The sequence below is a fragment of the Lactiplantibacillus sp. B652 genome (genome assembly GCF_023806745.1).
Classification (GTDB): Bacteria; Bacillota; Bacilli; order Lactobacillales; family Lactobacillaceae; genus Lactiplantibacillus; species Lactiplantibacillus pentosus.
On the sequence record NZ_JAMSKY010000012.1, the window covers coordinates 1 to 57,671 of the forward strand.

The following is a 57,671-nucleotide window of genomic DNA, read 5'->3' on the forward strand; positions in this document are numbered from 1 at the left end:
GCCAGGATCAAACTCTCAAATTAATGATGAGTTCTAAAAAGCTCATTTAATGTTGTACTAAAATTTATTTGCTAGCGAATTGACTTCGCAAATGTTTTGCTCTTGATTCAAAATCAAGAGACCCTACACATTTGATTCGTCGAAACTTTGTTCAGTTTTCAAAGATCTAATTCCGTGCGTTAATCGCTTAACACAACTTAATTATCATAACATCTTAACCAATATCTTGTCAACAACTTTTTTTAAGAAGTAACTTGATTAATTTGTCGTGGTTGCCGTTGCGACAACAGAAACTATCTTACCAATTACCGAAGAAGTTGTCAACAACTAATTTCAATAATTATTTGGTGGTGATTAGCGCCTGCCGTAGCAGCAACGTTTACTAATATACCAACTGGAACTAAAAGTGTCAACACTTTTTCTGATTTTTTTGTAAGCCCGCGTAAGTCGTAGTCAAACCAACCGTTTTTATCTATACTATAACTATCAAAAGGAGCGAGGATAATATGCTAGCTTGGATACCTTTCATCATCATCTCATTGCTATTCATTGTACTACTATATGCCTGCGCTAAATCCGCAGGCTCTAACTTACAACGCGTTAAACAACTCAGTTTAATCGGTTTTCTCTGGGTACTGACCGCGTTCTGCTATACGCCCACTAGTTACAACTTTGGAACACAGCTAGTTCTCCATTATATTCAATGGGGACCGGTCAAGTTGAATATCATCCCATTTCAACAACTCAGTATCGAGTTTTGGCTCAACGTGTTACTCACGGTGCCATTGGGCGGCCTAATCGCTTGGAACTTTATGGACTTGCCTTGGCGTCGATTTATCTGGCTCGGCTTTTTGACCGGATTAACGCTGGAACTCGGACAGTTCGTTCTCGACTGGCTCGTCAATATTGATCGGTGGGTCGACATTGACGACCTCATCACCAACTGGGTCGGTTTCATCCTTGGTGCGATTGGTTATAAAATCGCTAAGCGGCTACCTGGACTTCAATGGCTACAAAGATGACCTATCAATGACGTATATATAGAAGCAACGATTCATCAGACGAAATATGAGGCCTAATCATCCGACCTCGTTCGTGACACGAATTCAACTCATTAACGTGCAAGCATCACATGAGCAGTCTAAAAACCCGGCGCAAGAAAAAAATCCTTGCGCCGGGTTTTTAGACTCAGTTATTAATATCAGTACGCTACATGGCCCCTACCGTTTATTACTATCGTAGGTACCATGCTTAGTTCCCTAGTCAGCTTCGAAGAATAAATCGAAGACGTGTTGCCGATCTTGGTTCCACACTTGGTTATCGCTTGTTGGGTAAACGCGATTCGTCAAGACGACCAGGCCAACTTGCCGGTCTAAATCAAACGCAATCGCTGGTCCGGTAAAACCAGTATGGAAATATTGATGCTGACCGTTATGCCGTTCCCAGCCAAGCGTCCGACCATGTTCATCATATTCGCCTAACCAGTCGAAGACATTTTCATCCAGTACCCGTTTGCCTTGATACTCACCAAAATTCAGCATCATTTCAACGAAGACCGATAAGTCCGTTAACGTCGAGAAGAGTCCAGCATGGCCGCTTTCACCATTGAGCAAGAAGGCCTTGTAATCGTGCACCTGCCCCTGAATCTGTCCCCGTAGTGAATCAAACTCAGTTGGGACGAACCGCACTTTAGGCCGATTCAAATTATAACCAGTGTTAGTCATTGCCAGTGGATACAACACGTGGTCTTGAATACTACGTGCTAATGAGCCATCGACCGCCCGAATGATCCAGCCTAGTAAAATGAATCCTAAGTCTGAATAAACGTAAGTCGTTCCCGGAGTGGCAATCAGTGGCGCATCATAGACCGCCTTAATGAGATCTTCACGTTGCATCTTGTCAAGGTGGTCAATGTCAGCCGGCAAGCCACTATTATGAAGCAACAGGTTTTGAATCGTAATCTCTGGGTGAGTGAACCCTGGGAGGAACCGGGCAACCGAATCCGTCAGATGAATCGTATGGTCTGACAACAGTTGAAAAATCCGCGTCGTCGTTCCCACGACCTTAGTCACCGACGCGAGATCGTAAATCATCGCTGGATCCAAGCCGATTGCAAACTCATCTCGGCCTTGAGTGCCGTGATAGTACTGATTGATTCCTTGAGGAGTGATCAGGCTAAATGAAGCACCATAGATATCGCCCGCTTCAATACACTTGTCGATATATTCTTCGATTTTTTTGAGCATCCGCATTACGCCCACCTTTCTTCACGCACATTGATTCATTTTGTTTGTCTCCTTTATGATAACGGACTTCCCCATAAAATCAACGGCAAACGCTTTGTTTACATACAGCCTGCTGTCTCACTTTTTATTAACTAACTAGTTAAAGGCTTGTTACATAATGGACAATATTCCACTTCTATATCAAAATACGGGCGGATATTCCAAAAAATTTAAATATAATTAAGTGAATTACCTTTGTGCACAATTCTTTAAAAACGCTGTTATATCAGCACTTTTACCGGGATCAAAACCAACGTGTTACAAAAAAATGACCGAAAAGTGAAATAAATCACCTGAAAGCGGTTACAAATCTGTCAAAAAATGTTATGATTCAAATATAGAATTTTATCAATCATTTGATTGGATTCAAATTATGGAGGCGAGAAAATGATTACATCAGAAAAGACAACAAAGCCAGCAGCTTGGAAAGGTTTCAAAGGCGGCCACTGGCAGGAAGAAATCAACATTCGTGATTTTATTCAAAATAACTTCACCCAATACAATGGTGACGAAAGCTTCCTAGCCGGCCCAACTACCGCTACCAAGACTTTGAATGACAAAGTTTTGGCATTAAAGAAAGAAGAACGGGCAGCTGGTGGTGTTCTTGACGCTGATACTAAAGTAGTTTCAACGATCACGTCACACGGCCCTGGTTATATTCAGAAAGATCTCGAAAAGATTGTTGGTCTCCAAACCGACAAACCTTTGAAGCGGGCCTTCATGCCATTTGGTGGTATTCGGATGGCTGACGATGCTTTGAAAGCATACGGTTACACGCCTGACAAGGAAAACGACAAGATCTTCAATGAATATCGTAAGACACATAACCAAGGGGTCTTCGATGTTTACACTCCTGACATGCGGAAAGCACGTCACTACAAGATTATCACTGGTTTACCAGATGCATATGCACGTGGCCGGATCATTCCTGACTTACCACGGGTTGCTGTCTATGGGATCGACCGTTTGATGGAAGACAAGGCCAATGACTTTGCTCACATCGGCGACGGTGAATTAACTGATGACGTTATCCGCCTCCGTGAAGAAGTTCAAGACCAATATCGGGCACTCGATGACATGAAGAAGATGGCTGCTAGCTACGGCTACGACATTAGCAAACCTGCCACCACTGCTCAAGAAGCCGTACAATGGATGTACTTCGCTTACTTAGCCGCAATCAAGACCCAAAACGGTGCCGCAATGTCCGTTGGTCGGATCGATACGACGATGGATATCTACATCCAACGTGACCTTGAAAATGGTGTCATTGACGAAAGCCAAGCCCAAGAAATCATCGACCAATTTGTCATGAAATTACGGTTAGTTCGGTTCATTCGTACCGAAGATTACAACTCACTCTTCTCTGGTGACCCAATCTGGGCAACCTTATCAATGTGTGGGTTAGGTCTCGATGGTCAACACCACGTTACTAAGACCGCTTTCCGGATCTTAAAGACTTTGGACAACATGGGTGCTGCCCCAGAACCAAACATCACCATTCTCTGGTCAGAACGGTTACCTGAAGACTTCAAACGTTACGCTACTGAAGTATCTATCGACAGTTCAACCATTCAATACGAAAACGATGACTTAATGCGGGTACAATGGGGTACCGACTACTACGGCATTGCTTGCTGTGTTTCTGCACAACCAATTGCTGATGGGATTCAGTACTTCGGTGCTCGGGCTAACTTAGCCAAAGCAATCCTCTACGCCATCAATGGTGGCCGTGACGAAATTGCTGGCGACCAAGTTGGGCCTGCTTACGAACCAATCTCCTCAGAATACATCGACTACGATGAATTCATGAAGAAGTTCGACAAGCAAATGGACTGGTTAGCTGACACTTACGTTAACTCACTGAACGCTATTCACTACATGCATGACAAGTATTACTATGAAGCCGCAGAATTAGCATTGAAGAACACCGACCTTGATCGGACCTTCGCTACTGGGATTTCTGGTTTATCACATGCCGCTGACTCCATCTCAGCAATCAAGTATGGTCATGTTAAGGTTATCCGTGACGAACGTGGCATTGCCGTTGACTTCAAGGCCGACAATGATTACCCACGCTACGGGAACAATGATGACCGCGTAGATGACATTGCTAAGTGGTTAGTCAAGGAATTATACAGCAAGATGAACACCCATCATCTCTATCGTGGGGCCAAACTTTCAACTTCTGTCTTGACCATCACTTCAAACGTTGTTTATGGTAAGAACACGGGTACCACACCAAACGGCCGTCAAAAAGGCGAACCATTCTCACCAGGTGCTAACCCAGCATACGGCGCTGAAAAGAGCGGTGCTTTAGCTTCACTCCTCTCAACGGCCAAATTACCATACCGTTACGCAACTGACGGGATTTCTAACACGTTCGGCGTTACCCCTAACACGTTAGGCCACGACCTCGAATCACGGAAAGACACGTTAGTAAACATGTTAGACGGTTATATGAAGAACGATGGGATGCATTTGAACATCAACGTCTTCAATAAAGACACTTTAATTGATGCTCAGAAACACCCAGAAGAATACCCAACATTGACGGTTCGGGTTTCTGGTTACTGTGTCTACTTCGCAGATTTGACCAAGGAACAACAAGATGACGTTATTTCACGGACATTCTTCGAATCAATGTAACATTTAATCTTTAATAGTTAAGAAGGCGAAAGGCTCATGGACAACAAACAAGTTTCAACAACGCAAACGGCGGCAAAGGAGCCTTTGATAGGCTACGTTCACTCCATCGAAACGTTTGGCTCCGTTGACGGACCTGGCATCCGTTACGTGGCGTTCCTACAAGGGTGCCATATGCGGTGTCAGTACTGTCACAACCCTGATACTTGGAAATTCAACGTTGGCGATCAAATGACGGCTGACGAAATTCTGGAAGACGCGGCCAAATACCGGGCTTTCTGGGGCAAGACTGGGGGAATCACGGTCAGCGGTGGTGAATCACTGGTACAAATCGACTTCATTTTAGACTTATTCGAAAAAGCCAAGGCGATGAATATCAGCACTTGTCTGGATACTTCCGGACAGCCTTTCACCCGAGAACAACCTTTCTTTGACAAGTTCGAACGCTTGATGAAAGTCACTGACATCTCATTGGTCGACATCAAACACATCGATTCTGCCAAACACAAGCAATTAACTCAGTACGGTAACGAGAACATTCTGGACATGATCCAGTACATGGCCCAACACCACGACGATATGTGGATTCGCCACGTGCTCGTCCCACAACGGACCGATTACGATGAAGATTTGAAGAAGCTCGGCGACTATATCGCAAAGATTCCAAACGACGTCGTTCAAAAAGTTGAAGTCCTCCCTTACCACACACTGGGAGTCAAAAAGTATCACGAAATGAAGATCAAGTACCGGCTAGAAGGTATCGAATCACCTACTCAAGACCGGGTCGCTAACGCTGAAAAGCTGTTACACACCGCGGACTACAATGGGTACAAGACTTGGATGCCACTACCTAAACTCTAGACCATCATTTCCACACCACGAAGAACGCCAGTGGCAATGCCGATTGATTCGGCACTGTCGCTGGCGTTTTTCGTGGCCTTCGTGGCGGATTATGCAGTGCGCTACCTGACTTTGATGGTTCAGTGCGCTGGATTACGGGGATTGTAGCGCCCCGCCACAGTGAAACCAAGCGCTCGTCAAGTGACATTGTCGAAAGTCCCTGTATCTAAAGGGCCTAGCTGCCGGCAATCAAGCTAGCTGTAACCAACCAGTACGCGGTGCCGCATTCAGCGCCTCCCCCCACAACTAACGACTTATCCCACCGGTTAAAATCACCTAAAACCAGTCTAACATGCGTTGTCAGCCTCACTGACTAGGACAAAGTAAACTTACCTAGCATCTGGATACTTGTGGGCCACGGGCGTTTTAGCGCGTTTCTCAATAGTTGAGCATTCATTGCCGTTTAGAAAAAGCCGGGCATTCACGTGAGGACCTCATCGACGAAAACGATGGACGACTCGGCACGTGAAACCCGGCTTTATTTTGATTTGTTCCCTACTTCTAAAATTAGCAACCATCACTGATTGTTTCTCAACATCCGTGGCTTAAGAATGAATTCCTAACTCCATACGGGCTGCTCGCGACATCATGCTTTCATTCCAGGCTGGTTCCCAGACGATTTCAATCTCAATACTTTTGACCTCGGGTAACTTGATCAATTCATCATGAATATCCTTGGCCAACCACTCCGTCAGTGGGCACCCGGCAATCGTTAGCGTCATGGTAATCTCAGCAACGCCCTCATCCGTCAGCTGGGCATCATAAATCAAACCGAGGTTCACCAAATCAATTCCTAATTCAGGATCAATGACGTGTCCTAGCGCGTCAAAAGCCCGTTCTTTAAACGTTGTTGCCATTATTACTCGCTCCCCTTCGTCTGCTCGTGCAGTCGACTAATCACCTATCCGTGACTAGCCAATTCATTGTCTTAGAAAACGTTTCCATCCTCATCTTTATTGTACCTTACAGCCATTAAGAATCAATGAATAATCGCGATTTAACGCGGTTATTTTAGTTGTTGTCCAAACAGCCGGTAGCGGAACAGAATTCTTGATTCAGCGGATTGCTAGGCACCCCTCTGCCCCACCACTATCGTCAAATTACGGGTGATTTAGCCTCGTCAAATAAGCACCTTTATTTATCCCGACGACCAAGTTTGCGTTTGGCTAATTTACCCGTCTGAATTAGGCAATTATCGTCGATTGTTATAGTCGTCAAAGCCGCGCCATTACTGGGTTTATCCGACCATCAAAAATTATTTTAGAATTGGCGGTGGTTTTCGTTGCAAGCGCTTACAGTTCGTGTTAGTATACTAAGTGAGGAAAGGTATTAAGCCTCGATTAGCAAAGCTTCTCAAAAGAGTTTTGGCTGTCGTTGTAAAAGCTAGACAGCTAGTATCACAGTTTGGGTCGTTATCGAAACCGTTTTAAGCGTCGTCAAGCGTTATCGGTCTAACGAGTGTCGTGAGATTTGCGTTGGATGGCTGAACGTTGACCCTTAGATAAACGATAACCGTTAAAGAATTAATTGGCATTAGATCGACGATCAGATTTTAACTAGTTTTAGTTGGAAACAGGTGTCTCCGATGACCAGTTGTTAGTTCCACTTTACCAGTTCCATTTGTAGACTCAGGTATCACAAACCTTAAACGGAGGTGCATGTCTGTTACGAAGACATTCCAAAGTTTTAAGCGCGAGTTTGACTTTCGTTAAAACCCGTTGATCGAGTCGCAATCAAGTAACAAACTTACTTTAGATCGACTACAGCAGATAGTTACAGTAAATACGGGTTAGTCCGTTAGAAGTTGGACACGCGTAAAATTGAATAGCATGAAGGTGTATCGTATTAACACTGAACAAATGATTATGTTAATCGAGATTATTCCTCATAAGTAGAACTCAAGTAGAGAAGCCTTGGGTTCTATTTTTTTGGCTCAAAACGCGCGATTCAGGGTTAGAACTGAGATCAGCATCTGGGCGTTAAATGTCAATCCTCCACCTAGCGTTCTGGCGTCGCTGACCGGAAGCCCCAGTCTGGTCTGAATACGTTTCGGCAATATTCCATCGAACTGAACTGCCAATGATTCCTCATGTTGAGGCCAATTTTAAGCCCAAAAGACAAAACAAATGAGATAAGAAATCAAAATTCGGTCTCGTATCTCATCCGTTCATGTAGCGCTAATCATGTCACGGGCCTCTTCCTTCACCAAATGAAAAACAATCAATCTCCTTTTACCTAGCAATGACATCTTCTTCAGTTTTACTTTTTAGTATTCGAATAACCGCTACTAACGAAATCAACGCGAGCGTTATTCCACTCCCTAAGAAAATCCAGGTACCAGAAATAAGATCGAATAGGACACCATAAATGACAGTCCCGATTGGAATTAATAGTGAGGTAATTGTGGCTTGAATAGAAAACACTCGTCCTTGATAGTCTGCTGGAACTTCAGTCTGAAAATAGGCAATTAATGGTGTATTAATAAATATCACCAGGCAACCCAGCACGAGGTTTGCAAAACAATAAAAAATAGTTGTCGCAGATGATCCGATATTATAAAAGATAGGGACACCCAAAGAACTAAGAATAACGGCAAACATAATCATAAAGGAAAAGGCATTCGGCACTGAAAACTGTCTTTTAAACAGCTGGAAAATAATCCCACCAAGAACCATGCCAATGGCGACTGATGATTCCGTCAAACCATACTGCTGTGTAGAAAGTTTCAAAACGTGAATTTGTAAGTAAGGCAGCCCGACGTTCATCGCTGCCATAAAGAAATTGAGACCTGCAATAAACAGTGATACAACGAGAATCATTGAATTCTTTCTCATGAATTGTAAGCCGCTGATGAATGATTCACCAATATGCCCAGAAACACCCCTACTCTGTTGCGTCCCAAATTTGACTAAAAGAATCAAGTACAACGTCACAATTTCTGAAATAACTTCAAAAAAAGCAAAATAGCCAAACGGAATAATTGAAAATAGTACCGCACCAACCAATGGACTCACTACAGTTGCTAAAGAATTAGAGGATTGCACCATTGAATTCAATTGTTGAAAATTTTCTTTTGGAACCAACTGTGTGACGCTTGACTGTAAAGTGTTTTGCAAAAAGCTATCTGCAATCTTCAAAAAGACTAACAGGACAATTAATTCAACGAAGTAATACTTAGCAAATTTGATTAATAGAAAGCCGAAGATAATCAATGCTACTATTGTGCCCAATTGCGAGAAAACAAGAATTTTCTTGTGATTGAATGAATCGACGACATAACCAATATATGGTGTCATTAATAAAGTAACAATCGGACTAATAATCAATGTAAACCCCATTCCTAATGCTGATCCGGTCCGCTGTAGGATGTATAAGCTCGTTGCAAAAGAAAAAACTGAACTTCCAAAGTTCCCAAAAAATATTGCTCCTATGATCTGAAATACTTGCTTTCTTACATTCATTATTCACACCACTTTTCCGCTGTCTTAATAAAAATCATCGCTTTAGGTCGTTTCATTTTTCCAACTTCTCTCGGCCTTCAACAATCAATTGCATGATAAAAGAATAACAAAAAAATGAGTTAAAAATGAGAAAAATGTCATATAATAAAATTACCTGTAAAAAAAGGGGGTATCAGTATGAAAAATTTGGGTTCTGTAATACGAGAAGTACGTCAATCAAAAGCATTAACACTAAAACAAGTAGCCGGTTCAGAATTATCTGTTGCCTTCTTATCAAAAGTCGAAAGAGGTAACTCTGACATCTCCTTGAATAATTTTCTGATTGTTTTGAAAGCCCTAAATATTTCTTGGGATGAATTTTTTTATGTTGCACGCGGTTATCAGGTCGGTAACGGGTTAAAATTCATGGAAAAGATTAAAAAATATATGCTTGAAGATAATGTCTATGGACTTCAACGGTTACAATCTATAGAAGCGACAATGTGTAATGATGATAGTAACTATCATCATTTCAACGTTATTATTATTGATTTAATAATTTCACAAATACAACACACGCAATTCAAAAAGGAATCCGTTACCGAACTCCAAACTTATTTACTAAACGTGGAGAATTGGGGTATATATGAACTAACACTGTTTAACAACGTTATGTTTTGTTTTCCCACTCCAGTCTTGAGCCTCCTACTAGACAACGCAATGAAAAAAGCAATTGCTTACAGGCATCTACCTCAATATGAAGAATTGTTAATGATCATTATCTGCAATAACTTGGAGATTACACTGCAACAAAAGGATATCGTTCAAGCTGAAAAAATCGTAGCGCAATCTACAGAAATCTATCGAAATAAACGCATATCATTAAGTAACATGAAGTTTAAATTCCTACAAGGAATATTGATGATGTACACAGGCGATGTTGATTCAGGAAAAAAGTTAGTCGTTGGCGTGATTGAAGCCTGTTATGTGTTAGGAGACGATGAGCAGGCCTATTCCTTCGAAAAATATCTTAATGAATCCACAAATTTCGAAATATGACAATTTCAACACACTCAATGATAAACACGCATCCCTTGTGTCGTAGGTTAATTGGGCGCACAATTGATTTTTCATAATTCTATTAATATTGGAGGAACTCATTATGCAAATTTCTGAAAGGACATGGCGAAGTCTCTAAAAAAGCTGGTGTCCCAGGGAGTGGCCCCAAGATACCAGCTTTTTAACGATGACTCATATTTTCATTGCTATATTTAACGGCCACGAAGCTAGTTGACCATGACCAAGCTGACAGACCGCCTAAATCAGTTCACAACCACCCTACTTATCCGTCACTTGATACTTAAAGACGAAGCGGTACAGGACAAAGTTGACTAAGCCTAATACCAGCACTAATCCAAACGCCAACTGACTCCCCATCGCCGTTTCACGCGCAGCGGATAACTGTCCAGATTTGACCGAAGACATGAGTGCCGCCAAAATCGTCGTACCGAGAGATCCGGCGAACTGCTGGCCAGTATTATAAATGGCATTGGCATCCGCGCGCTCGGTCATCGTGACTTCTTTGAGTCCGTTAGTCATCGTATTACTGAACGCCATCGAACGACCGATACTGAAGACGATGTACAGCATTAAAATAACGATGATACTCAGGTGCTGCCCTAAAACTGTAAATCCCAGTGCCGCCAAGACAAAGAGACCGTTTCCCATCAAAATCGGTAGCCGTGCGCCATGGGCATCTAGCAAGTGGCCGAACCACGGCTGGCAGATTGCCGTAATCAAGCTTCCTGGTAGGAGCATCAGACCCCCAATCAGTGAACCGGCGCCAACCACGATTTGCGCGTAGTTTGGTAGCGCAAAGTTGATCCCAATATTACAAAATTGCAGGATAACGTAGGCAAAGAAGCTGAAGGCAAAAACGGGATTTTTGAAAATAGCTAAGTTAAGCAGTGGCGTCGCCGAATGTTTAGATAGCCGTAAATAACCTAAAATGGCTACAATTGCGAGGCCCAGGCCACCGAGAAACTGCCAGCTGGGCCATCCAGCAGTACTCATGCTGTTGACACTCAGCGTACAGCTAATGAAGGCTACTGCTAATAACCCGAACTGGGACCAATCAAAGTGAATCCGTTTGACCTCACTGACCTGCCGAATCGCACCATAACCTAAGAGCAGAATGATGGCCTCCACTGGCAGCGTTGACCAGAAAATCCAGCGCCAACTTCCGAGGGCGACCATCACCCCACCAAACGTCGGGCCGCTCGCGGGTGCAATCATCAAAATCAAACCGGCCAGTCCCATGTAAAAGCCCAGTCGTGCACGCGGCACTGTCTCCAAAATGACATTAAACATCAGCGGAATCGCCAAACCGGCACAGCCCGCTTGAACGACCCGGCCAAATAAGAGCACCCAGAAATTCGGTGCCAGCGCACAAATCAAGTCACCAAGAATAAATAATGACGCGCCGACCGCGAATAGCTGCCGGTTTTTGAAACGTTGATGTAAGAATGCCGACGTCAGCATTAACAAGGCCACGGTCAGTAAATAGCCGGTGGTAATCCACTGAACTAAATCGAGTGAGACGTGCATCGTCTTCATTAGGGTCGGAAACGTCACGTTCATCGAAGTTTCCACTAGAATCCCCACGAAGGCCATCAAAGCCACGGCAAAAATCGCCACTAATTCTTGACGGGTCACTTTAGTTGAATCAGACAAAACAAGTCGCTTCCTTCTTCATTAATTTGGCACGATTGGTCGAGCATCGATCGACAACCAGGACCATGACCACCCGGTTCCAGCAGCAATCGACGCAAAATCGTGCACAGTGTTAGGCCATTCATCACGACCTAAAATCTGCGATGAATGACCTGCTATTAACTATTCTATCTATAGACTATCATACGCAAAATGGCGGCCGCCGTCATGTCATTAGTTTAATGAAATCTGCGTGAACCAGCGTTTCCCTGGTGATTGGTCAGCACGATAAACTAGGCCGTTTCGCATCCGCAACCGTTTACATATTTTCGCTGAAACCGTATACTGAACATAACTTAGCAATCATCCTGAGGAGGGATTTTATTTTGAAAACAATCGATTTAGGTTACAGTCACCTACCCGTATCGAATGTCGCACTGGGCATCATGCGGATGGATGCATTGGATGTGGCACAAGCAACCAAGGTGCTCGACACCGCTGCTGATTTAGGTATCAATTATATTGATTCCGCGGACATCTATGGTGGGGGCCAATCATCCGCCATTTTTAGCCAAGCACTCAAGCAGGCACACGTCTCACGTGACCAACTTTATATTCAATCCAAGGGCGGCATCGTTCCTGGCAAACGCTACGATTTCTCAAAAGCACATCTGATCGAAGCGGTCGATGGTGAACTTCAGCGCTTGGGGGTCGACTACCTGGACACCTTTCTACTCCACCGCCCCGACGCCTTGATGGAACCAGCGGAAGTCGCAGCTGCCTTTGATGAACTTCAAACGAGTGGCAAAGTCCGGCACTTTGGGGTCTCCAATTTCAATCCGATGCAAGTAGACCTTCTGCAAGCGGCGTTAAATCAACGACTGATCATTAATCAGTTACAATTCGGCATCATGCATACCGGTGCAATCGACTTTGGCCTGCACACCAACATGCAAGACGAACGTAGCCTCAACCATGACGGCGAAATCATTGAATATTCTCGGCTGCATAAGATGACGATTCAAGCGTGGTCACCTTATCAGTACGGCAACTTCGCCGGTGTTTTCCTAGATAATCCAAAATTCCCAGAACTCAACAATGCGATGCAACAACTCGCAGACGACAAGCACGTCACTAAATCAGCAATCGCGACGGCTTGGATTCTCCGACACCCGGCTCATTTCCAAGTGATCTTAGGAACGATGAATCCTGAACACCTGACGCAAAATGCCGCTGGCGCGGATGTCGACCTGACTCGCCAGGAATGGTACGACATCTACTTTGCAGCTGGTAACGATTTGCCTTAATGCTGACTTGATTGGTATTGTCCAATCACCAAGATAGTCGCTAGCCGGGGCCCTTAATTGGGAGTCGAGTTCAAGATCAACGCCTCATTTTAATAGACTACTTAATAGACTGCTCAGTTGCCAGTTCAGCTTGAGCAGTCTATTTTGACATTCACTATCGGCCACACCCATTCATCAATCTTAGGAGATGATTTTTTGCCAATCCATTGCACGATTTGTGAACGTATCAAATTAATTCAGCAGCATCAAAACCCCTACTTTGTCCGCGAGCTGACCACTGGCTACGTTGTATTAGCAGATAGTCAGTATTTCGAAGGGTACACGCTATTCTTAGCCAAATCACACGTCACCGAGTTACATCACTTAGCGGCTCACGACCAGTTACTATTCCTCGAAGAGATGAGTCTCGTTCAAGAAGCCTGCGCACAGGCCTTCCATGCCGACAAAATGAACATTGAGCTACTCGGCAACGGGGACGCGCATGTGCATTGGCACCTGTTTCCACGCCACACCGGCGATACTGCGCAGCCGGGCCCCATCTGGTGGCCCCCGCTTGAGACCATCTATGGTGACGATGTCCAACAAGACCAACTCCGGCTCACCCGCTTAAAACGCACGCTCAACACCGCCCTCGACTCGGTACTACAACGTCGACAAGTCGAACATCACACTGTGCAGCATTTGACACTACCAGCAACTGACACTGATTAACCGCAGTTCAGACAACCTTAGCTATTTGCGCGCATTCAAAAAGCCGAGCCCCATATCTGGAACCCAGCTTTTCGCATACTATATCGGAACCTGTTTATTTATCTGGACGGCTGTCATAGGCGCGTTTGGATTTATAACCGGCACGAAAGACGGTCTTCATGACGTCAATATGGCGCTGCTTGGTCGCTTCGGCCTTGGTGCCAAAAATAAACCGGGCCCACTCACGCTGATAGCCGGGGGTTAATGCGGAGAAGAACGCCGCCATATCGGCATCTTCTGCCAACAAGGCTGCGACTGCTGGAATGTCTTTTTCGAATGAACTAAGGGGTGCGGTACTCATGTGAAGTCCTCCATTGGGTTGATTGCTTTAAATTTCATGTAAGAAGGGGAAAATTACTTACAATTTAAGCTTTTATATTTCGATTTTTTATACAATTGCGCTATCATTATAGTATAAGTATTAACATTCGACCAATATAATTAACGATAATCAACCATACTGCTATCACCAAGGGGAGCCCTGCTATGCCAAAATTTGATATTACCCTCATCAGTCCTGAACGCGCCAAGGCCATGCTGACCGAGTATAAGGAGCAACGTAAGAATTCCGTTCCGCACCTCGAGCATCCTGGCCGCTACATCTTACCAGATTACAAATTAACGCGGCGGCGTGCTGCTTTTAAAATCGTTAAGCACACCTTCTTGACGCCCCATTACAAGTCATATGTCGCCATGGATTCCGACAACGGCCACACCCTCTGGTTTCACAACTTCGGCTCATTAACTGAAGCCCTATTCTGGCTGGAGACTGGTCTCAAAATGAGTGATACTGACTCACATTCCAACTACAAGGAATGGATGGTCAAGCACACGGCCGAAATTGAGACGTTCAAGGACTTGTTACGTGAACGTAAGCATAAGCCCGGCGCTAAGGCTAAGAAAAAAGCAAAGTAATTGAAAAGTCGCTCGATTCTAAAGTGGAATCGAGCGACTTTTTTGCTGGCCCATAACGAATTGATGAATCGTCATACCTCATACGGCCTAAAAGTGGCTGTCTAAGAAGGCCTGAACCTTACGTGCGATCACCTGGTGCCCAGCATTATTCGGATGCAGCGTATCGACGGAATAAATCGCAGCCTGGGCCGGAATGGCAAACGTGATGCCGGCATCATGATACAAGCTGAGATGCGGCACACTATAATCCGCAGTCACTTGTTCAATTGCGGCTTCATAATCAGCCTGCCGATAACCAAGGCCATTGGTCGTTGCACTAAAGCTACCACCAAAGTCGGAACCAATGTGAATCGCCGAAATAAACAGTTTGGGAACGGTCGGCCAAGTCGTCTGCAGCCCCGTCAATAATATTGCCAGCGCGCCATAAAAGGTCGTGATGGTCGTATCCCCATACTGTCCTAATGGTTGATTGCGACCGTAATCGTTGACGCCACCGAAGACCGCAATAAAATCAGCATCCGCCGGAATTGACTGATAGCGTGCAGCCATAGCATCGTAACGGCTTCCAATCGTCGACCCCGAGATGCCTAAATTGTCACTCCGTTCAGCGTGCCAATTAGCGGCTAAAATATCATGATAATGAACACTTGCCAAACCATTATTGGCCGTAATAGAATCACCAAGCCACGCTGGTCGTTGAAATGTCACGTGCTTGGTCAACTGCGTCTCATCGAGCATCGAATTCCTCCTCTTGCGTACTAACTATCGATTAATCGTTGTACACATTGTGTTAGTTGATTTGTCATGAATCATGCTTAAATCATACCAATTGTTTGGTTTACTGGTCGTCAGCCAGTGAGCGTCTTAGTCCGACTTCCGGGGCCGGCTGACAACGCTGGAACAGGGCGGACATCGATTTGAACTCACGCAGAAACCCACTGCGCAATTTCAAATACGAGTCTTCTTCTAGCCCGGGGAACCCCACCCGGACAAGAAGAATTTCGCCCTTGAGCATTGTCAGCCAGCCCCTACAGTCGGGGACCCGCTCGAATGGCTGATGAACGGCCACCTATCTAGGTGCAATTAGCCATTAAATATTAGGAGACAGGTCCTTTGGGCAAACTTTTAAATCGGTATTGATAATGTTTTAGGGCATTTTAGTACTGAGAAGATTACTGGATATGATTCACTAATTTCAACAGTCAATAGTCTTGAACTTAGTCGATAAAAATACCTTCGTTTATAATCCAAGACTTGGTTATCTTAGACTACCAGAGAAGATTCTGACAGTCGAATGTCAAAATTACCGTATGCTAAGAACCAACGACTAATCCAAAAAAAGTTGGGTCCGCACATGTCTGCCTTTCGAATACCATCCAGGCTGGAAGGTATTTCTGACAATGCTCAGCGATGAAATTCCACTTGGCAAGCGGTTTTGGCTTGGTTAGTGGAAGACCAGTATTTAAGACGTGGGTTTCGGCTTAAATCTGTGTCCATCGCGTTCCAGCGTTGTCAGAAATGCCTGGAAGCCGACATAGGACGCGGCTACAACAGAAAGCTTACGGTAACTCGCACTGTTTCCAGCGGGTCTCAGCTGGCAGCTCTTGAACTTTGAAAATAGCATGATTTAATCATCTTTAATAACCAGCACAGCGCGTTTCATTGTCTTTATTTAACCGCGCATCCCAGCATAACTGCAACTAAAGTGCCCGGTTTGTGGATTTAATTAGGCTGATAGTGATTCGTCAGTCGGTGCTGGTCAACGTCAACATTATGAACCGGCCGACACCATTTTGCGTGCGGTTAAGCCAACACGCCTTCCCGTGATGCTAAAACAGCGGCCTGAAATTGCAGCCTTTGAACACCTCACGCTAACCCTTAACAACCAAAAAGCAGCCACTTCAGAACTGGATCCGCAAATCCTAATTCTGAAGTGACTGCTTGATTTATTCAATGAACCTGTCACCAACTAGTGGCTGACAGACCTACATCTGATTTTTATTAACGCTAATTACCTTTAATCTGCTTCCGTCTCACGTTTCCGTGCTGCTCGCCGTTCACGCGCATAATCGGTATTCGTGGTAATCTCAACATCCCGCGCCAACCGTTTCCGCCGTGCCAATTCGGCTGCCTTGGCGTTGGCCTTGGCTGCTTCCTTGACGGGATCGGTCGTCAAGTCGTGGTGAATCGAGTAGAGCAAGACTAAGGCGACAATCGTCAATGGGAAGCCTGACATCGCGCAGATCGATTGAATCGATTCAAAGCCCCCGACCGTCACTAATCCTAACGAGAAGACTAGGAAGATAACGACCCAGCTCATCCGGTTGAACCGACTTGGTTGTTCGCCCACGGCCAACTTTTTGCTGGTGAATGATGAGGTAATGAAGGCAAATGAAGAGACCGTCGTTGCCAAGAAAATAAAGCAAGATAGGCAGTACAGTGCTAACATGATCATCTTTAATGGCAAGGTCGATAAGACGGCTGCAATCACCGCGGCTTGGCCTTGCGTGTTTAAGATATGAACTAAGTTAACGATACCCATCCGTTGTAAGTACAAGGCGTACCCACCGAGGATGGCGTAAAAGCTGACACAGCCTAACGAGCCCCATAGCAACATGCCACCGAGCACCTGCCGAATCGTCCGACCACGTGAGATACGGGCGATGAACAAGCCCATGACTGGCATAAATGATAACCACCAGCCCCAGTAGAAGATCGTCTGGCGCTGCATTGCCGTTGCGTGACCATTAGGGGCAGTGTTCGTACTCAAACTAATAAATTTATTGATAAATAGACCAATACTGTTGGTTTCTGAATTCAAAATATACAAGGTCGGCCCAACGATCAAAACGACGATCAAAAAGCCAATCGCTAGCCATACATGGGCGGCACTTAACCGGCCGATTCCTTTCTTTAGACCATTAAAAACAGCCAAAGCAAAGATGACGAATAGTAAAGCGAACAAGCCTAACTTAAGGGTCATCGTATCGGCGATGCCCGTGACGGCACTTAAAACTTTAGAAATAACGGGAATTTCCATCCCGACCGAGGTCCCGACACCACCCATGATGCCAATAATGACAAGAAAGTCAATCGTGTTACGGGCAATCTGCTTACCCTTACCAGGGCCTTGCAAGACTGAAATGGCGGCACTGAGCCGTTGTACCTTGACGTGCTTAACATACATCGCATAGGCAATTGCAATCGTGGCCGGCGCAAACATCATCCACGCCATTGGTCCCCAGTTAAATTGTCCTAGCATGTGCGCATAATTATATGCAGAAGTTGAAAACGGCTTAACACCGAATGATGGGCTCTGTAGGTACCGCAATGGGTCGACCATACTCAACATTAAAATGCTGGCATCGATCCCAGTTGCGTAGACCATACTGCCCCAGTGATACGTTGAAAATTCTGGTTTATCATCAGGGTCACCAAGCTTGGTCTTCCCTAACTTACTAAACGCTAAGTAAATGAAAAAGATAAAAGTGATCACATATACCGACATGTAGAGCCAACTCATATTGTTCGTCAACCAATTAAGGATGCCGCTCAAACTCGTTTCAAGTGAATGACCCCCAATCAATAAAATAACCGAAGCCACCGCGAAGAGCCCAATTGTTGGTAAATAGACCCACCAATCAATATTCTTACTTTTTAAAATAATAAACCTGCTACTGAGCATATACTCTCTATATTTAGATCAAATTCGTGGTTCTTCCTACCGTTACAGGTAGTCCCCACGCGTAAATTTCCGACTAGCAATCGGTACACCCCTCCGAGTCAATTCTCGAAGCACTCAGTACCCTGACTTGATCAGGTTTGACCGGCTTTGTCATCCGCATTCTGTTTATGCTATCTCAAAATCAGTAGCAGAATTTCCTTCTTTCCGTTGGTTGAATCCGGACAACGCCATACTGACAAATGATTTTTAATTGCTTAATCGACGTTGGTGTTCATCTTGTTTAGCTAGTGTCTCAATACCATCGTGCTTAACGCACACGACCGTCGTCACACCACGTAACGATTAATGGTTACACTGCTCTTGCTAATAGATAACCCCCTTGAATCACCAGATAAGCCCATCACACAATTGCTCGATTAATTGCTGATGCACCAAAAAAGCGCTTAGTACCGGGTAACGAGTTACCACCTGCACAGCGCACGTCGGCTTATACAAATGCTGATTTCAGTATTTTCTGATATCTGATGTTCATGTATAAGTATACTAGTATTAAATCAGAAGTAAAATCAGCCGTTTGGCGGCCGTCAAGCCCGGCATGTTAAGGCTCACGGCTATTTTGCCGCGATAATTTTCTGAAACTAGTCAAAAGTTTTCGTAACAATTAGTTTCTAGTTTAGAATCGTTCTTATCTGTTTCAATTAATCCGGTTTCATGTTATTCTTGTAACAAGTAAATAATAGTTGAATATCAAAAGGAGGGGAACTGCATGCGACACTACTATAAACTGATTCTGACGGTTAGTATCGGCGTTGTTGCAGTTATTTTAGAATTTGGGTTGCACGCGCAACTGGCGGCTCAAATCATTATTACGTTAACGGGGGCGTTAATGGCACTCTCGATGCTGGTCGAGATGATCAAAACACTGCGTTCAGGGAAATACGGTGTTGACTTACTGGCCATCACGGCAATCGTCGCTACCTTAGCCGTGGGGGAATACTGGGCAAGTCTGGTCGTGCTCATCATGCTCACCGGGGGCGACTCCCTCGAAGACTACGCCGCCAAACGGGCCAATACTGAATTAAAAGCTTTGCTCGATAATTCACCACGGGTTGCTCACCGGTCCGTCGCTGGAAAATTGACCGACATTGACGTCGATGATGTTCAAATTGGGGACCAGCTAGTGGTTAAGCCAGGTGAACTAGTCCCGGTTGACGGTCACCTCATTCAAGGAACCGCCCTCTTTGACGAATCGTCACTGACCGGTGAATCTAAGCCAGTTGACAAGCAGGTCGGCGACGATATCATGTCAGGGGCGGTCAATGGTGACAGCGCCGTTACCATGGCCGTTGACAAACTCGCCAGCGATAGTCAGTATCAACAATTGGTCAAGTTAGTCAAAGAATCTGAATCCCGACCAGCGAAGTTCGTGCGCCTGGCCGACCGGTACGCGGTGCCCTTTACACTCGTCGCCTACGTTATTGCTGGTATCGCCTGGGCCTTCAGTGGCGATCCACACCGGTTTGCAGAGGTGCTAGTCGTGGCCTCGCCTTGTCCCTTGATCCTGGCCGCTCCAGTCGCGCTGGTCTCAGGCATGAGTCGAACGAGCCGTAATGGGATCGTCGTCAAGACTGGCGATATGCTTGAAAAATTATCCACGGCCAAAGCGGCCGCGTTTGATAAAACTGGGACGATTACCAGTGGTCAGCTGACGGTCAACCAAATCGTGCCACAGCCTGGTTTTACCGCCGAACAGATTTGTCACCTGGCCGCCAGCGCTGAACAGACCTCCAGCCATATTCTGGCACGGTCACTGGTGAAATACGTCAGCGGCACAGAGTTAAGTCCGACTAGTCACCTTGAAGAAGTCACGGGTAACGGGGTGACCGCAACGATTGACGACCACCAAGTCAAGGTCGGCAAACTCAAATTCGTCGCGCCGACCACGACCGAACAACCCTTAGCTACGACCGCCATCTACGTCGCTATCGACGGCCAGTACGCCGGTTATATCACGTTCATCGATAACGTCCGGCCAGAAGCGGCCACAACGCTCAAAGCCCTCCACGCTGAAGGGGTTCGCAACGTCATGATGCTGACTGGCGACCAACAAGCGATCGCGGAACGCATTGCCACGGACGTTGGTATCGATACCGTGGCCGCTGACCTCCTTCCCGCAGACAAAATCGCCCATTTAAAAGCCGTCCCAGCGGCTGAACGTCCCGTCATTATGGTCGGCGACGGGGTCAACGATGCCCCCTCACTAGCAGTTGCCGATGTCGGTATCGCCATGGGTGCACACGGTTCAACCGCCGCTAGTGAATCCGCGGATGTCGTGATTTTGAAGGACGACCTGAGTCGCGTCGTTACCGCGATTCAGATTGCCAAGGATACGATGCAGGTTGCCAAACAAGCCGTGTGGATCGGTATCGCCATCTGTACGATTCTGATGTTGATTGCCAGCACCGGTATTATCCCCGCCCTATTTGGTGCCATGCTACAAGAAGTTGTCGACACCGTCTCAATTCTCTGGGCGCTACGGGCATTACGCGACCGTCCACAGTCAACGACAAAGGATGTGAATTAACCCATGCCAGAATGGCTCTTACGCTGGTCACAATCAGCGCTGACCTTCGTTATCGTCTTAACCGTCGTCTCGGCCGGCCTCCTTGGCGTTCCACTCAAGGAAGCGATTCTAGTCGACTTCGCCTACATGCTCATCACCTTCTTAATCGCTTGGCGTCGAAAAGACCGTCAGCAGCATTTTTAACCTACGAATGGCGAGTCGCGATGCGGCTTAAGCACTGAAATTTTACCATCTATATCAAGCCAGTTATTCTGAATTAAACAGGATAACTGGCTTTTTTGATCCCGCTTTGACGCCCTATCGTGTTCGTCAATTTGTTACGAATTGTGATTGAAACTTACCCAGTTGTTGGCTTACTGTTGGTCAGCTGGTCAGGTCCTAATCCGACTTCCGGGGCTGGCTGCTTTTAAGCGCTTAGAAAATAGCTCGTTTCAATCATCTTAAATGCGATCACTAGCCCAACGCGTCGGTATGATTAATACCGATCAAAGATTGAAAATGCTGGATCAAACCGTTATTATGAGATAAAGATTAGAATAATTATCTTTTTTTAACGATAAATCGTTTATCCACTCGTTTCACTCAATTTTCAGTACGTAATCTAAACCATTTCGACGCGTTCAATTCGAAATTTCAAGGGAGATAAGTTAATGACAAGTGAGAAGCACCTATATGCAATTCCCACCAATCGGGACGCTAGTAAGAGTATCAAAAGTTTGGCCAATGATATTGCAGTCGCAATCGACGAGCACGTCTTACTACCAGAGCAACTGATATTCGTCCTGCTAGATTCAAGCACGCAAGCAAATTTCGACCGTAACCATGCCCAACTGAAAGCTTCATTTAAAGCACTGAAGATTACCTGCCTGCATATTCCAGTATCGGCCTTTGATGCGCTATTGAATCAAGTCTTAGACCCCAAATTGGCAGCGTTAGTCGTCGGCAGTGGGTTTTCATACGGTAAAATGGTCAATAAAATTTCGATCATTGCTCATCTGCTAGGGGCCCACTATATTCATCGGCGAGATTCAGACGTTTATCTACAAGCCAACAATACACAGATAACACCCCTCATCGCGGAGATGCGCGCGTTTAACGAAAATGACCAGTTCTTGCTAGTTGGTAGTAGTTATTTGGGCGCCTGGGGCATCGATTATTCAGATGTTGCGGACGACCTACCAACACTGCGAAAATTATTCTCACTATCAAAGCCTACCTATAGTCCAAGCCAATTAGACGATTATATTAATAATAAGTACGTCCAGGGTTCGACCGAGACCTTCCCAGGTAACTTAGCCTTCTCAGAACAAAAATCAAACTACATCGATGCTGGTAATTTTGCTTTAAAAGAAGTCTTTTTGAATATTCCAGTCTCCCCGGCCAACATCACTTCGGGTACCGACTATCTTTACCACACTTTAGTCGGGAAATCAGGCTGGCGGATGGTCTACCATAATGACCGCGTTGTTCATCAATATAACGAAAATCGCTATGACCAAATCGATCACCTGACTTATGGTCATTCAAAGCTACTGTCCAGATTAATGACTACCGTGACGAATAACGCCCTCACTGACGTCTCTCTTTCAGACGATTTTAATGACATGGCCCAACAGGTCGCAGCGGCCTATTTATCGACAGTCGATTTAGCCGAATTGTTAGCTAAGTTAAAAACAACGATTCAAAAATTTGTCGCGGTCTATGCTTCGATTGACTTACCGCACTATCAAGCCATCGCAACCAACGTCGCACAGCAACCCGACACTTATCTTGAGAAAACCATTACTGACGTCCATCACTTTATCGATTTGATTCAAAATTGGCCCGCTATCCTGAAAAACACGCAAGCACTTGAACTCGCGCCATTTTCAATCTCAGCAGATAACTCACGATAACGAGTACACAACTGACGCACGGTTTTTCCGCAAGCCTAGCCGATGATTCTGTTCTAAGCGGCCCCATTGTGGAACCTAACGTGATCGTCTTGAGCGTTTCTTGTCTAGATAGTTTCATGGCGTATCGGAACCTGCCGATACGCCTTTTTTATCTCAAAAAGCTGAGCAACGCGAACCAATTTTGATTCCCGCTACTCAGCTTTTCAGTTATCATCTATCGTTCATTATCCACTGGCCCATCCAGTTATCGTTATCTGACGGCACAGCCTTTATCGCGAAGCTGCGAGCGATTCAGTGGTTGCAGCTGTCGCGACCGGAATAAAATCGAATGAATCGTAATCAAACAGGCCGCGCGCCGTCAGCTTCAGCGTTGGAATCACGGGTAGTGTCAAAAATGAAAGCGTGATGAACGGATCAAAGCTGAGGGGTTGCTCACTGATGACTTCGTACGCTTGCTTGAGACCATCCAGTTGGGCCGCCGCGACTTGATAAGTGCTCGTGGATAGTAGGCCGCCGATTGCTAATGGCATCGTGGCTAAAACTTGGTGCTCATCACCGACCGCGATGCCGCCGTTATCCTGCGTAATCTGGGTGATGACACGCATGATAGCTTCATCCGAGGTCCCGACAGCAACGATATTATGTGCATCATGTGCCACAGTACCAGCAATCGCGCCGTGTTTCAGACCGAAGCCGTGCACCAAACCAACGCCGACTTTGCCAGTGTTATGATGGCGTTCGACAACTACCATCTTTAAGATATCCTGATCAATATCCGCTTCAAAGTTCTCAGTAGGTGCGACCGTCATCGTCAAGTGGTCCGTTTCGATATGGTTCGGCTGAACGCCAATCACATTTGCGGCGCCAGTGGTTAATGGCAATTTAAAATCAGCGAGTTGCGCGTGCTGCTGAACGTGGGTCGCCGTAAAGGTTAACGGTTGGGTCGCCGTCGTTTCAGTGACCCACTGGCCATTCTTCATCGTCTTAGCCACTTTTACAGCAGTCACATCGTCTAATACGACTAGGTCAGCAAGCTGTCCCGCTGACAACCGGCCGCGGTCCGTTAAGCGGTGAGCAACAGTGCCGTTATAGCTGGCCAGCGTGTACGCCAGTGCTGGTCGCATCCCACTTTGAATCGCCAAACGCACGTTGTAGTCGATCGACCCTTCCGTCATCAAATCACTGATGGTCTTGTCATCCGTACAGAATGCAAAACGGCCAGCGTTTGCTTCCGTGACCGCACCAATCGTCGCTAATACATCGCGTTCGACGGTCCCTTCACGCAAAAAGACGGTCATGCCAGCTTTGACGCGGTCGCGGGCCTCTTCAACGGTCATACATTCGTGGTCGGTATCCAGTCCGGCGTTGCGCATCACATTCAGTTGATGGGCATCCAGACCAGCCGCGTGCCCATCTGCATGGTAGCCCCGCGCGTACGCATCATGGATTTTGGCCATTGTATCTTCATCACCGCGGGCCACCGCACCGTAATCCATGACTTCGGCCAAACCGCGGACTTCTGGCTCTTGATATAGCGGCCGTAAATCAGCTGCGTGTAAGGTCGCCCCATTATCATCAAAAGGCACGCATGGCACGGATGACGGCAACATGAAGCACACGTCTAAGGGCGTCTGGCGAGCATCCGCAATCAAATATTCGATACCAGCAGTTCCAGCCACGTTTGCGAGTTCATGCGGATCCGTCACAATCGTCGTTACCCCGTGTTGTAGCAAGACTTTGCCTAACTCACTCGGCGCGACCATCGCGCTCTCCATATGCACGTGAGCGTCAATCATTCCTGGCACGATCCATTTGCCCCGCGCATCCACGTGTTCTAAAGCTTCATAAGGTTCGTCTTGCAAATTACTAATAATGCGGCCGTGGTCAATCCACAAGCTCGTCGCTTCAAATTCGCGCGTCTCAACGTTTAAGACCTGCGCACCTGTAATTACCATCTCAACAGTCTTTGTCATCGTATTCCTTCTCCTTACTCGCCCGTCTACGGAGAAAGCAAACGGGCCCACACGGCAAATTAAGCAGTGTGGACCCGTCGACTCAATTCGCTTATAGTCCAGTATTTACGGTACTGGGTAGAAACTCGCCATCCATATCATGGCATTATATAGGCAATTTGTTGTTTTAATAAATTGTCCTTTACTTTACCAGCCTTTCCACGTGCATGCAAGCCCTAATTTCAGTCCGGATAATCTGTGAAAACTAGTATAACCATTACGTTCCGGCAGTTGCTCAGAACAACTCTTCAAAAATTAGGTGACCTGTTGACCGGGTCCATTGATAAAGCAATGCCATGCTCAGTGGCTCCAAATAGCCTAGCCACGATTCGCGAGTCCAACGACCACAGCTGTCAGCGTCCCAACCAGTTTAGCCGGCAAATTCGCCAATTTTTTATGACATTTCTTGCTGACTATTGGTTCATTTACGTTTACAATAAAACTGACTTAACGGCCATCACTACTTTTGAGGAGCTGATAACTTTGATGATGATGAACAATCCGACGATGTTATCCTACATTCGTCGCGAACAACCCGTATTGGAACGACTATTGGCGAGTTATCCGAAGCAGATTACCGCGGCATTAGCGCACGCACCCAAGCACCCGCAACACTGGTTGATTTTGGCAACCGGGTCACGTTTGAATGCGGCCAATACCGCCCGACTTTACATGCAAAAAGTCGCAGGACTACAAGTCACGCTTGCGGCGGCAGACCTCTACGTGACTTATGAGGAAGCCGACCCCAGTGTTGACGTGGTAATTGGTGTCTCACTGACTGAAAATGACCCAACCATGCTGGAGGCCATCAACAAGGCCCGGGCAGCCAGCCACGCTCATACGATCATCATTACCGATCAGAAAAAATCAGCACTCACTGACATCGCCGACGCGACTTGTGATTTAATGACGGGCAAGGAGAGTGTGCCGTATATCACGTTGAACTTCCAAGCCATCGTCTTGACCTTAATGTTACTCACGGTTCGAAGCGCCGCACTCCAAGAACGACTGACCGAACTAGCAGTCAATCAAGAGCTCGACGAATTCAGCTTTCTCATTGAAAACATGAATCAAACCGTCCAGCGCGCTAACGACTTCTACCGCAAATTCACGATTGACTTCACGAACGCGCCCCAATTCACCGCAATCGGCGCCAACGTCCTCGCGGGTACGTTAGCTGAAATGCAAGCCAAGTTTACCGAAATCCTACGCGTTCCCGCCCATGGTTATTCACTCGCCTCATTTACCCACGGCGGTTTTATGGGCGTCCATGAAGACCATTGTCAGTTCTATATTGAAATCAACACTGATCCAGCCGTCATGGAACAGTTGCAAGCGGTTAAAACGTACGAATCTCGGCTGACCCCGCACATTTACACCATCAGCCTGACCGGTGAACAGCCCGCGGTCAACGATGACCAAACGCTCCTGCTCGACCCCGTCACCGACCCGTATAAAGCACCGCTGATGGCCATCATTCCATTCCAAGTACTCGCTTGGTTCATCGCCAAATCACGCGGCATCAACTTGAATCACTTAATGTATCAAGATTTTCAAAAAGCGATTAATTTACAGTAGACTCAGTTAATCAAGTCTACGTCAAAAACCAGCATCGAAATCAATCGATGCTGGTTTTTTGGTTGAAATAGTGTAACTTAGTTGGTCTACTGTTCGTCAGCCGATGTGCGCCCTAGTCCGACTTCCGGGGCTGGCTGACAACGCTGGAACAGGGCGGACATCGATTTGAACTCACGCAGAAACCCACTGCGCAATTTCAAATACGAGTCTTCTTCTAGCCCGGGAAACCCGCCCGGACAAGAAGAATTTCGCCCTTGAGCATTGTCAGCCAACCCCTCCAGTCGGGAAGCCGTTCGAATGGCGGATGAACGGCCACCTATTCTGGTACAATTGGCCACCGACCTATAGATACCTGGTCCTTCAGGCAAACTGTGAGTCAGGATCAGCAATTCCTAGGCATTGAGGTGATGGTTCATATTCAGTCTAACTCGAAAACTCAACTTGGCAGAGCTAGCAATTTGGCCACTCCTATAAAGACGAGCCCAACAATGGACAAATGAGTCATGAAGCAATGTCAACCAAAACAAATCTGACAGTTAGATTACAGACGTACTGCTTATTATGAATCAATGACCAGTCGTTCTAAAGTTGAGTCCGCACATGTCCGCCTTTCGAATACCATCCCGGCTGGAAGGTATTTCTGACAATGCTCAGTGGAAGACCAGTATTTAAGACGTGGTTTGTCGGCTTAAATCTGTGTCCACCACGTTCCAGCGTTGTCAGAAACGCCTGGAAGCCGACATAGGGCGCGGCTACAGCAGAAAGTTTACGGTAACTTGCACTGTTTCCAGTGAGTCTCAACTGGCCGATTTTGAACTTAAGAATTGACATGTTTCACGATCCAGAACAACTCACATAATGCATATTGGAAGCATTCAGCTCTTAGGCCTGTGCGGTCGTTGCATGTTCAGCCTTGACTTTTGAGCGTTGTTTCAAGTGTGCCATGCCAATGCCGGTGAACCCACTGATGACTGAAATGACTGGGCACAGTAAGCTGAAGAATACGAATGGTAGGTACTGAACCGTTGGTACGCCGAGAGTCGTCGTTAAGAAGACACCGCCGACACCCCAAGGTACTAAGTAGTTGATGACCGTACCACCATCTTCAAGTACTCGCCCGAGCGCGTTTCCTGATAGCCCACCGTCATTGAAGGCTTTGCGGAAGGCCCGTCCTGGCAAGATAATGGAGAGAAATTGTTCGCCAACAAAGACGTTGACCCCGATGCAAGTCAACACGCCTGCCAAAACGAGCTTGCCATCGCTATTCAAGTGTTTAGCAACGGGTGTCATAATCTGATTGATCAGGCCGAATTTGACCAGCAGACCACCTAGTGACAGTGTGACGACAATCAGCGCCACCATGCTCATCATGCTGACAATACCGCCCCGTGAAAGTAAGGTGTCGACACTCGTATTCCCCGTTTTAGAAACGAAGCCGGTGTTGATAATGGCCGTCAACTTCTTCATCGACATGCCAGGTTGTTCAAATAAAATGAGTCCCGCTGAGACGAAGATGCTCAGTAGCATGGTTGGAATGGCTGGCATTTTGAAGCCTGCACAGACGAACACTAAGACGATTGGTAATAAGGCTAAGGCTGAAATGCTGAAATGGCCATTCAATACGGCGACCGTTTGATTGATTTTGGCCAAACTCGTTCCGGTATTGCTATGGCCTAACATGGCAAACAACCCTAATGAGATCAAGCCTGCGGGTAACGTACTCCATAAAAGATGCTTGATGTGTGTGAACAAGTCGGTGTCGACCACGGCTGAAGCCAGGTTATTCGTTTCTGATAACGGTGAAAGCTTATCACCAAAGATACCACCACTAATGATGGCCCCGGCAACTAAAGCCGGGTTCAAATTCATGGTTACGCCCATCCCGAAGAAGGCGATGCCGACTGTCGAAGTGACCGTAAACGCACTGCCGACCGCCGCACCGACTAGGGTACAAACGATGAACACTGATGGCAGGAACCATTGAATATTAATAATCTTGAACCCAATCACCATCAATGTCGGAATCGTTCCCGCTGCGATCCAGGTAGAAATCATGGCACCAATCAAAATAAAGATAAAAATTGGCACGATCCCTTTATCGATCCCTTCCTTGATGCCGGCATTCACGGCTGACCAGGGAAAGCCCCGCAGCATTGCCCAGGCCGTGACGACGCCCATCGCCAATAGGACTGGGACTTGGGGTGAAAGTCCCCAGCCAATCACTCCGGCGCTCATAATGCCGAGGACAACTAATAAGACAATCACAGCTTCTAAGGTGCTAATTTGTGGTTCTGTCGTTTTATTCATAATTCAAGACTCCTTTGATTGCAATTTCAGTGACAAGCGATGTTAGTCATCAAAATTTCAATATCGTGCAATCCCACCACAGCGTTGATTAGTCATTATCCTCATCCTCTTCATTAAAAAAATCGTCCCCATTGTTCAATAGAACAACAGGGACGATTAGACTAGTCGTGGTACCACCCAGGTTGCGGATTACAAACACTTAATCCACCACTCACTAGAAGATAACGGTTCTAGTTATTATCCGTTCGTTCGAAACTCGGTTACCGTATTTCAAACATAGCTGCTGACCGGTTCGCAGCATCCACCGGCTTCCTGACACCCACAACTATGGCTACTTAATGTAACGTTTAACGTACTGTTATTAACTTACGGTTAACAATACCACCATTCATTTTAACCGTCAAGCAATCTTTTAATTTATTTTTAATCTGAATGATCCACTTTTATCACCTATCACTCCCGAGCGACTGCCCGTAAGCGTGCTTGATGGACCGTCGTGACCGTTCCGAATAGCAACGTCCAAACGATCGCCCCGACTGCCCCGATAATGTCGGCCTGAATGAAGAATAGACTTGCAAAAATCAGGACGAAAAAGGCAACCGTCAGTGGGCTGGTAATCCGGTACGCCGGCATTTTGAAGCCATCTTCCAGGTAATCATTAGATAGTCGGTACTTCCGATGCGCGACCATCGCTAACGTGTAGACGATCAGGTACATGTCACTAGAAATCCCAGTAACGATCGTAAAGACGGCCGTGGTCGCCGCACTCAAACTCATCACCGGCGTGACTAAGACCAATACGGCGGATAAAACGATGGCTGCGGCTGGTACACCACTTTTTGAAATCGTCCCGAACCACTGCCGCATCCGGCTAGTCGCTGGCATTTCAGTGGCAAGCTGGTAGAAATGACGCCCGGCTGAAAATAGACAACTATTTAGCGATGAGGCCGCCGAAGTCAACACAACAAAATTAATAATAGCCGCCGCAGCCGGATAACCAGCTAACTTGAAGACTTGGACAAATGGACTACTGTCTGGGGATAAAGAAGTCCATGGGATGATTCCCATGATGACGATCAACGCACCGATGTAAAATAATAAGATTCGCAATAACGTTTCATTGACCGCTTTTTTAATCACACGATGCGGATTCTTGGCTTCACCAATCGTAATGCTGACAAATTCGATTCCTTGAAAGGCGAAGAAGACCATCGGAAAGGCTGAAATGAAATTAGCCATGCCGTGTGGGAATAGCTGATAATTATGAAATAAATTGCCAATCGAGGCTTGGCCTAATGGCGTTGGGTGATGGCCGACCATCATGAAGATCCCAGTGACGATCAACGCCACGATGGCAACGATTTTGATCATCGCAAACCAGAACTCCGCTTCTCCGAATAGCCGTGCTGCAGTCAAATTGACAGCTGCCAGAATAAGTAAAAAGCTGATTTCAATCAGCCACGCCGGGACGTTGGGCAACCAAAACTTGACGTAGGTCGCGGTCGCCGTCAACTCAGCCATACAAACAAAAATCAGGCCAATCCAGTAAGTCCACCCCGTAAAATGACCGACGCTCGGGCCTAAATAGCGTGAGATAAACGCGACAAATGTATGTTGTGAAGGGTCTGCATAAAACATCTCTCCAATCGCACGCATCATCAAAAAGAAGAAAAAGCCTAATACTAAGTACACCCACATGACTGACGGACCCGTCTTCGAAATGGTGCTCCCTGATCCAAGAAATAATCCTGTCCCAATCGTGCCACCAATAGCAATCATCTGAACGTGCCGGTTACTAAGCGCCCGCACCGTTCCATCCGCGTTAGTTGTTTTCATAAGATCCCTCCACAAATTCTAATGGCTTTGTTGTTAAATCTTAATGTTCCGTCATTATAGCACGGGCCTCACTTTGACTTGGTTTGGATTTTTAAGGACTCCGACGCGAATTCGACGGGATAATGGCGGATTGACTTAATTTTATTAAGTTCGTCATCACTCAAAAAGCGCTATCATCGTTGTTATTCAGCGTCTAATCACTAATTTTCTCTTCTCTCCCACTTTTGAATCATCAAATACCAAAAAAACGCCCTAATTAGAATAATCTTCTAATCAGAGCGCCTTATCGACAGTCTATTGCTTAAGTGATATTACGCCGACCACAAAAATCGAATCATGCGTTGGGCCACATTCGGATTCTGATTGAGTGCACAGTGGGCGGCATCCGCACCACTGTAAAAGGCTTCGCGATATTGCGTAAGTTTGCCACGTAACAGGTAGCGAACGGCCCGTGCCGACGCGACACCCACAAAGCCATCGTTGTTATAGCCAGTATTCGTATCACCGTACACGTTCAAGAGTTTGACGTGCTGTGGAAAATTTTTGCGATATTTCAGCATCGTCGCAAAGTGTTTGGTAAACCGCGTTGGCTTAGTTGCCAGTTGGCGTGCCTGCGCCTCCGTTTGCGTATTCAGAAAACCCGTCAGGCCATCGAACGGTCCGGCGATCGTCACCACTTTATGTAACGTTGGCAGGCGTTTATCATGTCCATACTTCAACGCCTGGTTAATAATGTCATTGGCACCTAACGAATGACCGACCGCATTATACCCCGTAACCCCATACTTGGCTTTCAACTGGACCAGGACCTGGTGTAGCCAATAGATTTGTGCCTTTTGTGAGGCGTGATTATCTTGGAAAACGACTTGGACCATCGGATTCTTGATCGACCGCTGCCAGTACCCTTTGAACGCCATCACACCGTTCTTGTAAACATGCACGACGAGCGCTTTCTGGGCTGCACCAGTCTGTTCAGCTTTATGAATTAAATAATTCGTTGAATACGCACCGCCATTATAGCCATGCAGAAAAATCGTCGCCGTCTTCGATTGTTGATATTGTTGCTTAATTCCCCGGACAGAACGCGACGTCAATTGACTCGTTACCTTCGTGATCTTCGTGTCACTATTGCGCGCACCTAGCAAGACGATGGCCGCCACGATCACAAACGTCAGTAACAGCAACCGCGTCCCCGTTCGCATTTGCTTCACCAAATTTATCGTACCCTTCATTATGTTTAACATGTTTATTTTACGCGTTTGAACGCAAATGACAAACAATCGTTTCCAAACGGATCAACTATCGTACTTATTCATATTCTTTCAGCCCCAAGCTCGTTATAATGGAGGAAGTAGGTTAGCTGATTAACCTAATTAATCGCTTATCATTGACTGGAGGAAATCATGGAAAAACCAACATTTAAATATCCGGATAAGGCGGCGTATGAATTTGTCATCCTCGCCTTAGCTGCCAAGGACATCACGCCACTAGAAATCGCCAAGATCACGTATCGGTTACAATCCAAATACGTCCCAGACTTGACGGTGGCCGAATGTGAACAAGAAATCCACGAAGTTTTGCATAAACGGGAATTGCTCAACAACGCGATGGTCGCGCTCGAACTTGACCGCCTCGCTACAGAGGGACAACTCAACGAGCCACTACAATCAATCATCGCCAGTGACGCCGGCGTCTTCGGCGTTGACGAAGGCTTGGCACTCAACATGGCCAACATCTACGGCACGATTGGCGTGACCAATTATGGTTACGTTGATAAAGTCAAAGAAGGCGTGATCAAAAAGCTCGACACGGACAAATCTGGGGTCGTCAACACCTTCATCGACGATTTAGTCGGTTCAATTGCCGCCGCAGCCGCTGCCAAAATCGCCCACAAATACGCTTAACGCTTATTCGACATTTTACGCCCTAATTAAAGCCCCGCTACAAATCATGAATGACTTGTGGCATGGCTTTTGAGTTAGATTTAGCCATGATTGAAATTGTTCAAGGCGTTTGGGTCAAAAAACGGCCAGCTGAGACCCTGAAGTAGGAGCAAGATGAGCACATGCAGACGAGTATCAGGCCAATCATCAGCGCGTTTCAAATACGACATGGCATATCACACAGCTGCCAAAAGTAATGATGCTGGCCTAACTTAATTCGTCAATATAGTCTCGAAGATAGGTGGTGATGTCGTGGGGTTGGCGCCCGAGAACCTCGGCAGCGGTGGTGGTGACTGCTTTGGCGTTACCGAGTTGTGTAATGAGGTAGAGCATAACCATGACGTTGACGTAATCCTTCTTCAAGCCACGTTTCAACATTACCCGCCGGAATTTCAGTAAGCTGGGGCGGCTATAAGTCACGGAATGGCCAAAAATCGTGGTCATTTGCGCGGCGATTTCTTGATAAGTCAGTGCCGCGGGACCGGTGACCGTCAATTTTTGTTGTAGATACTGGTCATTAAGCAAGACGACGCCGGCAATTTCGCCAATATCACGCGTATCGATGAAGCTAGTCTTAGCACGACCGGCTGGAATAAACAAGTCGTGATTCTGCTGAATGTCTTCACGATGCGTCGTGTTCAGGTTTTGCATGAAAAAGCTGGGCCGAATGAACGTGTATGGCAGTCCCAGCTCGACAATCATTTTTTCAATCTGATGGTGGGGTGTCATCGGATTGTGTTCGACGCCCATCAATGAGACGAACACGACCTGCTTAATATGCTGGTCCTTTAAACAGGTTAAAAATGGCAACATGTCTTCTTTCGGCTTAGCTAACTGTGGTGGTCGAACAAAGAAGACCTTCTCGACATCTTGTAAAGCAGGCCGAAACGTCTCCGCGTTCAAAAAATCAAATGGTCGCAGCTCGACATCCGGATAGTCAGCTAATTGCCGTTGATCCTTGGCCACATTATGAGCACCTGCGACGACCGTGACCCCTGCTTGTTGATTCAAATATTGAATCAGCGGCAAGCCAATGTTGCCGGTACCACCAATCACTAGAATTTTCATTTGAACGTCTCCCCCTCCAATTTACGTAACAACTGTTGTAGCGTTTGTTGTTCGCTTGCTGTTAATGCCTGCAAACTTAGCGCTAACACCTCGTCACTCACCTGCTGACCTGCGTGTAACGCGACCGTCCCCTCAGACGTCAGTTGTAATAACTTCGCTCGCTGATCGTCTGGATTAGGATACTGTTCAATAAATTGCTTAGCCGTCAACCGCCGCACGATGCCAGACATCGTCGGCTTATCCATGTCGAGCTGCTGGCAAAGCTGGTTAGCCGTTGGCGCAGTCTCCGTTCGTTGTTGCCACAAGTCGATTTGTTGCATGACTGCCCACTGCTGAACCGTCAACCCTTGTGCGAGCAAACGCTGATTCAACTGATACCGCATCTGCTTCGCTAATTGCATGATCAAATATCCCGTATTATTCATTCGTCAGCCGTACCTCCATTTAGTTAGTATACTAACTAAATGGCTAGCACTTGTCAAATTTATGCAAAACATAAGCGCTTACCTGTTCACATCAGTTTTTTATGACAGATAAGCGCTTATTAAATTTATGAACTTCCCCAAAACGACGGCTACTCTTATGCCATCTGGTGTTGTGCCATTGCTTGCATCTTCAATACGCGTTGATCGCGTGGAATAAACATGCGAATCTCATCCTGGTTAAAACCGCATAACAAACGGTGATCGTCAAAAATAATAGGTCGCCGTAACAGTTGCGGCGTTTGGCTCAGCACGCGGACCGCCTCACTCAACGACATGTCCTCGATCGGCGTCGTCTTACTGAGTTGATGGTATGCATTAGATTTAGTACTAATGAGATCATCAATGCCATTATACGTATACTGTAGCAAGTGCTTGATTTCAGCTTCCGTTAACGGCTGCGCGTTCATATTCCGTTCATGAAACGGGATTCGATGCTCTAGTAGCCAGCGGTGGGCCTTGCGACAACTTGCGGTACTTGGTAACACACATAAGTTAATCATAATATTATCCCCAATCTTGCTTGCCTAACAATGCAGCCCCCATTATTGTGCACTGTAATAGTTGACGTCATTAATTAACAACATAATCATAGCAAAATTCACAGCTAATTGCTAGCGTTTTCAAGAAATAATTAAAATAATTTAATGTCCGCAGTTTATTATAAAACTTATATTAAGTTTACCCATACCAATATTTTAATTTTTGGTCGTCGTTGCCGGTAGCTTACCACTAGCAAGTAGGTATTCTTGGAGGACCACTGCTTGGTTGTGAGCCTCGTCCTTAGCACCGAACAATAAAATCACCGGTTGTTTCGCCAATTGTTCAGCCACTTGCCGAATAAAGTCGGGCGTAATTGGGTTGGCGTCCAGCTCTGCTCGATACTTTTTGACAAATTCAGGATACTTTTCCGGATCGTGATTGAACCACTTCCGCAATTCCGTTGACGGTCCGATTTCTTTGACCCAATCATCTAGTTGCGCGTTGACCTTCGAGATACCACGTGGCCATAGCCGGTCGACCAGCAGCCGATAACCATCCGTATCCACGGGTTTCGTATAGATTCGTTCTAACTTCAATTGCATCTTCATCCGCTCCTTTATAAGTCTCATCAACCACACTAATCTAAGCGTTTATCCGCCTTCATTATAACGTAGTTCGTTCGTTAATTAACCACCCAAAAATCAAACACTTACCAGCATAGACATGTATGTATTGTGCTAGTTATTCTTAGGCATTAAAACGTACCAATTCTTAAGTTCAAAGGCAGCCAGCTGAAACCCGCTGGGAACAGTGCGAGTTAGCGTAAACTTTCTGTTATAGCTGCGTCCTAGTCCGGCTTCCAGGCATTCTGGGCAATGGCCGGAACGTGGTGGACACAGATTTAAGCCGATAAATCACGTCTTAAATACTGGTCTTTCACTAACCAAGCACAAGACGCTTGCTAAGTGAAATTTCACCACTGGGCCTTGCCCAGAATACCTTCCAGCCGGGATCCTATTCGAAAGGCGGATGTGTGCGGACCCAATTTTAAATGAACTGGTCGTTGATACTTGGTATACAGCCATTTTGACATTCCGCTCTAAGACTGGCCAATTTCTAGGTCAACTTGTCATATTTCGATTCTACAAAGAATCACAATACTGAACGTTGTCTGGATTTGTCTAATCGTCTGAGCCGGCAAAGTCTGTATGTTAAACTCAAGGCAATTCTATCGACTAAATTCAAGGTTTGTCACCATTGTAATTAGTGAACAATCTTCACGCCATCTTACCAACATTTAAATGCTACAAATCAGTATAATGTTGGTTTGAAAGTTTGCTCAAAGGACCAGTCATCCAATGTTCAGTGGTCAATTGCACCCAGATAGGTGACCGTTCATCCGCCATTCGAGCGGGTTCCCGACTGGAGGGGCTGGCTGACAATGCTCAAGGGCGAAATTCTTCTTGTCCGGGCGGGTTTCCCGGGCTAGAAGAAGACTCGTATTTGAAATTGCGCAGTGGGTTTCTGCGTGAGTTCAAATCGATGACCGCCCTGTTCCAGCGTTGTCAGCTGGCCCCGGAAGTCGGACTAAGGCGCTCATCGGCTGACGAACAAGAATCCACCAACTGGCACGTTTTAATCATCTTTAATGCTTAAAAATAACCAGCACAACACGTACATGTATAACCTGACTCGGCTGACCCTAATAAAATCACGCAAAAAAATAGCGCTAAGAATTACCATGAATTCTTAGCGCAACTTTGTGGTGTTTCAGCTGTGGCTCTAGCCTTCACCAACGACAACTTCAACTTGACCCCGTTTGGGAACAAAATTAATGTTATAAATCGGTTCACGAAGGACTTTCTCATATTCTTCCAAAACATCTTGTGGTAGTGGCGTGTGTGCGGCCAATGCCTGCATGAGGTCATCGACAGAGTAGATATTTTCCATATCAATAAAAATCCGCATGTTCCCCACCACATCATTGAGTAGTTCGGTTAAAATCGCATTGGGCTTGCCATTGCCGTCCGTGACAACGACTTGGTTACTGTCAACTTCTTTATGGTCTATCTTGGTTAGCTTAACAATATCGAATACATTCAGCATGCGCGACCCTCCGTCACAATATTAATTTGGCTATATTCTACCACAACCATAGCATATCTGAGGGCTGAAAGGTATTTAATGTTTACGGAATCAATCACTCAAATACCGCGTAAAAATCTTCTCCTGGACCTTAGGCATCGGTAATTGCTGCCGTTCTGCAGTTGTCACCGCCTTGCCCGCAAAGTATGCTAAGTCACCTAACATAACTTCGCCACCCACCCCTTGGATCGTCCATTTTTGGTGGGTAAACGTATGGGTCACGGGGCGTTTGTCCAGATAGTGCGCCGTCAAAGTTAAGCGATACTCTTGTTTAAAATAGGTCTCGACTGCCGCAACTAAATCAGCCGGCTGATAATCCTCATCCAAGTCCAGCTCTTCAATGGGAATCAAGGGAACCGTCCATAGATTTGCTAACATGCCGTTGCTTGGCCGCTGCGTCATCAACCAGTGGTCTTGCATTTGAGCTAACACCGTGACGTAAGCGATTGGCTTGGGCCGAGGCTTCTTCGTCTTGACGGGATACGCCAACTCGTCACCATCCAAATACGCTTGATTGAATCGTTTGACGGGTGAATGCGCACTATCTGGCTGGCGGGCCGTCATGTAACTGGACCCTAAATCCATGATTGCCTGGTTAAAATCGCCTGGCCGGTCATGCGGTATAATCCGACTAATCACTTGCTCAAATAACGCACGGGTCTGCGGTTTGGCAATATCCGCGTCGATTTTTAATAAGCGGCTAAAGACACGGTACGCATTACCATCAACGGCCGGTACCGGCTCATTAAAAGCAATGCTGGCAATCGCGCCCGCCGTGTAGGGGCCAATCCCAATCAGGTCCGTCAACGTTGCCGCTGTATGTGGCCACTGCCCATCATAATCTGTCAGTAGCTGTTTAGCGCACCGTTGCATGTTCCGTACACGTGAGTAGTAACCGAGCCCTTCCCACGCCTTCAATAATTGGGATTCCGGAGTGGCTGCCAAATCGGCGATGGTCGGAAATAGGGCCATGAAACGCTGATAGTACGGGATCACCGTTTGGACTTGCGTCTGTTGTAGCATGATCTCCGATACCCAGACGTGATAGGGCTCATGGTCATGGCGCCACGGCAAGTCCCGGCCTTCTTCATCAAACCAAGCCAGTAGCGTTGTTTGAAAATCCTTAATGGTTGCTGCATCCCACTCAATCATTGCGTTCCTCCAAAAAAGGCCCGGTGCTTCGTCATCCGAAGTCCGCGGCCGTTATCGTTCTAAGTTATTAATCTAACGTATGTGCAAGGTCAACTAACGTCTTTTCATAATGGTCAGTGACACTTTCATCCTGAAAATCAGCGTTAAATACCGCTAATGTCAGATACTCTGGATATTTTAAAATCACGGTTGCTAATTGATTATTGATTTCTGGGTACTTGTCATCCTCGTTGTTCAAAATATCCAAACTAGCTTGGTAACAGACGTTCGCTAAAAATAAGTAATCAACAAAATAATTAAATCCCGGTTCGTTCTTTAATTCAAAATGCGCCTCAACATCCACCGTTTCCTTAATATTGGTTAAATACTTCGTTACGATTTCTTGATACTGACGCAACAACTCCGCCTTTGCTTCTGCATGTACCGCTGCCATAAGTTATCCCCACCTAATTTGATCTCTGTGAAGATTATAGCATACGACGTAATCCTTGCTGGATATTTGCAGCCAGTCCAGCTAATTGCTCATACTGCCATTGACGTTCAGCAGTAACTGCCGCTGCATTGTTCGGCTGTGTTAAATTAATCAACTTGATTGCTTGGTCGGAAGCTCGCAAGGCATTTTCATCCGCATCCGCAGATGCCACGGCCCACCGGACACAGTCCAATGCTGCCGCACCAATCGAGCTGGTCGTATTGGCAGCCAACTTCGAGAGACGGGCCAGTGCTTGCCGCACCTGATAGCCGCTCACTAAGTTCACTTGCCAGAGCTCATTGGCATCGATTGCCAACCGTAACTGCCGATCATATTTCTGTTGGTCATCAACATATTGCAAGGCCTTCTTGGCGATAATCAACGCCCATTTGGCCAATTGTTGTTGTGAGAGTTCACCAGTCAAAGCTTCGATTTGGGCCCGTATTCCAGGGTCATCGTCAATCTCAATCTTAGGGTGACTCGGTCTAAAACCTTCCGTCATCACGCATTCCTACTTTCTTACAAATCCGACAACAAAACGACACAACTATCGAAAAATGGTGTCACTTATTTCGATAGGATTAAATTGTACCAGAAATCCGCCGAAGATGTGAGTATCTGATTCCAGATTTCACAAAAAATTTACAAACTTTTGTAACCGTTTCATTATCCCTTATAGCAACGAAAAGAACGACCTACCGATAACTACCTGTCAGCCGTTCTGTGAAACGAATTATTGAATTTCAATGTGGTGCGTATCAGCAGCCGCTTTCTTCGGCAAGGTCAATTGTAAAACACCATTTTCATAACGTGCTTCGACCTTATCAACATCGACGTCTGGTAATGAGTACTGCCGACCGAACCGTCCCGTTTGACGTTCACTGGTAATGATATTACCATCCTTGTCGCTCTCATCACTGATACTGTCGCGTTTTACGGCAATTGATAATGTCCCATCACGATACTTCAAGGCAATATCTTGCTTATCGATCCCAGGAACATCAACTTTCATCATATATTGGTCATCAGTTTCCTTAATATCAGTCTTCAATACTGAGCCGTGGGAACCAACATTTAAGAATGAGCGGCCTAAGCCATTAACTAAATCATCCATCTTAGTCCAGTCATTCAACCGATCGAATAAATCATTGTGCCAATTCATCATTTCATTAGCCATTATGCAATCACCCTTTCAACTTGTTTACAGTTTTAATCATAAGCAGTTTCATCAAAATTGCAACAATTTAGCACTCTAACGCATCGAGTGCTAATCAGTCGACTCGATACGCTTGCATATCGACTGGAATCACACGGACCATTTTGTGCGGTGTGATCGTCATTGCCTGCGTGGTCGTTTTGCGCGGCCAACGGGATTGCGGCCGATCAGCCAACTCGATTCCAACGAGCATCCGAATTCGGTCCAGAATATCCGCGACCCCAAACGCATTGTCACCCTGATTGAACGAAGTCTGCAACATATTAATTGCCACGTGTAGGTGCTGATCATGGAAACTAAAGGTCACTGGCACAAACACCAACTCAGCAGGCGCCAGCTGCTCTTGTGCTAATGCGGCGTCCAATTGTGCCATGAATGTTGTAAATTGATCCATACACGTCACCCCCATCATTGATTAGGGCTATTATACTGCATGGACCGGGGAACAGCCATTGTTATGAAATCTGGATTGCAGCCAACTGCGACCGCGTTTGCGGGCTGTTATGACGCTGGCCGTTCTAACCCATGATTGCGGCACCAAGTCAAGCTGGACTGAGCATAGGCCCCTTCCCGAATCAGCACCGTAACTGATTTTGCGGCAAACAAAAAGAGCAGGACCTAAGTCCCACTCTTCACTGAAGAATAACGCTAATAATTAACTGTTAGATAACTTTTTAGCATCTTCATCGATCGTTTCGAAACCGGAAACGCCACTCTTCTTCTTTGGATGCTTTGCACGTTCTTCTTCGGCTTTTTGAATCATAGCCTTTTTTTGTTCCTTGCTAAGCTTTTGTGCCATGATTATCGCCTCTTTTATCTTGGACGGCGAAGACTAATCTTCGCTACATGTTCATTATAGGTCTAAATTCAAAAAGTGGCACAATTTTTATCCAACTTTTTTGAAACTGCTTACTTGCATTCTGTAATTATAAAGTTTACAGTTAAGTTGTTCAGGAGGGGATTACATGTCAAAAGTACTAATCTTAGGGGCAGCGGGCCAAATTGCCCGGCTAGCCGAACAACAATTACTGGCCGAAACCGACAATGAACTGACACTTTACTTACGTCATAGCGAGCGGGTCGCGGCCTTAAAATCGGAGCGGGTCACGATTATTGATGGTGACACCACTGACGAGTCCAAATTGACACAGGCCATGGCTGGTCAGGATGTCGTTTACGCAAACTTAGCTGGTCAAAATATCAAGCAACAAGCTGAAACGATTTTAGCTGCGATGCATACGACCGGTCTCAAACGGCTCATTTGGATCTCAACCTTAGGGATTTACGATGAAGTGCCGGGCAAGTTCGGGGAATGGAACAACGCCACCTTGGGCGATTACCTCACCCGCTATTACGCGGCCGCCGAAGTCTTGGAAAATTCCGACCTCGACTACACCATCATTCGGCCAGCCTGGTTAACGAATAAAGACGAGATTGATTACGAAACGACCCAGCGTCACGACGCCTTCAAGGGGACCGAGGTCTCACGCAAGAGTATTGCAGCGCTCGTGGTCAAGTTGATTCAAGACCCAACTAACAGTGTTCGCGCTTCATTAGGCGTCAACAAGCCGAATACTGATGGGGATAAACCAGCTTGGTATTGAGCTTAATGACTATCCAATTCGACGTGTGCGATTAATCAAATTAGCGAACACCGATTCAAAAAACTAAAGGACCTGCGAAGCCGTCATCAACCGGTCGCAGGTCCTTTAGTTTTAAGCTGCGTGCCGCAAAGTTAGTTAGATAAGCCGCCGCGCCATCTCCAAATAGCTAGTTAGCTGGAGCTGGGACCATCCAAGTGAATGTCAAATCCACTGGCGCACTAAAAGTACTAGTATTTAGAAATTTGTAGCCACCACAAGCGAACCACTAACATTGTTTTTATGAGAAAAATTAGAATATCTCAATAACAAACTGACGTCCATCGCCAATTAACTGACTAATATCAAGTCATATCGGCATCCACTTTCTCACACGTATCTCATTAAAAAATCAGCCGCTAAAGCGCGTCAAATCACGGGTCTTTACGATTGACGCCTGCCAATACCCGTGTTAAATTGTAGACTCAATTTGAAAATAACCGGCGATTAATGCGTCAGTTTTCAAGGAGGGTTTCATCGTGAATTTAACATGGTACGTTAAGCAATTTACTGGTCTAACCACGACCCAACTACATGATATTTACCAACTACGCGCTAAAACATTTGTTAAGGAACAGTCGCGGTCTTATCAGGATCCCGACGACACTGACTTGACGGCGCGCCACGTCTTTGCCTACGATCATGGTCGCTTAGTGGCTTACGCGCGCATCTATGAGCATGCGGGCATCGTCTCGTTTGGCCGCATCACAACTGACAGCGACTACCGGGGAACCGGCCTTGGCAAGCAACTGATGAACCACGTCATGGCCATTCTAAAAGTCCATTATCGCGATGCGACTATCGAAATCGACGCTCAGACCCAGGTGCGCAAGTTTTATGAAAAATTCGGGCTGATTGCTGAAGGCCAGCCTTACACGGACTTGGGCGCTGAGGTCATCAAGATGCACGCCCCCGCCAAAAAGCTGGTGTTGGCGTAGCACCGCACCCTTAATACTAACAATCAAAATGGCGAACCAATGAGCACACTACTCAAGGTTCGCCATTTTTAGTTAATTCAGTTAGTTAAGCGGGTCACTGCGATATTGTTGCAAGATGTAGATAGCAACAATCACCAATAATGAACCGAGAATTTCAATCCAGCTCACCTGCAAGTTCAAGAAGATGATACTTAGCACAAAGGTGACAACTGGTTGGACCGCATCCACGATGCTGACGACTGCGGATGGCGCATACTGCAAACTGTGCAGTAATGATAAAAATGCAAAAATCGTCCCAATCAACACGATGGCTCCAATCGAAGTAACCAAGGTTGGCGTGATTTTAGGCGCCCCAACCCAGATTGGATGATATAGATTGAACAGAATTCCGGCAATCAATGTTCCCCAACCAAGGATCACGACTGGTGAGTTTTCCGCAACGATTTTCCGTGGTAACACCACGTATAACGCGGCCGTCACCCCGGATAGAATCCCCCAGATGAGAGCATCCGTTGGAATTGCTAATTCATGAATGTTACCCTTTGTAATCGCTAAGAAGACCCCCAGTAGCGAGACGCCAAACGCGATCAGATCAGTTCGTAAGGGCAGTTCCTTTTTAAACACCAACGTCCCTAACACGATAAATAGTGGACTCAGGTATTGTAAAATCGTGGCAGCCGCCGCAGTCCCCTTCTCAATACTAATATAGAACGTGTACATGTTCGCCATTAGGCCTAACGTTGCGTACGCAACTAGTTGCCCAATCGAAGCCCAGGATTTAAACACCTTAAAAATCTGGGTTCCACGTTGCACGAAACCAATCGCTAACAAGATGATACCAGCGGATAACGTCCGCACTGAAAGAAACCAGTCAGCCGGAATCGCCTGATTTTGGGAAACAAATTGCATGACCGTTCCCGAGATTCCCCAAAGCGTAGATGCGAGCATCGCCCACATAATGCCTTTCATGTAACGGCTAGTTGTCGTATTCTTCAATTTAGCTCTACCTCAATTTAATTAATGGCAATATTATACCGGGACTAAATTAAAACTCACTGAAAATTACCGTTTGTTTATTAGCAAGATTCGGCCAGATTTATCATAATTACCGCAGTCAACCGTCTACAGCGGTCAATACCGAACATTTTAAGAAAAGTTAAAGTTAAACCAGTCTGTTTGCTTGCTTCAGACTGGTTCAACTCATCAGTAATATGTATTCGTGCTAGATACCTTTTTATGAATCGTGATTAAAACAGAGCGATTCTTAAGTTCAAAAACAGCCAGCTGAGGCCCGCTGAGAAATAAGTGCGAGTTAGCGTAAACTTGCTATTGTAGGTTTCTGCGTGAGTTCAAATCGATGTCCGCCCTGTTCCAGCGTTGTCAGCCGGCCCCGGAAGTCGGACTAAGGCGCGCATCGGCTGACGAACAATAATCCAACTCAGTAGCAAATCTTAATATCAAGAACCACACCCATGAACGCACAAAAAAAGACCATGGAGACCGACAGTTTTAGCACGAGGCTAAAATTTATAGAGGTATCTTCATGACCCAAATACATACTACCACTACTCATTTTGACCGACAAGTGTTGGCAGGCAAAATGAGATGAGCAGTAATTTATTTTTTAAAATAACGTCCCAACATAGTAGTGAATAAACATCGTAATAATCCCGACAATCACGTTCCGGATAACGGCAGTTTTGACGTTACCCTTACCTAGCACGGCGGATAAGTATCCGGTTAAGGCAACCGCAACGGACACCGCAATAATCGTGGCGGGCCACTGTAGATGTGCTGGCGCAAATGTCATCGCAAATAGTGGGAAAATACCGCCGGCTGAAGCGGAAAACAATGAAGCAAAAGCTGCGTCCCACGGATTCATATAGTGTCCGAGTTCCATATCGTACTTAACGCGGACGACGGTTTCGAGTGGCTTTTTTGATAAAAGATCCTTGGCAATCTCTAACGACGTCGCTTCCGTAACGCCTAAGTTCATATAGTGGCGTTGAACTGCATGTAATTCACCCGCAAAGTCCGTCTTTAATAATTGCCGTTCTTTTTCAACGACTGCTTTTTCCGTATCTTTTTGCGTGCTGACAGAAGCGTATTCGCCAGATGCCATCGAAAACGCACAGGCTAGCAGGTCAGATAGTCCGGCGATAAAAATCGTAAATTGGTTGGTGGTCGCCGCCGCAACACTGAACAGCACCCCGACAACCGTCAAAATCCCATCATTGGAGCCGAGAACGCCGGCCCGTAGTGAGTTCAGCTTCTCATCCATCGTTTGTTTTGATTTTTTCGTTTTTGTATTCGTTAACTGCATATTCTCGCTCCCCTTGGCCCTACTCATCAGGCAAATAAGTGACCGATAAAGTAGGTCACGATCATCGTTAACAATCCGGCAACCACATTACGTAACATTCCCTGACGCCGATTGGCATTTCCGAGCACCGCCGCCACGTAACCCGTAATGGTTAACGCAATGGCGACCGCAATGACCGTGGCGAACACTTTGATATGTGGTGGGAAAAATGTGATTGAGACTAGTGGCAGAATCGAGCCAGTTGGAAAGGCAATCATCGAGGCAATCCCAGCTGCATACGGGCTGATAAATTGATTCGGATTGAAGCCATACCGTTCCCGAACCGTCGTCGACAAGGCATCTTCAGCCATCATTTCCTGAGTCGCTTGTCGGGCTAGTGGTTCGCTGATGCCCTGTTCGATATACTTTTGCGCGACCATATCTGCTTGCGCCTCATAGTCATCGGCTAATGCCGTCTTTTGCGTGGCGATCGCCATTTTTTGCGAATCCTTCTGCGTATTCACGGAGACGTACTCACCCATTGCCATCGAAATCGTTCCGGCAAGCATGCCTGCTAATCCGGAAATCAGAATCGAAAAGCTATTCGTCGTGGCCCCCGCGACCCCAACAACAATACCGGCAACGGAAAGAATTCCGTCGTTAGCCCCCATAACACTTGCACGTAGCACGTTAACTCGTTGTGCTAAGGACATTTTCTTCTTCATGTTTGCCGCCTCCGTACGTACTTTATAATCATTCTTACCTAGTAAATATTATATCTTTTTCCAGAGAATTGCAAGGCTTATTTGGAATCATTATCAAGTATAAGTTATGTTTCCCTAAACCATAATCTAGTGTACCACCATTTTATTATTAAAGTTAATCAATCTATCGGTTACGGACCGCAAAACTGTCGCTAATGATCTTAATTGGACACAAAAAGCTACCACTCAAAAATCACGATGATTTTTGAGTGGTAGCCCTTCTTCTTGATCAACAGCCGACTAAATTAGTTAGCTTCATTAAATTGTTGCGTGGTCTTAAGTTCAAATTCAGTTGGTTTAGCAGCCGTCATTAATTCTGGCGTCAATTCCACTCGCGTAATCGTCTGGTCAGCATAAGGTTGAATATAGAATGCTGGTTCGTTCATGCTCATGTAGGCGCGATACTGCGTGTAATCTGGCGTCCCGTTAGCTTGCATCTTCACGCCCTTAGGAATTTCTACCGAGTTCAGCATGTGCGAAAGCGCGTTGACGGCTTCAGCGTCCGTATCGACGGCATCCGTGTGTTGCCGCATAAAGACGGTCCGGACGAAGCGTGCAACGGAAGTATAATCGCCAGGCATGCCCAGTGCACCGGTACCAGGGCCAAATGGGTTGACCGTTCGATCGCCGTATTGACGACTTGGGTGTGGTTCAGGCTGCAAGTTAACATAGTTACTCAAGTTCTTTAAGTGCCAGTTGAAATCGGGCGTGTTGGTCATGACGCCGACTGGGTTTTCCATGTAGTGCACACCGTCATTTTCAAGTTCTAGCACGTACGTTGCGCCACTCTTATCACTAATGATCCAGTGTAATGGCACCACGATGTTGAGCAGCGGTGCCGCAGCTTCCATCACGTTTAAGCTTGCCAACCGGTCGCCTAGTTCTGCGGCGCTCTTGACATTCCCCAAAATCCACATCAAAACTTCGTGTGGGGCGAGGTTCAGCTTATCGGCTTTCGCCTGTTGTGCAAAGTGAGCCTGACCAGAGAAATACAATGCGGCCGCACTGACACCGTGTTCATTGACCCCGTCCACGAAGACGTAGCCGTTCAAATTACGGCCGGTCCCGACAAAGCTGTAGGGCGCGTCAAACCCATCGGCGTTCGTGACACTGCTAAAGTGGTGGTTGCGAGGAATGGCGACTGGCCGACCACCAAGTTCAAAAGCAAAGTCCATGGTGCGTGCTAAAAATTGATCACCCGCCGTGGTTTGAATCGTTAAACTAGTACACATAGGTTTCACATCCTTGATTTAAATACTATCATTTTAGCATCTTAAACCCAGCGAAACACGTATTTGCACAAATTAATTTACGGTCATCAGTTTATTTTAATCACGCAACCGCAACGTCATCGCATTGATGGCAACGATAATTGTACTTAAAGACATGACGACCGCGCCGACCATCGGGTTCAAAATGAAACCGAGTGGTGCTAAGATTCCGGCTGCTAACGGGATAGTGATGACGTTGTATCCGGCACCCCACCATAGGTTTTGCGCCATTTTGCGGGTCGTTTGCCGGGCTAGTGCTAAGAAGTCGACGACATCATTCGGATTGCTCTTGACTAACACCACGTCCGCCGAATCAATCGCGACATCCGTCCCAGAACCAATTGCGACCCCAATATCAGCTCGCGCCAGGCTCGGTGCGTCATTGACCCCATCACCGATCATCATCACGTGGCTACCGTCAGCCTGATACTGTTGGACCAACTTAGCTTTATCTTCTGGCAAGAGACCAGCATGGACCTCGTCGATGCCGAGTTGATGCGCAACGACTTGGGCACTCTGCGGATTGTCCCCCGTTAACATGACGGGCGTGATCTGTTGGGCTTTCAAGCTCTTGATCAAATGCGCCGCTTCTGGTTTGATCTGGTCACCCTGTGCGACGTAGCCGAGGACCGCGGTATCTTGAATCAAGAAACTAACGGAGTTCCCGGCACTCGCTAAACGGTCAAAGGTTTGCTTATCGTAAGACAGATGTTGCTTGTCAAGGTAAGCGGCGGAGACGATTTGATAAGTGTGCTCGTCAATCGTTCCACTGAGTCCGACACCGGTAATCTGATGAACATCCGTGACAGATTTAGGTGTGACTTGTTGTTCCTTAGCTGCCGCTAGAATGCCGACAGCGAGCGGATGACTGGAGCCATTTTCTAAACCGGCCATCATTGCTAAGACGGCGTCGTCAGTCAACTCATCCATCTGACTCTGGTACTCGGAAACTTTGAAATTACCGGCCGTCAGCGTCCCCGTCTTATCCATTAAGGCGTAGTTCAGTTTGTTGACTTGTTCCATTGCGTCCCGATTACGAATCAAGAGACCGTGGCTCGCTGCAATCGCCGTACTACGGGCAACGACTAAGGGAATCGCCAACCCCAACGCATGCGGGCAGGCAATCACGAGGACGGTCACGGCAATCGACAAGGCTAAGGCCAGGTTGCCGACCAGTAGCCAAACGATAAAGGCCACGATGGCAACGGTCAGTGCCGCGTAGAAGAGCAGTCCCGCAACCTTATCCGCCATATTTTCTTGTGATGACTTGGCTGCTTGCGCGTCACTAACGAGCTTCATCACTTGAGCCAAATAACCGGATTCACCAGTTCCAGTGACCGTCATTTCAAACGTACCGTCACCATTGACGGAGCCACCGACAACTTGATCCTGACGCCGTTTTTCAACTAACTTCGCTTCACCAGTGACCATCGCTTCATTGACACTCGTCGCGCCACTCTCAACCGTCCCGTCTGCGGGAATCTGTTCACCCGCCCGGACTTGAACGCGGTCACCTTCGACTAAGTCCGCAATCGGCACGTCTTTTACTTGACCATCCACCAACTTATGCGCGGTACTTGGCAGCAACTTCGCCAGTTTATCCACGGCCGAACCAGCGTTCATGACCGTGTTCATTTCGATCCAATGGCCCAACAACATAATGACGATCAACGTGGCGAGTTCCCAGAAGAAGTCCGTCACCATTGGCTTAGTGTGCAAAATATCATTCGCAATCACCGCGTAAATACTATAGATATAAGCCACGCTGATCCCCATCGTAATCAGGGTCATCATCGCTGGCTTCCGGTTTTTAAGTTCAGCTTTGGCGCCACTAAAGAACGGCTGCCCACCATAAATGAACAAAATCGTTCCTAAAATTGCGACCAGATAATCGGACCACGGTTGAAAGACGACTTGAAACGGCAACTGCATCCCCATCATCGGACTCATCACAACAATTGGAATCGTCAAAATCAGCGACACCCAAAACTTCAACTTTAAGTTGCCCATGTGCATCATCTCGCCATTGCCCATATCCATGTCACCCATATCATGGCTATCATGATGCTGCATGTGTTGCATATCCATATCCTTCATAAGTTTATCCTCCCCAATGTCGTACGTCTACATTTGTAATTTACAGTTTGAGTTTACAATTGTAGACGATAAAAGTCAAGGAAAACACTTTTTATGGCAATCAGCTGACTTAACGGAGAAAACCGGGCATATTGGCGGCATATAAAAACGGTAGCCCCCGCTGATTTAGGGACTACCGTTACTTTTTCATGATTAAAACTCGCGACTGATTGGCGTAAGAATTTTAGACTTGCCGTTGTTAGCACCGCGTCCCGGGAACGCAGTCACACTCGACCATTTCGGGCGCATGCTCCGCTTTTTCGGCTAAGACTTTTTGTAGCGCGGCGATGTCTGTCTGGCTTAATTCAGTCTCACTGATCAAATCGGTCAACGTCTGGCCGACCCGCATCTGACATAAATGGCCGAACAGTGTCTTGACGGCTTCATCCATGGATGGCTGTTCTTCAACCATCGGATAGTAAGTAAACGCCCGACCACTCTTTTCAGCCCGCAACGCGCCTTTTTTCACTAACCGGCCCAGCAATGTCTTGACCGTGGCTGTCTTCCAGCCCATCTTATCGGCCATGACTTCGGCGACTTGGCTACTGGTCACATTCCCCAATGTCCAAGCAACCCGCATGACTTCCCATTCAGCATCACTGATTTCGATTTTCGTCTGTGCTTCCAATGGTTTGACCACCTTTCTCTAATGAAGTTAATTATAGTTTACAACCGTAAACGAATAAAAGCAATTTTAAAATTCCGTCATCCTTATCATAACCCTTTTCGCACCCGATGAATAATGACCCCTATCAAATTTAAGCTTCAGGCGGTCAACCCCGCCCATGCAATCATGACTGGGCCGCCACGAATTGGTCGAGTAGCGTCGCCAAGGTCGTCACACTAGCTGGATAATTACCGGCGTGTTGCAACAGATAACTGGTCAGCTTACCGTGATACAGCACGGTCGTCGCCGTCTGTCCATTCGTATGTAATAAAGTTTGCCGAAACTCATTGAGTAGTTGTTGTAGCCCCGCTTGTTCTGGATTGTGACTGTCCAACGTCAATGCGGCCCGACTGATCGCGTCGAGTACTTGTGCTTGTGTAATATGTGCTTGAATTGCCATGATCTTCCCTCGATATCATAATCTTCTCTGCGTTGTATCTGAAATATTGGTAGGCAAAAAGCAGTGAAACTCACCCGCCAGACACAACACATGATAATATGCATAAGTATACACCGTTATTCTAGTCAACTGGTACCATTAATCTGGTAAAAAATGTGTTATGCTACCTAATATTAACTATTTTAGTGACGGGGGTTCACGATTTGAAACCAAATTCTAAATTCTTACAACGCCTCCAATTATGGATGCGCGGTCGTTATGGGCAAAACGATACCTTGAATCGCTTTCTCAACTATTTAGCATTACTACTACTAATTATTAGCTTTTTCGTGCGCTTCAACTGGTTGGTCTTAATTGCCGTCCTGTTGATTGCGATCAGCTATTGGCGCCTGTTCTCCAAGCAAATCTATCGCCAAGTTGCCATCAACCGCGGCTTTCAGCGCATTTGGCTACCGCTGACACGTCCCTTCAGCCGCCTCAAGTATTCGCTCACCCAGCACTGGCAGTACCGGTTCTTTCACTGTTCGCAGTGCCACCAGCGCATTCGTATTCCACGCCACCACGGTCGGGTCCGCATTACTTGTCCGAAGTGCGGTCACCAGTTTGAGGCGAAGGTCTAAGTTAGACGCTGCGACTAGTTGTCCGCTTGAATACGGACAATCTGGAAAAATTGGCATCCGACTTGGCTGAATGATAGTCAAGAACAAATGATACGCGAACGCTATGACTGTATAGCGTTCGCGTATCATTTGCGTTTATGGCATTACTCGTGTGACTTTCAGCAATACCGGACCTATCCAGACGCTGAGTGTAGAAACTTAGCGCCAATTAGATGTCAATGTTTAACGACGTCACGATGGTTAACATGCGGTGCTTCATATTTAAGCCGAAATAGCGTTATACTATGTTTAGTTTTTACTATAACGAATATTGTCATCTAATTTTATCTGCGATATTCGCCCCACCTATTAGTAATAACCATAAATTGGAGGTCTCTTCATGGGATTTTGGATAATGATTTTAGCTTTTCTAGGATTTTTGGTCTTTGGCTATCTTGGTATCAAGCACTACAAAACGTCCAAGTTTGCGGCGGTGCTCGCACTAATCATCGCCCTCTGCCTGCTAGTCCTCTTCGTCTATTTAGTTTGATTTGAAAAGCAGTCACTAATTTTCTAGTCGCACCCAATATTTGCCCGTCCCAGCTTAACTGGTAACGGGCACAAGTATTGGGTGCGAACTGTTGTATCTGGCGGCTCACTAAATTCCTAACACGGTCAATTAAAACGCTTACAAGAAAATAATTAGCCCTTTTCAGAAAAAATACTTACGAAAAAATTGATTATCTGGTATGCTAACCCATTGTTTAGGAAAGTGAGTGTGAAAAAGATAATGGATTCAGTTCAAAGTAACCCGCAAGCAAAACAACAAGCACGGGTTCCCGTTGCCCATCCAATGCTAGCCATGATGGGAATGTTAATTGGTGGCTTTGTTGGGATGTTCAGTGAAACGTCATTGAACATCGCCCTGCCTCAATTGATGGCTCAGCTTCATGTAACGACTGCTACTGTTCAGTGGTTAGTAACCGGATACATGCTCATGATTGGGATTGTTCTCCCACTATCTAGTTTAATTACAAAGTGGTTTACGACTCGTCAAGTGATTCTATTTGCGCTGATCGACTTTGCCGTTGGGGCAATTATTTCAGCGTCCGCACCTGGTTTTGGCGTGCTATTATTCGGTCGAATGATTCAAGGGATCGCAACTGGCTTGATTCTGCCACTAATGTTCACGGTTGCCATGCAAATCTTCCCACCTTATAAGTTAGGTGCCGCCATGGGGATGGTCGGACTAGTTATCATGTTCGCCCCCGCGGTTGGTCCTACTTTAGCTGGGGTCGTCTTAGGGGTTGCTTCATGGCGTTGGATCTTCTGGATTTTTATTCCATTCTTGATCATCGCCTTCCTCTTTGCCGTAACGTCACTCAAAAACATCGCCCCTGTTACCCGGCCAAAGATTGATTTCTTATCGATCCTCTTATCCATGGTCGGTTTCGGGAGCCTAGTTGTTGGGGTAAGTCTGGCTAGTGATCAAGGTTGGGGCTCTGCAACTGTCTTAGGTGCGCTGGCCCTCGGGATCGTTATTCTCGCTTGGTATGCTCATCGTCAATTAACGATGGACAATCCAATTTTGAACCTTAAAACTTTCGCAATTCCTGGTTTCCGGGTTGGTGCCAGCTTAGTCATGATTGACTTTGGAATCATCCTGTCTGCCATGTACTTGTTACCAATGTACATCCAAAAGGGACTCTTGATTCCAGTTGCTTTGACCGGGATCATCATGCTTCCTGGTGGCTTGGTTAACGCGATTATTTCCGCCGTTTCTGGTCGGTTATATGACTCCGTCGGTGCTCGGACACCTGCAATGCTCGGCTTCTTAATCTGCATGGTTGGGGCGTTGATGCTAGCGTTAACCAGCACACAAACGGCCACTTGGTACGTGATTTTAGCCCACGTCGTCTTAATGATTGGGGCACCACTTGCTATGTCACCATCGCAGACCCATGGGTTGAACTCATTGACTGGTCCAATCGCTGCGGATGGTAGTACCATCATGAACACCTTACAACAAGTCGTTGGTGCGATTTCAACTGCCCTTGCGACGAGTCTCTTAGGTATCGGCCAAGCCGCATACTACAGCAACGGCGGTCATCAAGCTGCCGGCGCGTTTGTTAACGGTGCCCACTATGGCTTCTACTTCACCTTAGTCTTAGCCTTCGTTGGTCTGTTGCTTGCAACCCGGCTCTCTAAGAAGACGGCTAAATAAGGCGCCATGTTTTAAGACATGTGCTGAATGCAATGCTAAATTGCCCATTTGAAGGCACATTAAAAATAACTTCTAATCGTTTGACTAACTATTAGTAAAATCCCGTCGAATCAGCACAACACGGCTAGATTCGGCGGGATTTTTGTTCGTCATAACAATTAGAGCTGCTCCTGTTAATAAATTTATTTATCAAAAGGGCCGGTATCAGGAATTATAACCAGAAATAATCCTGATAAATAATTGCACTTTACTGACTTTTCCTGCACAATTAAATTGATAATGTGAGGAGTCGAATACTATTTATGGAACTTACAATTGGTTTGATTATTGGCACTAGCCTCATCTTGGCCGTTTTATGTGGCGTTCTCAGTGGACACTACTATCGTCAGCGGGCTAAAATCGCTGGGACGATTTGGGCACTGATCACACTCTTACTCGTCGGATTGGCCGCCTTCTTCGCTTGGGTCGTCTGGTTCGGCATGTAACCGCCAAGCTTGTCGCTGACTGTCATATCACTAAAGGAGGAGCTATGAATCCAGAAGAAATGTTTCAACGCTATCTCAACAAATACCATGTGACTTACCAGCACCCCGAACACGGTTTAGTGATGCTGACGTCGCCAGTCTGGCCACAACACCCGGAACTTCAACGGTCCATTCAACAGGCGTTCCAAGGCTTAGATGGCGTGACCAGCATTACGATCAATAGCCCTGAACAATTAGTCATGCGCTACGATTCAGACCAACTACGCAAACTCAGTCCATTGACGTTACTCAGTTTGGAACGTCGATTGAGCAAACAATATCATCAAGCCGGCTATTAAACCGGGCTTGGCGCTGGTTTCAGCTAGTCAAAACTGATGCACCACGGTGTCTATGCGACCTTAGCCGGCACAACGAATTTTCAGGACACATGACTATGGCCGGAACTGGCACTGCAATTAAACCCGTACAAGCCCCGCAACTAATAAATACCGTCAAAAAAGGCAGTTTTCGTCTTCCCTTTCACTAGGGAATCACGAGAACTGCCTTTTAGTTCGCTTGCTTCAATTTAAAAGCTGACGGTTGCCATAATTTTGCCTTCTTTACCGGTAAAATTGATGACCTGACGTTTTAAGTTGGCCGTCCACGCCTGACACCCGGCACTCGCAAAATGCTTAACAGCGTCCGCTAGCGCCATTTCACCAGACACGTATTGCTTGGCAATTTTTTCAACGGCTGCGGCGTCTTCTTCAGGTTGAACAACACTTTCGATACCATTGGTCCGCCGTTCTACTAAGTAGCCGTTCTCACCAAAATAAGTCGTCGCACCAGTTTCAACATTGTATTGAAAATGTTGAACGCCTAGGTCGGCTTCCTTCTTGGCAATCGTGGCAAAGTCAGCATGGTCACCCAAATTAGTTAACACGTCGTCAATTTCAGTTAATTTAAACATCATGACACCCCTCGTTCTAATTTCGTTTACTCCTCCATTGTAGTCCAATTAGCCTTGTTTGGCAGTCAACGGATAGCAAATTCGCATCAAAACCATGTAAATCACAGCGATGATGACCATATCGATGAACGTAGCTCCCGTGAAAGTCGCAATCCAAGGCAGTTGTTTGAGCAACAGATAAATCACCACGCCTAAGACCCAGCAGAGGAGTGCAATCCAATTGATGCCGTGATGATACCAATATTGGCCCTTAGAACTAGCTAGTTCGTTCACATCATAGTGTTGACGATGCCGCCAATAGAAGTCGACCAGCATCACACTGATCATCGGCCCGAGCACCATCCCGATGTAGTCCAAGAACGCCGTAAAAGCGTCCAAGAAACTCCCCATCACGAGTGGAATCAGCGTCACCAGCGTTGCAATGATCGTCACTGCCCATAACGCCGGTCGTAAGCGAATCCGTGGGAAAATGTTGGATAGCGCAGACCCTGCCGCCAACAGGTTGACCGCGTTGGCCGTCATACTCGTTAAGACGATGACCAGTAAGGCAAGTACGCCCAAGCCTAACCGACTCGCAATCGTGCTAGGGTCAGAGTTATTGGGATCATAAGCCCCCGAAGTAATGGCAATACTGATGGTTGCGGCGAGACCGATGAAGGCAAACCAGAACAAGCCTGTAAAAGCCCCCAAGAATGGCATACCAGTCGCGCCGCTCCGTTTGCGGGTAAACCGGGTAAAGTCAGCGCCCGCGGTGACCCATGATAAGTTAAAAGCTGCTAACGTGTCCATACCAGCGCCTGCCGTCATATGCAAATGCGTTGGAGCGCGCCAAGTTAACAGGTCATGCATTGAGACCGTTTGAAAGACGACGACCGTCTCCCATAAGACAAACAAAATAACTAGAATAATGCCGATACGCTCAATCATTTGGACAGAGCGTTGGCCGACCGAGACACTGAGCAGGTGCAGGATACTCATGACGATAATGCCCAAAATCAAGCCTTTCGCCCCGCCAGGCTTCCCGTAAACGGGCCAACCTACTAGATCATGTAATAGGTAACTCACGGATGTTGCCGCGATAAACGTATTCACCGCGGTCCAGCCAATATACTGGGTGAGGTTCACGAATGACGGCACATAACTCCCCCGAACGCCAAAGGAACCCCGAATCAAACTCATTGTTGCCGCCCCGGTCTTGTACCCCATAAAACCGACCAACGACAAGCATAAATACGACAGCGCGGACGATGCCACAATCACTTTTAGAGCAGTCAATAACCCGCACGCGGCTAACACGCCACCAACGTACCACGTACCATTATTGGCATTAGCGCCAATCCAGGTTGCAAACATATCCCAATTGGACATGTGTCGGTGCTTAGGCGCCACCACTTCAATTTGATACTTCGACTCTTGTTGCACATCGTTCACCCTTTCTACAATGTTTTCCATTGTAGTTTTTTTAGGGACGGCTGGTCAAGTCTATTTGACCAATAATTCGTGTGCATCCTATCGTCCCATGGTGAGGGATTTTTTGGCGCAAGTTAACTCGTGTATTCTATGATTGCTGGTGCAAAAAGAGATTCAAATGAGCTTGGTACTCACTTGAATCTCCCCTCTTGATTGATAATGTGGCTAATACCCGGACACACTCAACTGCGCAGTGTGCTAGTTAGTTTATCATGAATCATGATTAAATCATGCTATTTTTCTAAGTTCAAGGGCTGCCAGCTGAGACCCGCTGGAAATAGTGCGAGTTACCGTAAACATGTAGCGGTATGCTCGTCCTAGCCGGCTTCCAGGCATTCTGGGCAATGGCCGGAACGTGGTGGACACAGATTTAAGCCGACAGCCCACGTCTTAAATACTGGTCTTTCACTAACCAAGCAAAAGACGCTTGCTAAGTGAAATTTCACCACTGGGCCTTGCCCAGAATACCTTCCAGCCGGGATCCTATTCGAAAGGCGGACATTTACGGACCCAACTTTCGATGAACTGTTCGTTGATTCTTAGTGGACAGCTATTTTGATATTTAACGGTCAGACTAGTTTTTGGGAATATCGAAGTTGCCTATCCGTATTTTTAGTCCGCATCACTGAACATTGATAGAACTTTCTCTCGTTGACATAGCTGCTAAAGCCCTAGATTCACCAAAAATGGCTATTTTTATCATCTCATCGTAAATCTGAGTTAAGCACTAATCTTCAAACGACCTTACCGGTAAATAAGCATCATCAATATTGATTCAAAAAGTTTGCTTGAAGGACCAGCCACCGAATATTCAGTGGTCAATTGCACCCAGATAAGTGGCCGTTCATCTGCCATTCGAGCGGGTTCCCGACTGTAGGGGCTGGCTGACAATGCTCAAGGGCGAAGTTCTTCTTGTCCGGGTGGTTTTCCCGGGCTAGAAGAAGACTCGTATTTGAAATTGCGCAGTGGGTTTCTGCGTGAGTTCAAATCGATGTCCGCCCTGTTCCAGCGTTGTCAGCCAGCCCCGGAGGTCGGAATAAGGCGCGCATCGGCTGACGAACAGGAATCCACCAACTGGCATGATTCATGACAGACCAAGATCATTAATTGCACAAAACCTAAAATGGCATTAAGATAATCTTAATCAACTTATTAAGGAAGTGACACTTGTGAAGGGAGCATTAACTGGTTGGCGGCGTAACCTAGCCGTACTCTGGCTTGGAACGTTTATCGCCGGCATGGGATTTTCCGAAGTTATGCCGTTCTTATCGCTATACGTCGGGCAAATGGGAGATTTTTCGAAAAATGAATTGACGATGTACAGTGGACTCACTTATGCGGTGACTTTTTTCGTAGTCGCCGTCGTTTCACCACTATGGGGCAAACTTGCTGACCGACGTGGCCGCAAAATCATGTTACTGCGCTCTTCACTTGGGATGGCGTTCGTTATTGGTGCTATGGGCTTCGTACATAATATCTGGCTACTGATCTTACTGCGCTTCCTGCAAGGGCTCTGCGCGGGCTACATTCCTAATGCCAGTGCCTTAATTGCGACAGAAACGCCCAAGGAAAACAGTGGGACGGCGATTGGGATCCTAACGACCGGCTATGTTTCTGGCAACCTGATTGGCCCGATTCTGGGTGGGGTGCTCGCGCAAGTCTTCTCGATCCGCCTGACCTTTATTATCACGGGGATTCTATTACTGATCGTCTTCGTGTTAAGCTTGACGCTCGTTCACGAGAACTTCAAGCCTAGCGATGTCACTGCTACCAAACGTGAAGGCAGCATCCTCAGTCAGTTTAAAAATCCAACCCTAATTATCACCTTACTTGTCTCAACGATGATTATTCAAATGGGTAACAACTCGATTACCCCGATTATTAGTCTGTATGTCAAAGAACTGATGCATAACGTTGGTCCAATCACGGTGGTGGCCGGTATCATCGCCGCGCTTCCCGGGATTTCAACGCTACTTTCCGCACCGCGACTCGGTCGGCTGGGTGATCACCGGGGTG

General features: G+C 46.5%; 51 protein-coding genes and 1 riboswitch (1 of these 52 running past the window's edge). Of the genes, 20 read left to right on the top strand and 31 right to left on the bottom strand.

All coding sequences use genetic code 11. The annotated features are described in order from the left end of the window. Positions 1 to 506 precede the first annotated feature (506 nt). Positions 507 to 1,022 carry a VanZ family protein gene (locus MZO40_RS13315; protein WP_050338333.1) on the top strand — a complete coding sequence of 172 codons (516 nt, stop codon included), beginning with the start codon at positions 507 to 509 and terminating at the stop codon, positions 1,020 to 1,022. A gap of 237 nt (positions 1,023 to 1,259) precedes the next feature. Here the strand turns inward: MZO40_RS13315 and MZO40_RS13320 are convergent, their stop codons facing one another. Further along, positions 1,260 to 2,252, bottom strand: a complete 993-nt coding sequence (locus MZO40_RS13320) for a serine hydrolase (RefSeq protein ID WP_088770548.1) — start codon at positions 2,250 to 2,252, stop codon at positions 1,260 to 1,262. Between the two features lie 420 nt (positions 2,253 to 2,672). On the opposite strand from MZO40_RS13320, the gene pflB reads away from it, so the two are divergent. Further along, positions 2,673 to 4,931: a formate C-acetyltransferase gene (pflB, locus tag MZO40_RS13325; protein ID WP_252133332.1), complete on the top strand. Its 2,259-nt coding sequence runs from the start codon at positions 2,673 to 2,675 to the stop codon at positions 4,929 to 4,931. A 36-nt stretch (positions 4,932 to 4,967) separates the two neighbouring features. Continuing rightward, positions 4,968 to 5,789 (top strand): pyruvate formate-lyase-activating protein, encoded by an 822-nt coding sequence (pflA, locus tag MZO40_RS13330; protein WP_105961188.1) that lies wholly within the window; start codon positions 4,968 to 4,970, stop codon positions 5,787 to 5,789. 584 nt (positions 5,790 to 6,373) lie between these two features. On the opposite strand, the gene MZO40_RS13335 is transcribed toward pflA, so the two are convergent. Then, complete coding sequence (locus tag MZO40_RS13335; protein ID WP_003639920.1) at positions 6,374 to 6,685, bottom strand: metal-sulfur cluster assembly factor; 312 nt, start codon at positions 6,683 to 6,685, stop codon at positions 6,374 to 6,376. A 1,374-nt stretch (positions 6,686 to 8,059) separates the two neighbouring features. After that, positions 8,060 to 9,289, bottom strand: coding sequence for an MFS transporter (locus MZO40_RS13340; protein WP_105961187.1), 1,230 nt, complete (start codon positions 9,287 to 9,289; stop codon positions 8,060 to 8,062). 177 nt (positions 9,290 to 9,466) lie between these two features. On the opposite strand from MZO40_RS13340, the gene MZO40_RS13345 reads away from it, so the two are divergent. Continuing rightward, positions 9,467 to 10,327: a helix-turn-helix domain-containing protein gene (locus MZO40_RS13345; RefSeq protein ID WP_105961186.1), complete on the top strand. Its 861-nt coding sequence runs from the start codon at positions 9,467 to 9,469 to the stop codon at positions 10,325 to 10,327. 279 nt (positions 10,328 to 10,606) lie between these two features. Here the strand turns inward: MZO40_RS13345 and MZO40_RS13350 are convergent, their stop codons facing one another. Continuing rightward, a complete protein-coding gene (locus MZO40_RS13350; protein WP_252133345.1) occupies positions 10,607 to 11,941 on the bottom strand; it encodes an MFS transporter in 1,335 nt (444 codons plus the stop codon). A 425-nt stretch (positions 11,942 to 12,366) separates the two neighbouring features. Here MZO40_RS13350 and MZO40_RS13355 point away from each other — a divergent pair, with 425 nt between their 5' ends. Both MZO40_RS13355 and MZO40_RS13360 read left to right on the top strand, forming a co-directional pair. Then, positions 12,367 to 13,287 carry an aldo/keto reductase family oxidoreductase gene (locus MZO40_RS13355; RefSeq protein WP_105961184.1) on the top strand — a complete coding sequence of 307 codons (921 nt, stop codon included), beginning with the start codon at positions 12,367 to 12,369 and terminating at the stop codon, positions 13,285 to 13,287. Between the two features lie 195 nt (positions 13,288 to 13,482). Continuing rightward, entirely contained in the window at positions 13,483 to 13,998 is a 516-nt protein-coding gene (locus MZO40_RS13360) for an HIT family protein (protein WP_252133333.1), read from the top strand. A 94-nt stretch (positions 13,999 to 14,092) separates the two neighbouring features. Here the strand turns inward: MZO40_RS13360 and MZO40_RS13365 are convergent, their stop codons facing one another. Then, positions 14,093 to 14,338: a YdeI/OmpD-associated family protein gene (locus MZO40_RS13365; protein ID WP_050338325.1), complete on the bottom strand. Its 246-nt coding sequence runs from the start codon at positions 14,336 to 14,338 to the stop codon at positions 14,093 to 14,095. A 185-nt stretch (positions 14,339 to 14,523) separates the two neighbouring features. Between MZO40_RS13365 and MZO40_RS13370 the strand changes: the two genes are divergently transcribed. Beyond that, a complete protein-coding gene (locus tag MZO40_RS13370) occupies positions 14,524 to 14,952 on the top strand; it encodes a hypothetical protein (RefSeq protein WP_003639925.1) in 429 nt (142 codons plus the stop codon). An 87-nt stretch (positions 14,953 to 15,039) separates the two neighbouring features. Here MZO40_RS13370 and MZO40_RS13375 read toward each other — a convergent pair whose 3' ends face one another. Beyond that, positions 15,040 to 15,690 carry an SGNH/GDSL hydrolase family protein gene (locus MZO40_RS13375; RefSeq protein ID WP_105961181.1) on the bottom strand — a complete coding sequence of 217 codons (651 nt, stop codon included), beginning with the start codon at positions 15,688 to 15,690 and terminating at the stop codon, positions 15,040 to 15,042. Between the two features lie 1,279 nt (positions 15,691 to 16,969). Beyond that, on the bottom strand, positions 16,970 to 18,637 hold the full coding sequence (locus MZO40_RS13380; protein ID WP_003639927.1) for a BCCT family transporter: 1,668 nt from the start codon (positions 18,635 to 18,637) through the stop codon (positions 16,970 to 16,972). Between the two features lie 766 nt (positions 18,638 to 19,403). On the opposite strand from MZO40_RS13380, the gene MZO40_RS13385 reads away from it, so the two are divergent. The 3 genes from MZO40_RS13385 to MZO40_RS13395 all read left to right on the top strand — a co-directional run bounded on the left by MZO40_RS13385 (position 19,404) and on the right by MZO40_RS13395 (position 23,116). After that, positions 19,404 to 21,221 (top strand): heavy metal translocating P-type ATPase, encoded by a 1,818-nt coding sequence (locus tag MZO40_RS13385; protein WP_105919990.1) that lies wholly within the window; start codon positions 19,404 to 19,406, stop codon positions 21,219 to 21,221. Between the two features lie 3 nt (positions 21,222 to 21,224). After that, entirely contained in the window at positions 21,225 to 21,404 is a 180-nt protein-coding gene (locus tag MZO40_RS13390) for a hypothetical protein (RefSeq protein WP_021336970.1), read from the top strand. A 467-nt stretch (positions 21,405 to 21,871) separates the two neighbouring features. Beyond that, entirely contained in the window at positions 21,872 to 23,116 is a 1,245-nt protein-coding gene (locus MZO40_RS13395; RefSeq protein ID WP_252133334.1) for a DUF6271 family protein, read from the top strand. Positions 23,117 to 23,385: 269 nt separating this feature from the next. Here MZO40_RS13395 and ade read toward each other — a convergent pair whose 3' ends face one another. After that, entirely contained in the window at positions 23,386 to 25,089 is a 1,704-nt protein-coding gene (gene ade, locus MZO40_RS13400; RefSeq protein ID WP_216681050.1) for an adenine deaminase, read from the bottom strand. Positions 25,090 to 25,163: 74 nt separating this feature from the next. Beyond that, positions 25,164 to 25,262: riboswitch (purine riboswitch) on the bottom strand. Between the two features lie 343 nt (positions 25,263 to 25,605). Here ade and MZO40_RS13405 point away from each other — a divergent pair. Beyond that, complete coding sequence (locus MZO40_RS13405) at positions 25,606 to 26,706, top strand: SIS domain-containing protein (protein WP_309487046.1); 1,101 nt, start codon at positions 25,606 to 25,608, stop codon at positions 26,704 to 26,706. Positions 26,707 to 27,588: 882 nt separating this feature from the next. Here MZO40_RS13405 and nhaC read toward each other — a convergent pair. The 3 genes from nhaC to MZO40_RS13420 all read right to left on the bottom strand — a co-directional run bounded on the left by nhaC (position 27,589) and on the right by MZO40_RS13420 (position 32,081). Next, entirely contained in the window at positions 27,589 to 29,013 is a 1,425-nt protein-coding gene (nhaC, locus tag MZO40_RS13410; protein WP_105960893.1) for a Na+/H+ antiporter NhaC, read from the bottom strand. 453 nt (positions 29,014 to 29,466) lie between these two features. Beyond that, on the bottom strand, positions 29,467 to 30,849 hold the full coding sequence (locus MZO40_RS13415; protein WP_252133336.1) for an amino acid permease: 1,383 nt from the start codon (positions 30,847 to 30,849) through the stop codon (positions 29,467 to 29,469). A 311-nt stretch (positions 30,850 to 31,160) separates the two neighbouring features. Continuing rightward, positions 31,161 to 32,081, bottom strand: a complete 921-nt coding sequence (locus MZO40_RS13420; protein ID WP_165861045.1) for an alpha/beta hydrolase — start codon at positions 32,079 to 32,081, stop codon at positions 31,161 to 31,163. Positions 32,082 to 32,252: 171 nt separating this feature from the next. On the opposite strand from MZO40_RS13420, the gene MZO40_RS13425 reads away from it, so the two are divergent. Then, on the top strand, positions 32,253 to 32,753 hold the full coding sequence (locus MZO40_RS13425; protein WP_105960892.1) for a phosphatidylglycerophosphatase A: 501 nt from the start codon (positions 32,253 to 32,255) through the stop codon (positions 32,751 to 32,753). Between the two features lie 246 nt (positions 32,754 to 32,999). Here the strand turns inward: MZO40_RS13425 and MZO40_RS13430 are convergent, their stop codons facing one another. The 11 genes from MZO40_RS13430 to MZO40_RS13480 form a co-directional block, all read right to left on the bottom strand. Next, a complete protein-coding gene (locus MZO40_RS13430; RefSeq protein WP_252133337.1) occupies positions 33,000 to 33,860 on the bottom strand; it encodes an SDR family oxidoreductase in 861 nt (286 codons plus the stop codon). After that, positions 33,857 to 34,285 carry a MarR family winged helix-turn-helix transcriptional regulator gene (locus tag MZO40_RS13435; RefSeq protein WP_105960890.1) on the bottom strand — a complete coding sequence of 143 codons (429 nt, stop codon included), beginning with the start codon at positions 34,283 to 34,285 and terminating at the stop codon, positions 33,857 to 33,859. Before MZO40_RS13435 ends, MZO40_RS13430 begins: the two co-directional genes overlap by 4 nt. A 155-nt stretch (positions 34,286 to 34,440) precedes the next feature. After that, the gene (locus MZO40_RS13440) at positions 34,441 to 34,845 is read right to left on the bottom strand and encodes a Spx/MgsR family RNA polymerase-binding regulatory protein (RefSeq protein ID WP_003639938.1); all 405 of its coding nucleotides are present in this window, start codon (positions 34,843 to 34,845) and stop codon (positions 34,441 to 34,443) included. A gap of 195 nt (positions 34,846 to 35,040) precedes the next feature. Further along, positions 35,041 to 35,427 carry a DUF488 domain-containing protein gene (locus tag MZO40_RS13445; RefSeq protein WP_105960889.1) on the bottom strand — a complete coding sequence of 129 codons (387 nt, stop codon included), beginning with the start codon at positions 35,425 to 35,427 and terminating at the stop codon, positions 35,041 to 35,043. A gap of 1,180 nt (positions 35,428 to 36,607) precedes the next feature. Next, complete coding sequence (locus MZO40_RS13450; RefSeq protein WP_003639940.1) at positions 36,608 to 36,931, bottom strand: hypothetical protein; 324 nt, start codon at positions 36,929 to 36,931, stop codon at positions 36,608 to 36,610. A gap of 90 nt (positions 36,932 to 37,021) precedes the next feature. Further along, a complete protein-coding gene (mutY, locus tag MZO40_RS13455) occupies positions 37,022 to 38,122 on the bottom strand; it encodes an A/G-specific adenine glycosylase (protein ID WP_252133338.1) in 1,101 nt (366 codons plus the stop codon). 67 nt (positions 38,123 to 38,189) lie between these two features. After that, entirely contained in the window at positions 38,190 to 38,555 is a 366-nt protein-coding gene (locus tag MZO40_RS13460; protein WP_003639942.1) for a hypothetical protein, read from the bottom strand. A 34-nt stretch (positions 38,556 to 38,589) separates the two neighbouring features. Further along, a complete protein-coding gene (locus MZO40_RS13465; protein WP_003639943.1) occupies positions 38,590 to 39,096 on the bottom strand; it encodes a putative immunity protein in 507 nt (168 codons plus the stop codon). 231 nt (positions 39,097 to 39,327) lie between these two features. Continuing rightward, positions 39,328 to 39,771, bottom strand: a complete 444-nt coding sequence (locus MZO40_RS13470; protein ID WP_105961942.1) for an Hsp20/alpha crystallin family protein — start codon at positions 39,769 to 39,771, stop codon at positions 39,328 to 39,330. Between the two features lie 94 nt (positions 39,772 to 39,865). After that, positions 39,866 to 40,204 carry a hypothetical protein gene (locus tag MZO40_RS13475; protein WP_225083458.1) on the bottom strand — a complete coding sequence of 113 codons (339 nt, stop codon included), beginning with the start codon at positions 40,202 to 40,204 and terminating at the stop codon, positions 39,866 to 39,868. 261 nt (positions 40,205 to 40,465) lie between these two features. Then, complete coding sequence (locus tag MZO40_RS13480) at positions 40,466 to 40,609, bottom strand: hypothetical protein (RefSeq protein WP_003639947.1); 144 nt, start codon at positions 40,607 to 40,609, stop codon at positions 40,466 to 40,468. 166 nt (positions 40,610 to 40,775) lie between these two features. On the opposite strand from MZO40_RS13480, the gene MZO40_RS13485 reads away from it, so the two are divergent. Next, complete coding sequence (locus MZO40_RS13485) at positions 40,776 to 41,414, top strand: SDR family oxidoreductase (protein WP_050338308.1); 639 nt, start codon at positions 40,776 to 40,778, stop codon at positions 41,412 to 41,414. 515 nt (positions 41,415 to 41,929) lie between these two features. Next, a complete protein-coding gene (locus MZO40_RS13490; RefSeq protein ID WP_050338307.1) occupies positions 41,930 to 42,388 on the top strand; it encodes a GNAT family N-acetyltransferase in 459 nt (152 codons plus the stop codon). Positions 42,389 to 42,469: 81 nt separating this feature from the next. Here the strand turns inward: MZO40_RS13490 and MZO40_RS13495 are convergent, their stop codons facing one another. The 7 genes from MZO40_RS13495 to MZO40_RS13525 all read right to left on the bottom strand — a co-directional run bounded on the left by MZO40_RS13495 (position 42,470) and on the right by MZO40_RS13525 (position 49,928). Then, the gene (locus MZO40_RS13495) at positions 42,470 to 43,357 is read right to left on the bottom strand and encodes a DMT family transporter (RefSeq protein WP_050338367.1); all 888 of its coding nucleotides are present in this window, start codon (positions 43,355 to 43,357) and stop codon (positions 42,470 to 42,472) included. Between the two features lie 655 nt (positions 43,358 to 44,012). Next, complete coding sequence (locus tag MZO40_RS13500; protein WP_088770531.1) at positions 44,013 to 44,711, bottom strand: VIT family protein; 699 nt, start codon at positions 44,709 to 44,711, stop codon at positions 44,013 to 44,015. Positions 44,712 to 44,737: 26 nt separating this feature from the next. After that, positions 44,738 to 45,415, bottom strand: coding sequence for a VIT family protein (locus tag MZO40_RS13505; RefSeq protein WP_088770530.1), 678 nt, complete (start codon positions 45,413 to 45,415; stop codon positions 44,738 to 44,740). A 284-nt stretch (positions 45,416 to 45,699) separates the two neighbouring features. After that, positions 45,700 to 46,686, bottom strand: coding sequence for a choloylglycine hydrolase family protein (locus tag MZO40_RS13510; RefSeq protein ID WP_056952987.1), 987 nt, complete (start codon positions 46,684 to 46,686; stop codon positions 45,700 to 45,702). A 96-nt stretch (positions 46,687 to 46,782) separates the two neighbouring features. Next, the gene (locus MZO40_RS13515; protein WP_105960736.1) at positions 46,783 to 48,822 is read right to left on the bottom strand and encodes a heavy metal translocating P-type ATPase; all 2,040 of its coding nucleotides are present in this window, start codon (positions 48,820 to 48,822) and stop codon (positions 46,783 to 46,785) included. 238 nt (positions 48,823 to 49,060) lie between these two features. Next, positions 49,061 to 49,489 carry a CopY/TcrY family copper transport repressor gene (locus tag MZO40_RS13520; RefSeq protein ID WP_082230207.1) on the bottom strand — a complete coding sequence of 143 codons (429 nt, stop codon included), beginning with the start codon at positions 49,487 to 49,489 and terminating at the stop codon, positions 49,061 to 49,063. A 163-nt stretch (positions 49,490 to 49,652) separates the two neighbouring features. Then, positions 49,653 to 49,928 carry a hypothetical protein gene (locus MZO40_RS13525; protein ID WP_050338303.1) on the bottom strand — a complete coding sequence of 92 codons (276 nt, stop codon included), beginning with the start codon at positions 49,926 to 49,928 and terminating at the stop codon, positions 49,653 to 49,655. A 203-nt stretch (positions 49,929 to 50,131) separates the two neighbouring features. Here MZO40_RS13525 and MZO40_RS13530 point away from each other — a divergent pair, with 203 nt between their 5' ends. From MZO40_RS13530 to MZO40_RS13550, 5 genes are all read left to right on the top strand, one after another. After that, positions 50,132 to 50,548 carry a Zn-Finger Containing protein gene (locus MZO40_RS13530; protein ID WP_050338302.1) on the top strand — a complete coding sequence of 139 codons (417 nt, stop codon included), beginning with the start codon at positions 50,132 to 50,134 and terminating at the stop codon, positions 50,546 to 50,548. 379 nt (positions 50,549 to 50,927) lie between these two features. After that, positions 50,928 to 51,077 carry a hypothetical protein gene (locus MZO40_RS13535; RefSeq protein ID WP_181186334.1) on the top strand — a complete coding sequence of 50 codons (150 nt, stop codon included), beginning with the start codon at positions 50,928 to 50,930 and terminating at the stop codon, positions 51,075 to 51,077. Positions 51,078 to 51,317: 240 nt separating this feature from the next. Continuing rightward, a complete protein-coding gene (locus tag MZO40_RS13540) occupies positions 51,318 to 52,751 on the top strand; it encodes a DHA2 family efflux MFS transporter permease subunit (RefSeq protein ID WP_105960735.1) in 1,434 nt (477 codons plus the stop codon). Positions 52,752 to 53,053: 302 nt separating this feature from the next. Then, a complete protein-coding gene (locus tag MZO40_RS13545) occupies positions 53,054 to 53,236 on the top strand; it encodes a hypothetical protein (RefSeq protein WP_088770525.1) in 183 nt (60 codons plus the stop codon). Between the two features lie 44 nt (positions 53,237 to 53,280). Then, entirely contained in the window at positions 53,281 to 53,574 is a 294-nt protein-coding gene (locus MZO40_RS13550) for a hypothetical protein (protein ID WP_101874167.1), read from the top strand. Positions 53,575 to 53,801: 227 nt separating this feature from the next. Here the strand turns inward: MZO40_RS13550 and MZO40_RS13555 are convergent, their stop codons facing one another. Both MZO40_RS13555 and MZO40_RS13560 read right to left on the bottom strand, forming a co-directional pair. Then, positions 53,802 to 54,188 (bottom strand): DUF1398 family protein, encoded by a 387-nt coding sequence (locus MZO40_RS13555; RefSeq protein ID WP_225424086.1) that lies wholly within the window; start codon positions 54,186 to 54,188, stop codon positions 53,802 to 53,804. Between the two features lie 45 nt (positions 54,189 to 54,233). Continuing rightward, on the bottom strand, positions 54,234 to 55,607 hold the full coding sequence (locus MZO40_RS13560) for a cytosine permease (RefSeq protein ID WP_105960734.1): 1,374 nt from the start codon (positions 55,605 to 55,607) through the stop codon (positions 54,234 to 54,236). A gap of 1,217 nt (positions 55,608 to 56,824) precedes the next feature. Between MZO40_RS13560 and MZO40_RS13565 the strand changes: the two genes are divergently transcribed. Next, positions 56,825 to 57,671, top strand: partial view of an MFS transporter gene (locus tag MZO40_RS13565; RefSeq protein ID WP_216681049.1) — the 5' portion only. It continues 377 nt past the right edge of the window; only the first 847 of its 1,224 coding nucleotides appear in the window; the start codon lies at positions 56,825 to 56,827; the stop codon falls past the right edge of the window.

What these genes read in the sequence shown, in the direction of transcription:
- MZO40_RS13315 (WP_050338333.1), top strand. Translation starts at nt 507, where the DNA reads ATGCTAGCTTGGATACCTTTCATCATCATCTCATTGCTATTCATTGTA.
- MZO40_RS13320 (WP_088770548.1), bottom strand. Translation starts at nt 2,252, where the DNA reads ATGCGGATGCTCAAAAAAATCGAAGAATATATCGACAAGTGTATTGAA.
- pflB (WP_252133332.1), top strand. Translation starts at nt 2,673, where the DNA reads ATGATTACATCAGAAAAGACAACAAAGCCAGCAGCTTGGAAAGGTTTC.
- pflA (WP_105961188.1), top strand. Translation starts at nt 4,968, where the DNA reads ATGGACAACAAACAAGTTTCAACAACGCAAACGGCGGCAAAGGAGCCT.
- MZO40_RS13335 (WP_003639920.1), bottom strand. Translation starts at nt 6,685, where the DNA reads ATGGCAACAACGTTTAAAGAACGGGCTTTTGACGCGCTAGGACACGTC.
- MZO40_RS13340 (WP_105961187.1), bottom strand. Translation starts at nt 9,289, where the DNA reads ATGAATGTAAGAAAGCAAGTATTTCAGATCATAGGAGCAATATTTTTT.
- MZO40_RS13345 (WP_105961186.1), top strand. Translation starts at nt 9,467, where the DNA reads ATGAAAAATTTGGGTTCTGTAATACGAGAAGTACGTCAATCAAAAGCA.
- MZO40_RS13350 (WP_252133345.1), bottom strand. Translation starts at nt 11,941, where the DNA reads ATGGCCTTCGTGGGGATTCTAGTGGAAACTTCGATGAACGTGACGTTT.
- MZO40_RS13365 (WP_050338325.1), bottom strand. Translation starts at nt 14,338, where the DNA reads ATGAGTACCGCACCCCTTAGTTCATTCGAAAAAGACATTCCAGCAGTC.
- MZO40_RS13370 (WP_003639925.1), top strand. Translation starts at nt 14,524, where the DNA reads ATGCCAAAATTTGATATTACCCTCATCAGTCCTGAACGCGCCAAGGCC.
- MZO40_RS13375 (WP_105961181.1), bottom strand. Translation starts at nt 15,690, where the DNA reads ATGCTCGATGAGACGCAGTTGACCAAGCACGTGACATTTCAACGACCA.
- MZO40_RS13380 (WP_003639927.1), bottom strand. Translation starts at nt 18,637, where the DNA reads ATGCTCAGTAGCAGGTTTATTATTTTAAAAAGTAAGAATATTGATTGG.
- MZO40_RS13385 (WP_105919990.1), top strand. Translation starts at nt 19,404, where the DNA reads ATGCGACACTACTATAAACTGATTCTGACGGTTAGTATCGGCGTTGTT.
- MZO40_RS13390 (WP_021336970.1), top strand. Translation starts at nt 21,225, where the DNA reads ATGCCAGAATGGCTCTTACGCTGGTCACAATCAGCGCTGACCTTCGTT.
- MZO40_RS13395 (WP_252133334.1), top strand. Translation starts at nt 21,872, where the DNA reads ATGACAAGTGAGAAGCACCTATATGCAATTCCCACCAATCGGGACGCT.
- ade (WP_216681050.1), bottom strand. Translation starts at nt 25,089, where the DNA reads ATGACAAAGACTGTTGAGATGGTAATTACAGGTGCGCAGGTCTTAAAC.
- nhaC (WP_105960893.1), bottom strand. Translation starts at nt 29,013, where the DNA reads ATGAATAAAACGACAGAACCACAAATTAGCACCTTAGAAGCTGTGATT.
- MZO40_RS13415 (WP_252133336.1), bottom strand. Translation starts at nt 30,849, where the DNA reads ATGAAAACAACTAACGCGGATGGAACGGTGCGGGCGCTTAGTAACCGG.
- MZO40_RS13420 (WP_165861045.1), bottom strand. Translation starts at nt 32,081, where the DNA reads ATGAAGGGTACGATAAATTTGGTGAAGCAAATGCGAACGGGGACGCGG.
- MZO40_RS13425 (WP_105960892.1), top strand. Translation starts at nt 32,253, where the DNA reads ATGGAAAAACCAACATTTAAATATCCGGATAAGGCGGCGTATGAATTT.
- MZO40_RS13430 (WP_252133337.1), bottom strand. Translation starts at nt 33,860, where the DNA reads ATGAAAATTCTAGTGATTGGTGGTACCGGCAACATTGGCTTGCCGCTG.
- MZO40_RS13435 (WP_105960890.1), bottom strand. Translation starts at nt 34,285, where the DNA reads ATGAATAATACGGGATATTTGATCATGCAATTAGCGAAGCAGATGCGG.
- MZO40_RS13440 (WP_003639938.1), bottom strand. Translation starts at nt 34,845, where the DNA reads ATGATTAACTTATGTGTGTTACCAAGTACCGCAAGTTGTCGCAAGGCC.
- MZO40_RS13445 (WP_105960889.1), bottom strand. Translation starts at nt 35,427, where the DNA reads ATGCAATTGAAGTTAGAACGAATCTATACGAAACCCGTGGATACGGAT.
- MZO40_RS13450 (WP_003639940.1), bottom strand. Translation starts at nt 36,931, where the DNA reads ATGCTGAATGTATTCGATATTGTTAAGCTAACCAAGATAGACCATAAA.
- mutY (WP_252133338.1), bottom strand. Translation starts at nt 38,122, where the DNA reads ATGATTGAGTGGGATGCAGCAACCATTAAGGATTTTCAAACAACGCTA.
- MZO40_RS13460 (WP_003639942.1), bottom strand. Translation starts at nt 38,555, where the DNA reads ATGGCAGCGGTACATGCAGAAGCAAAGGCGGAGTTGTTGCGTCAGTAT.
- MZO40_RS13465 (WP_003639943.1), bottom strand. Translation starts at nt 39,096, where the DNA reads ATGACGGAAGGTTTTAGACCGAGTCACCCTAAGATTGAGATTGACGAT.
- MZO40_RS13470 (WP_105961942.1), bottom strand. Translation starts at nt 39,771, where the DNA reads ATGGCTAATGAAATGATGAATTGGCACAATGATTTATTCGATCGGTTG.
- MZO40_RS13475 (WP_225083458.1), bottom strand. Translation starts at nt 40,204, where the DNA reads ATGGATCAATTTACAACATTCATGGCACAATTGGACGCCGCATTAGCA.
- MZO40_RS13480 (WP_003639947.1), bottom strand. Translation starts at nt 40,609, where the DNA reads ATGGCACAAAAGCTTAGCAAGGAACAAAAAAAGGCTATGATTCAAAAA.
- MZO40_RS13485 (WP_050338308.1), top strand. Translation starts at nt 40,776, where the DNA reads ATGTCAAAAGTACTAATCTTAGGGGCAGCGGGCCAAATTGCCCGGCTA.
- MZO40_RS13495 (WP_050338367.1), bottom strand. Translation starts at nt 43,357, where the DNA reads ATGAAAGGCATTATGTGGGCGATGCTCGCATCTACGCTTTGGGGAATC.
- MZO40_RS13500 (WP_088770531.1), bottom strand. Translation starts at nt 44,711, where the DNA reads ATGCAGTTAACGAATACAAAAACGAAAAAATCAAAACAAACGATGGAT.
- MZO40_RS13505 (WP_088770530.1), bottom strand. Translation starts at nt 45,415, where the DNA reads ATGAAGAAGAAAATGTCCTTAGCACAACGAGTTAACGTGCTACGTGCA.
- MZO40_RS13510 (WP_056952987.1), bottom strand. Translation starts at nt 46,686, where the DNA reads ATGTGTACTAGTTTAACGATTCAAACCACGGCGGGTGATCAATTTTTA.
- MZO40_RS13515 (WP_105960736.1), bottom strand. Translation starts at nt 48,822, where the DNA reads ATGAAGGATATGGATATGCAACACATGCAGCATCATGATAGCCATGAT.
- MZO40_RS13525 (WP_050338303.1), bottom strand. Translation starts at nt 49,928, where the DNA reads ATGGCAATTCAAGCACATATTACACAAGCACAAGTACTCGACGCGATC.
- MZO40_RS13535 (WP_181186334.1), top strand. Translation starts at nt 50,928, where the DNA reads ATGGGATTTTGGATAATGATTTTAGCTTTTCTAGGATTTTTGGTCTTT.
- MZO40_RS13540 (WP_105960735.1), top strand. Translation starts at nt 51,318, where the DNA reads ATGGATTCAGTTCAAAGTAACCCGCAAGCAAAACAACAAGCACGGGTT.
- MZO40_RS13545 (WP_088770525.1), top strand. Translation starts at nt 53,054, where the DNA reads ATGGAACTTACAATTGGTTTGATTATTGGCACTAGCCTCATCTTGGCC.
- MZO40_RS13550 (WP_101874167.1), top strand. Translation starts at nt 53,281, where the DNA reads ATGAATCCAGAAGAAATGTTTCAACGCTATCTCAACAAATACCATGTG.
- MZO40_RS13555 (WP_225424086.1), bottom strand. Translation starts at nt 54,188, where the DNA reads ATGATGTTTAAATTAACTGAAATTGACGACGTGTTAACTAATTTGGGT.